Here is a 42,146-nt window from a genome sequence, read left to right on the forward strand (position 1 = left end):
ACGTCCACGGCCACCCGGTCCACTGGGCCGCCCTGTTCCCACCGGCCCGTACCGTCGACCTGCCCACCTACCCCTTCCAACACCAGCACTACTGGATGCAGCGCGTTTCCCGGCCCCACGCTGAGGACGCCTCCCACACTCCTCTCGATGACTGGACGTACCGCATCGACTGGACGCCGCTGGTCGACGACGGCCCGACGCCGGTCCTGACCGGCACCTGGCAGCTCGTCCGCCCGGCAGGGCCGTGTCCGCTCGCCGACGCCGTCGCGGAAGCGCTGACCCGGCACGGCGCCACCGTGCGCGAGGCCGACCACGTCCACGCGGATGCCGATCTTGCTGGAATCGTCTCTTTGCTGGGCTTGGGCGGCGACGATGACGGCGGTCTGGGGACGACGCTGCGGTTCATGCAGGACTGGGCCGCCGCGGGGTCCGGCGCACCGCTGTGGGTCATCACCAGCGGGGCCGTGGCCGTCGGTGCCTCGGACAACGTGCCCAGCCCGGAGCAGGCGACGCTCTGGGGGCTTGCCCGGGCGGCCGCCGCCGAGCGGCCCGAACTCGGTGCGGCGCGGATCGACCTGCCCGCGGACCTCACCGAGTCGGTCAGCCGGCGGCTGTGCTCCCGGCTGCTGGACCGGGAGGAGCAGGAGACTGCGATCCGGCAGGCAGGGGCGTTCGCCCGGCGGCTGGTCCGTGTCCGCACCGAGGGCGGCCGGTGGACGCCGCGCGGCACTGTACTGGTCACCGGCGGGACCGGTGCGCTGGCGGGGCATGTCGCGCGGTGGCTGGTGGAACAGGGGGCCGAACACATCGTGCTGGCCGGGCGCCGCGGGCCCGACGGCGAGGGTGCCGAGGCGTTGCGGGCCGAGCTGGTCGCCGCGGGAGCGAAGGCGACGGTCGTGCGCTGTGACGTCGCCGACCGGGACACCGTACGCACGCTGCTGGACGCGCACCGTCCCAGCGCGGTCGTGCACGCCGCGGGCGTCCTCGACGACGGACTGCTCACTTCCTTGACCCCTGCCCAGGTCCAGCGTGTCCTGCGGCCGAAACTGGTGGGCGCCAGGAACCTGCATGACCTGACCCGGAGCCGGGAGCTGGACGCCTTCGTGCTCTTCTCGTCTCTCGCGGGCGTCCTGGGCGGGGCCGGGCAGGCCAACTACGCTGCTGCCAACGCCTACTTGGATGCCCTTGTCGTGCACCGCATCGCGCAGGGGCTGCCCGCAGCCTCGCTGGCGTGGGGACCGTGGTCGGGCGACGGCATGGCGGCCGCGCAGGAGGTCGGGGACCGGCTGCGCCGCAGCGGTCTCACCCCGCTGCCGCCGGAGCAGGCCGTACAGGCCCTGGGCCGGGCCCACGGGCCACTCGTGGTGGCAGACGCGGACTGGGCGCGGCTCGCCGCAGGGGCCCGGTACCGTCTGCTCGACGAGTTCCCCGAGGTGCGTGCCACCCGGTCGGCGGGCCCTGTCGTCGAAGCGCAACCCGATCTCCTCGGCCGGCTGGCGGGCCGTCCGTCCGAGGAGCAGTCCGCGGTGCTGCTGGAGGCCGTGCGTGCGGAGATCGCCGCCGTACTGCGCTATGCCGACCCGGCGCGGATCGGCGCCGACCAGGAGTTCCTCGCCCTCGGCTTCGACTCGCTGACCTCGATCGAACTGCGCAACCGGCTGGCCGCCCGAACCGGGACGGCGCTTCCGGCGACGCTCACCCTGGAGCAGCGCACGCCCGCCGGTCTCGTCGCTCATCTGCAGGAGCGGATCGGGGCGGTCGGCGCCACCCGGGCAGGCGGCCCTGACGCGGGTGGCGCGGGCAGCCTCGGCGAGTTGTGGCAGGAGGCCGACCGGCACGGCCGGCGGCTGGAGTTCATCGACCTGCTCACCACGGCAGCCAGCTTCCGGCCCGTCTACCGTGACGCGGCCGAACTGGAGCTGCCGCCGCTGAGGCTCACCTCCGGCGGGAGCGACCTGCCCCTGTTCTGCATCCCCTCTCACCTCGGCAAGGCCGACCCGCACAAGTTCCTCCGGTTCGCCGCGGCCCTGCGGGGACGGCGCGACGTCTTCGTCCTGCGCCAGCCCGGGTTCGTGCCGGGACAGCCGCTCCCGGCCGGCCTGGACGTCCTGCTCGGCACCCACGTGCGGTCCCTGGCCGAGCACGACCAGGTCGTCCTGCTCGGCTACTCGGCCGGTGGCCTGGCCGCGCACGCGCTGGCCGCCCGTCTCGCCGGCCTGGGCCGACCACCCGCCGCCGTCGTGCTGGTCGACACCTACGCCCCCGACGAGACGGAGGTGATGGCCCGGATCCAGGGCGCCATGGAGCAGGGCCAGCGGGACCGCGACGGCAGGACCGGCGCGGCCTTCGGCGAGGCCTGGCTCACCGCGATGGGCCACTACTTCGGCTTCGACTGGACACCGGATCCGGTCGACGTGCCGGTGCTGCACGTACGCGCCGGCGACCCCATGCCCGGCATGCCCGTCGAGGGGCGCTGGCAGGCCCGCTGGAACCTGCCGCACACCGCCGCCGACGTACCCGGAGACCACTTCACGATGATGGAAGAACACGCCCCGAAGGCCGCCGACACCGTGCACGGCTGGCTCGTCACGGCCGTCCCCGCCCCCGCAGACCTCAGCGACTGACGTCTAGTCGCTGACAGCAACGTCCCATGTCCCTGACATCACCTGAAACGGAGTCAGTTCATGCCTTCCTTCCCCGTTCGCCGGTCAGTGCCCGACACCCCGCCCGCCGAGCATCTCGAGCTCCTCGAGGAGGGGCGCGGTGTCTGCCCGTTCACCATGGAGGACGGACGCCCGGCCTGGCTCGCGGCCAGTCACGAGGCCGTACGCACCCTGCTCGCCGACCGCCGCATCAGCAACAACCCGGCCAAGGTGCCGTCCTTCTCGCAGCGCGAGGCCCTGCAGAAGAAGCGGGGTCAGTTCAGCCGCCACCTGTTCAACATGGACTCCCCGGAACACGACATCGCCCGTCGCATGGTCGCGGAGGACTTCACCCCCCGGCACGCCGAAGAGGTCCGGCCGTTCTTCGAGGAGGTCTTCGGCGGCATCGTCGACGAGATCGTCCGCAAGGGTCCGCCCGCCGAGATGGTCGAGGCGTTCGCCTTCCCGGTCGCCACCCGCACCATCTGCAAGGTGCTGGACATCCCGGAGGAGGACTGCAAGTACTTCCAGAAGCGCACCGAGCAGATCATCGAGATGGACCGGGGCGAGGAGAACCTCGAGGCCGTCGTCGAACTGCGCCGCTACGTCGAAAGCGTCGTGCAGCAGCGCTCCCGCAAGCCCGGCGACGACCTGCTCAGCAGGATGATCGTCAGGGCGAAGGCGTCGAAGGAGATCGAACTCAGCGAAGCCGACCTGGTCGACAACGCGCTGTTCCTGCTGGTCGCTGGGCACGAACCGTCGGCCAACATGCTGGGGCTCGGTGTGCTGGCCCTCGCCGAGTTCCCGGACGTCGCCGAGGAACTGCGGGCCGAACCGCACCTGTGGCCGGGTGCCATCGACGAGATGCTGCGCTACTACACCATCGCCCGCGCCACCAAACGGGTCGCGGCCGCCGACATCGACTACGAGGGGCAGAAGATCAAGGAGGGAGACGCGGTGATCGTGCTCCTCGACACCAGCAACCGCGATCCGCAGCAGTACTCCGAGCCGCACCGGCTCGACATTCGCCGCCCGGCCGGCAACCACCTGGCGTTCAGCCACGGACCGCACCAGTGCCTGGGCAAGCACCTCGTCCGCGTCCAGCTGGAGATCGCGCTGCGGGCCGTCGCCGAGCGGCTGCCGGGCCTGCGGCTCGACGTTGCCAAGGAGGACATCCCCTTCCGCGGCGACGCCCTGTCCTACGGGCCGCGCCAGCTCCGCGTCACCTGGTAGCAGTAGCCGCCGGCTCCGCCGCGCACCGGGACACCGGTGCGCGGCGGAGCCCCCGACCACCTTCAACACCATCACGGAGGGCTCGAAGTGGAGAAGACCGACGTCGCCCGGTTGCGCGCACTCGACCGGCAGCACATGTGGTACCCGTGGACGCCGATGGGCGAGTGGATGGCCCGCGACCAGCTCGTCGTCGAACGCGCCGACGGATGTTGGCTGATCGACGCCGACGGCAAACGCTACCTCGACGGCCGCTCGTCGATGGGCATGAACCTGCACGGACACGGTCGTACCGAACTCGTCGAGGCCCTGGTCGCCCAGGCACGCAAGGCAGGCGAGACCACGCTGTACCGCGTCTCGCATCCGGCCGCGGTGGAACTCGCCGCCCGCCTGGCGGCCATGGCGCCCTCCGGACTGCAGCGAGTGTTCTTCGCCGAGTCGGGGTCCACCGCGGTGGAGACGGCGTTGAAGGCCGCCTACGCCTACTGGGTGGCGAAGGGACAGCCGCAGCGGTCCACCTTCGTGTCCATGGCGGGCGGCTACCACGGAGAGACCCTCGGCACGATCAGTCTCCGCGGTGAGAACGGCGAACAGGTCGACATGATCCGCAAGACCTACGAGCCCCTGCTGTTCTCCTCCCTCTCCTTCCACCAGCCCAACTGCTACCGGTGCCCGGTCGGCCGGTCGTCCGACACGGACTGCGCGCTGGAGTGCACCGAGTCCCTGGAGGACATCCTCACCCGGGAGAAGGACAGGATCGCCGCTGTCATCGTCGAACCGAGGGTGCAGGCCCTCGCAGGGGTGATCACCGCACCGGCCGGCCACCTCGCGAAGGTCGCGGAGATCACCCGCAGGCACGGCGTCCTCCTCATCGCCGATGAGGTCCTCACCGGCTGGGCCCGCACGGGCACGACGTTCTCGTGCGACGCCGAGGGCGTCACGCCGGACCTGATGACGGTGGGCAAGGCACTGACCGGCGGCTATCTGCCGCTGTCGGCCACGTTGGCCACGGAGCAGATCTTCGAGGCGTTCCAGGAGAGCGTCTTCCTCAGCGGCAGCACCTACTCCGGGTACGCGCTTGGCGCGGCCGTCGCCCTGGCCAGCCTCGACCTGTTCGAGAAGGAGGACGTTCCCGCCCGGGCCAAGGCACTCGCCGACGTGCTCGCCACCGAACTCGAACCCTTCCGCGCGCTCAGCCACGTAGGAGATGTCCGGCAACTCGGGCTGATCGCCGGTGTCGAGCTGGTGGCCGATCGCGGGACCCGCACCCCCTATCCGCCCCAGGAGCGCGTCGTCGACCGCATCTGCACTCTGGCCAGGGACAACGGTGTGCTGGTCAACGCGGTCCCCGGAGACGTGATCACCATGCTGCCGTCGCCGTCGATGACCCATGACGACCTGCGCTTCCTCACCGGCACGCTGTACCGGGCCATCCGCGAGGTGACCGGGGAGTGAGAGGGCTGATGCGGGCGGCCGTCATCCGTGCCTGGGGCGGCCCCGAGCAGTTGGCCCTGGACCGGGTCAAGCGACCGGCGCCTCCTCGGGGATGGATCGCCGTACGTGTCGAGGCCTGCGCGCTGAATCACCTCGACATCCATGTGCGCAACGGGTTGCCGCGCGTCCGCCTGGAACTGCCGCACGTGTCAGGAGGCGACGTGGTCGGCGTCGTCGAGCAGGCCACCGATGAGGCGGGCGAGCGGCTCCTGGGCAGCCGCGTGCTGCTCGACCCGATGATCGGGCGCGGCATTCTCGGTGAGCACTACTGGGGCGGGCTCGCCGAGTACGTCGTGGCACCGGCCGACAACGCGATACCGGTGCCGGCCGGGGCCTCGGATCCGGCCCGCTACGCCGCGCTGCCGATCGCCTACGGCACGGCGCAGCGCATGCTCTTCAGCCGCGCGAGACTGCGCCGTGGCGAAACGGTCCTGCTCTTCGGGGCGACCGGCGGTGTCGGCGTGGCCTGCGTCCAGCTCGCCGTGCGTGCCGGCGCCCGGGTCATCGCCTGCTCCGGATCCGCGGCCAAACTCGACCGGCTGCGCGCACTCGGCGTGGCCGAGACGATCGACACCAGCGCCGAGGACGTACGGCGCCGGGTCCGCGAGCTCACCGACGGCGGTGCCGACCTGGTCGTCGACTACCAGGGCAAGGACACCTGGCCCGTCTCGCTGCGCTCCGCACGCCCCGGAGGCCGCGTCGCCACCTGCGGCGCGACGACCGGGTACGAGGCGACCACCGATCTGCGCTACGTGTGGTCACGTCAGCTGGACATCCTCGGCTCCAACGCGTGGCGTCGCGACGATCTGCACACGATCCTCGACCTCGTGGCCACCGACGTCCTGGAGCCGGTGTTGCACGCCGACTTCCCTCTGGCCCGGGCCCCCGAGGCGGTCGCCGAACTGGAGGAGCGCCGAGCGTTCGGAAAGGTCGTCATCCGTGTGGCGTGAACGCACTCCTGTTCCGCACCGACCCAGGGGGAAACAGCCGTGACTGTGACGGGCAACACCGCCCTCAACCAGGACTTCCTGCCCAGGACGCAGAGCGCGCTTGCCGTGCAGCGCAAGATCTGTGCACAGCCCGAGGAGACAGTCGAGCGCGTGTTCGGTGACATCCTCGCGGTGTCACGTGACACCGGCTTCGGCCGCGAACACGGATTGGCCCGGGTCCGCACCCGCCAGGAGTGGCGGCGCGCCGTGCCCATCCGCAGCTACGACGAACTCGCGCCCTACGTCGACCGGCAACTCTCCGGTGAACGCCGCGTGCTCACCTCCGACGACCCCTACGCCTTCCTGCGCACGTCCGGATCGACCGGGCGCGCCAAGCTGGTGCCCACCACCGACCACTGGCGCCGCGCCTATCGCGGGCCCGCGCTGTACGCCCAGTGGGGACTGTACTTCGAGCAGATCGGCACGGAGCGGCTCACCGGCGACGAGGTCCTCGACCTGTCCTGGGAACCCGGGCCCCCACGCCACCGCCTGCACGGTTTCCCCGTGTACGGCATCACCGAGCGCCCCGTGTCCGACGACCCCGAGGACTGGAACCCGCCGTGGCGCTCGGAGAGCTGGTTCACACGAGACCCCGAGGCGTCCTCCATGGCCGGCCTGCTCTACGCGAAGCTGCTGCGGCTGGCCGACCACGACCTGCGGCTGATCGTCTCCGTGAACCCGTCCAAGATCGTCTTGCTGGCGGAGACGCTGAAGGAGAACGGCGAACGCCTGGTACGGGACCTGCACGACGGCGGCGTCGACACAGCCGGCGATCCGGCCCTGGCCGGCAGGCTCGCCGAGGCCTTCGACCGCGCGGGCGGCGAGCCGTTGCTCACCGACCTGTGGCCCGGTCTGAGCTTGCTGGTGTGCTGGAACTCCGCCTCCGCGGCACTGTACCGGCCGTGGCTGTCACGGCTCGCGCCCGGCGTGGCGACGTTGCCGTTCAGCACCACGGGCACCGAGGGCATCGTCACGCTGCCCATGGACGACCACCCCTCGGCGGGACCGCTGGCGGTCGACCAGGGGCACTTCGAGTTCGTGCCGTGGCGGGACCTCGACGACGGCAGCCCGCTGCCCGCGGACAGTCCCACCCTCGGCTACGACGAATTGGAACCCGGCACCGACTACCGGCTCGTCATGAGCCAGGCCAATGGCCTCTACCGCTACGACGTGGGCGATGTGTACCGCGTCGTCGGCGCGGTCGGCGCCGTTCCGCGGCTGGAGTTCCTCGGACGCGCCGGATTCCAGAGCTCGTTCACGGGTGAGAAGCTCACCGAGTCCGACGTGCACACCGCGGTGATGCACGTCCTCGGCTCCGAGCTGGCCGACCACCCCCACTTCTCCGGCATCCCGGTCTGGGGCACCCCACCGCACTACCTGGTCGCCGTCGAATGGGCCGGTTCCTACGACACGTCGGACGTGCAGGACACCGCACGCCGCATCGACGTGACGCTCCAGGAGGTCAACGTCGAGTACGCCGACAAGCGTCGCAGCGGACGCCTGCGCCCGCTGCAGATCCTGCCCCTGGTGCCGGGAGCCTTCCGCACGATCGCCGAACGACGGTTCCGCCAGGGCACCGCCGGAGCCCAGATCAAGCACCACTGGCTGCAGAAGGACTCGGCGTTCCTCGACATACTGCGCGAGCTCGGTCTCGTCCGAGCCTGCCCGACGGGAACGTGACGACATGCGCATCGGATTCGCCGTACCCGTGTCCGGTTCCTGGGCCACCCCGGACACCGCCGTACACGTCGCGCGCAGCGCCGAACAGCTCGGATACGACTCCCTGTGGACCTACCAGCGGGTCCTCGGCGCGGCCGACGACTCCTGGGGCGAGGCCAACCGCGGCGTCCACGATCCCCTGGTCATCCTGTCGTTCCTGGCCGCGCACACCACGAGGATCCGCCTCGGCGTCGCCGTTCTGATCATGCCGTTGCACACACCCGCGGTACTGGCGAAGCAGCTCACCACCCTCGACCTGCTCTCCGGCGGCCGCCTCGACGTGGGCCTCGGCAACGGTTGGGCCGCCGAGGAGTTCGCCGCGGCCGGCGTGTCCGCGACGGGCTTGGGGCGCCGTGCTGAGGACTTCCTCGCCTGTCTGCGTGCCCTGTGGACAGGGAAGACCGTCGAACACGACGGCCCCTTCTACCGAGTGCCGACCTCCCGGTTCGACCCCAAGCCCGCCCAGTCCCCGCACCCGCCGCTGCTGCTGGGCGGCAGCGCACCCACGGCGCTGCGCCGCGCCGGTCGACTCTGCGACGGCTGGATCGCGAGCAGCAAGGCCACCCCCACCGCTATCCGTAACGCCATCGCCGTCGTACGCGACAGCGCCGAGCGAGCCGGACGCGACCCGGCGGCACTGCGGTTCGTCTGCCGCGCCCCGGTGCGACCGCGCCCACGACCGGACGGCGACCAGCCGCTGCTGACGGGTACCGCGGACAAGATCCGGGCCGATCTCGCAGTGCTCGCCGACACCGGACTGACCGAAATCTTCGTGGACCCGAACTTCGACCCCGAAATCGGTTCACCGGACGCACCGGCCGACGACGTGACGAACCGTGTCGACCTGCTGCTCCGTGAGCTGGCCCCCGGACGCTGGTGAGAGGACGAAAACCATGCTGATCGCGCGTATTGCCGCCGGAGACCACCAGACGTATGCCCGTGTCGACACCACTGCCGGGCTGGCGCACCTGCTGTCCGGCACCCCCTTCGACGAGATCCGGCCCACTGGCGAGTCCCTCCCGCTGGCCGAGGTCCGGCTGTTGGCGCCGGTCGAGCCCAGCAAGGTTCTGGTCGTCGGCCGCAACTACGGGGACGCCGTCACACCGGACCTGGTCGTCTTCATGAAGCCGTCCACCTCCGTCATCGGCCCGGACAGCCCCGTCCTGCTGCCGGCGGAAGCCGAGGAGGTCCGCTACGAGGGGGAACTCGCGGTGGTGATCGGACGACGCTGCCACGACGTGTCGGCAGCCGCAGCGGACCAGGTGGTGTTCGGATACACCTGCGCCAACGACGTCACCGCCTGGGACATCGGCGAACCGAGCGGCCACTGGACCAAGGCCAAGAGCTTCGACACCTTCTGTCCGCTGGGACCGTGGATCCGTACCGACCTGGATCCCTCGAACCTCGGGCTGCGCACAACTGTCAACGGCGCGGTACGCCAGGACGGTTCGACCAAACAAATGATCAGGGACGTCCGCGCCGTCGTGTCCCGGTGCAGCGCACTGATGACGTTGCTGCCCGGCGACGTGATTCTCACCGGCACACCGACGGGAGCCGGCGTACTGCGCCCCGGCGACGACGTCACCGTGCGGATTGACGAAATCGGTTCGCTCACAAATTCGGTGACAGGGCATCAGGTCAGGTCGGTCACTACACTCGCGTGATCAACACGGTTCCGTTTCGCAGTGCCTCCCGAGCAGCGCTGCTTTCCGAGGAGAGATTCCTGTGTCTGTAACTCGTCCCGTGGCCAAGACCGAACGCCTAGTCGTGGTGGTCCCGGCCGGGACGACATGCGCCGACGCGGTCGCCGCGGCCGAGTTGCCGCTCAGCGGCCCCCATGCGATCGTCGTCGTGCGAGACCCGGCCGGCACCCTGCGCGACCTCGACTGGAGCCCGGAGACCGAACTCGAGGTCGAAGCGGTCGCGCTGTCCAGCGAGGACGGGCTCAACGTGCTGCGCCACTCCACAGCCCACGTACTGGCCCAGGCAGTGCAGGAACTCTGGCCGGAGGCCAAGCTCGGCATCGGACCGCCGATCGAGAACGGCTTCTACTACGACTTCGACGTGGCGCGCCCCTTCCAGCAGGAGGACCTGGCACGGGTCGAGCAGCGGATGAAGGAGATCATCAAGTCCGGCCAGCGCTTCCGCCGCCGGGAGTTCCCCTCGCAGGAGGCAGCCCGGGCGGAGCTCGCCCACGAGCCGTACAAGCTCGAACTCGTGGAGCTCAAGGGTGACGTCGACGCTGCCGAGGTCATGGAAGTCGGCAGCGGCGACCTGACGATCTACGACAACCTTGATGCGAAATCCGGCGAAGTATGCTGGTCCGACCTCTGTCGGGGCCCGCACCTTCCGTCGACCCGGCTGATCCCGGCGTTCAAGCTGCTGCGCAACGCGGCGGCTTACTGGCGCGGCAGTGAGAAGAACCCCCAGCTGCAGCGCATCTACGGCACCGCCTGGCCGACCCGCGACGCGCTCAAGGCTCATCTCGTCGCGCTGGAAGAAGCCGCCAAGCGTGATCACCGCCGCATCGGTGAAGAACTCGACCTGTTCGCGTTCAGCAAGGAGATCGGCCGCGGCCTGCCGCTGTGGTTGCCCAACGGGGCGATCGTCCGCGACGAACTCGAGAGTTGGGCCCGGCACACCGAACGCAGGCTGGGCTACAAGCGGGTGGTCACTCCGCACATCACCCAGGAGGACCTGTACTACCTGTCGGGACACCTGCCGTACTACGCGGAGGACCTGTACGCGCCGATTGACATCGACGGCGAGAAGTACTACCTCAAGCCGATGAACTGCCCGCACCACCACATGGTGTACAAGGCACGTCCGCACAGCTATCGCGATCTGCCCTACAAGGTCGCCGAATACGGCACGGTGTATCGCTTCGAGCGCAGCGGTCAGCTGCACGGCATGATGCGCACGCGCGGATTCAGCCAGAACGACGCGCACATCTACTGTACGGCGGACCAGGCCAAGGACCAGTTCCTGGAAGTCATGCGCATGCACGCGGACTACTACCGCACTCTGGGCATCAGCGACTTCTACATGGTGCTCGCGTTGCGTGACTCGGCGAACAAGGACAAGTACCACGACGACGAGCAGATGTGGGAGGACGCCGAGCGGATCACCCGGGAGGCCATGGAGGAGTCCGACATCCCCTTCGAGATCGACCTGGGCGGTGCCGCGCACTACGGCCCGAAGGTCGACTTCATGATCCGAGCCGTCACCGGCAAGGAGTTCGCCGCCTCCACCAACCAGGTCGACCTGTACACCCCGCAGCGTTTCGGGCTGACGTACCACGACTCCGACGGCACCGAGAAACCCGTCGTGGTGATCCACCGTGCCCCGCTTGGCTCGCACGAGCGCTTCACCGCCTATCTCACCGAGCACTTCGCAGGCGCCTTCCCGGTGTGGCTGGCGCCGGAGCAGGTCCGGATCATTCCGATCGTGGAGGAACTCACGGACTACGCCGAGGAAGTCCGCGACGTGCTGCTGGACGCGGACGTGCGTGCCGATGTCGATGCCGGCGACGGCCGGCTGAACGCCAAGGTACGCGCGGCCGTCACCCGGAAGATCCCGCTCATCGTCGTGGTCGGCAGGCGGGAGGCTGAACAGCGCACCGTGACCGTACGCGATCGCTCCGGCAAGGAGACCCCGATGTCCCTGGAGGACTTCGTGGCCCATGTCACCGGACTCATCAGGACCAGGAGCCTCGATGGCGCCGGTCACGTCCGCCCGGAATCCGAGGCCTGACCCATGGCCGTAGAGCGAGGCTGATCCCCGAAAGTGGGCAATGGGTGTCATGCGACGAGTGACAGCGTACGTGTCGTGATCGGTTGCTGCTCGAACTCGGCTGGTGTGAGGTAGCCGAGCGCGGAATGGCGACGGCGACGGTTGTAGCAGGGCAGCCGGCGGAACAGCTCCAGCCGGGTCGGTGCCTTCGAGGTCCAGCGGCGATCGTGGAGCAACTCGCGCTTGAGGTCCTGGAAGAAGGACTCGGTGAGGGCGTCGTCATAGCTCGGGCCGGCCCGGCCTGTGCTGCGGCGGATGCCGTGCCGGCGGCAGACTCCGGCGGAGGCGGCCGCACATGCCCGAACAACCGCTGTGCCGCCCACCAGCACCTGGGCGCCGGCTTGCCTACGGTGAGCCGGTGGCTGCACCTCCACGTTCCTGCAGGGATCCTGTCAGTAACGTAGCTGTTGCTTGATACAGGAGAGCGGCCTGTATGAGGAAGCTTCCGTGGCGGAGCGAGAACAGCGGACGCGCCGGGCCATGGGAGCGGCGGCGGGGAAGCGGGGGCCCCGGTCTCGGACCATGGGACTGTCCGCGCCCTCCTGGCGGCCGGGGCGGGAGAACCGCTCCGGTAGTCGTGCACGCTCAGACCGGTGACGGCACTCGTACGGTGCATGTCGAGGAGGAACCGGCGGTGACCGCGTGGAGCGCAGCGGACGTACTGGCAGTGGTACGCCGCCCCGGCACCCTCCTCAGCCACGAAGAGGCGGGCACCACGCCGCTGATCGAATGGCGGGGTGGGGGTCCTGACGACTGGCGGTAGCCCGACCCCGAGCGACCCAAGAGCTCGTGGAACGCTGCTGCCGAAGGCCACGGGGCAACAGGCCGTGAGCAGCGGCCGCCGTCCCCCGTCAGAAGGTGACCGTCTCGCCCTTCGGCCCGGCTTGCCGGGCGGTGTAGGAAACGCCGTGGACCTTGAGGCCGTCGGGGTCGAGGAGGGTGATGGCCCCTCCGCGGTCGCCCAGGTGGAAGTCACCGGCACCGGGGACGGTCAGGGTCCCGCCGGGTTGAAGGCTGACATCGGGCAGGGGGAGCTTGCGCTTCTCTTGATCCGCGAGTTGCCAGTCCGTGAGACCGACGGGGGTGCGGGAGGTGTTGATCAGGGTGACGGTCTCGCTCTCCTGCTCAGGACTGAGGGGCTCTGCCAGGGCGGCCACGATCCGCACGGGGCCTCGCTCTTCGTCGGTGCGGCGGGGGGCGGTCTCGATGGCGTGACCGGTGGTGTCGTCCGTATGCCACGCCTGGGACTGGAAGGCCAGGAAGATCCCGACCCAACGGGACTCCCCGGGCAGGTGCAGCAGGAGCCCGCCGTCCTGCCAGACCCCGTCGTCGCCGCGGAACCGGCCGCTATTGCCCTGGTTCATGTGGATGTCGTGGACACCGTTGCCGGGCTCGAACCCGAAGATCTTGTCGGGCTTGCCCTCTTCGCGGCCCCAACGCTGACCGAAGGCGTACAGGCAGATGGCGGGGTCGTTGATCGCCCGCTGGATGTAGTGGTCCAGCAGGTCGGCGAGGTCGTTGTCAGGACCCGGCAGGTCCGGAGGCAGCAACCGCATCTTGGCGGGGTCGAACAAGTTGCCGCGGATGAAGTCGAGGCCTGCCGCTCCTGGCCGGGACCGCAGGCCGGTCCAGCCGCTGCCGGCGACCGGGAGCATGTCGGTGAGCGGATGGTGGAAGTCGTCGTCGGCCAGGTACAGAAGCTCCGAAGGGGCCTGCTGTGACTGCACGTTGACAGCGGCGCGGTAGTGCGTGTCCGAGTCGTCGACAAGGTGGATCTGGTAGTGCGGAGTGTCGCTGTGCCCTTCCCGGAGCCTGTCGACAACGTGGGCGGCCAGCACTCCGTACTTCTTCAGTGGCATGTGGATCACCCTTCTCTCCTCCGGCCGGCCCGGACGGGCCGAGGCCGGCACCCCGACGGCGCGGGGCGAAACCTCAGGGGAGGCGCAGTACGGCGAGGATCGGAGCATGGTCGGAGGCGGGCGCGTCCCGCCGCTCCGAGGGGTCTTCGCCGACCGAGGGCAGTGACTGTCCGGGGTGCTCGTTGCCGGTGAAGACGCGTTCGACCCGGTCCAGCAGGGCGCGGCTGACCAGGATGTGGTCGATCAGCTCGGGCTGTCCGTCCTGGACGCGGGAGTAACGCTGGTCCTCGGGAATGAGGGGGCAGAGGTTCCACAGCCGCACCCCGTCCCCCCGATCGGGGTGCTTGAAGCCGGGGGTTCCGATCTGGGAGCCGGGCGGGCCGAGGAGGATCTGCGTGGTGGCTGCGGACGGCTCATCATTGAAGTCCCCCATGACGGCGACCATTCGCGTACCGCCGTCCCCGTCGAGCAGGCGGTCTGCCGCGGAGCGAACGGTCACGGCCTCGGCGCCGCGCCGGAACAGGGCGTAGGCGGCGTAGCGGGCCCGTTCGCCTTCGTCCCGGGGGGCGAACCGGTGCCCCGGGAACGTCAGCAGCTTGGACTTCAGATGGCAGACGACCGCGTGCAGTTCGCTGCCCGGGGCCGGCGAGACGCTCACGGCGAGCGCTCCACGGCCTGTCCGGTGGCTGGGCTCTCCGTCGTCGCCGCTTTGGAGCGGGGCGACCTGCGAAGGAAACTCGTCGATGTCCGCGACGGGTGTCAAGGGCGACCGGCTGAGGAAACCCACCCGGATTCCGCGCCCGTCCGCATGCTCCGACAGGGCGACGTGCCATTCGCCGTCGAGGGCATCGGTCAGGTCTCCGAGCGCCGGCGGGTCGCCGACCTCCTGCACTCCGAGCAGGTCAGGGCCGAGCCGGCCGACGGTATCGGCCAGGGACTCCAGCTTCGCCTCGTATGCGGCGCGATCTCGGGGCCCGAACTGCCCGCCGGGCCGGTACAGGTTCTCCAGGTTCCATGTGCCGATGACTGCCATGTTCCTGTCCTCGTGCTTTCACCCCGGTGCTGTTCCACCGATATGGTTGTCGGGTGAGGTGCGCCGAACCGTGACGCAGGCCGCCGTCTTCACGGCGTCGGCCCTCACTGCCACGCGGTGTGTTCCTTGAGCCGTCGCAGCAGCGCCGCGAACTCCGGGGACATGGTCGTATCCGACTGGACCAGGACGGACGCGTGATCGCCCTCCTCGACCGTGATCGAGTAGGTCATGGCGTCCCTCGCCAGGCCGGTGGGCTCCTCGGTGCCTTCCGCCACCGACCGGGCGGCTGCGGACACCAGTCGGTGCAGCTCGGCAGCGGCTCCTTCGGACAGGGTGTCCGTGTCCAGGACCTGAGGCGGGAGGCCGGCGAGGACCGTGGCGGCCAGCCCGCCGTCTGTCACCAAGGTGATTTTCATGGCGTCTCACAGCCGACCTGCGCCCTCCGCCGGAACGACGGAGGGCGCGGCGGTCAACGGCCGCTGGTCACACGTCCCTTCAGCATGGCCACGTCGTTGCTCAGTTCCTGCACCTGGCCCATCAGCGTCTGAACCTGCCTGGCCACTGCCGCCACGGAATCCTGCCGGCCCGCGTCACTGCTCTCGCCGACCGTGCGGCCCTGTTCCCTCTCGATCCCGGCCGGGGCCCCGGTGATGGTGATGCCCACCTGCTGCCACGCGCCCAGTACGGCCTGTTGCTGGGAGCTGCCGGATCCGTAGAGATCTCCTGCCTTCCGGCAGGTGGTGTCGGCGAATTCCTGGAACCGCGTCTCGCTGTTGGACGCTTTGAGGGATTCGTACCAGATCATTCCCGGGGCCTCCCATGCGTGTCCGCCGATGGCGGTCGCCGTCAGGTAGAAGGCCTTGTTCGGGATTCCGGAGTTGTAGTGCACTCCGCCGTGGTCCCCCGACATGTGGATGTAATTCGACATGTGGTCAGGCTGAGGGTCCCGTGCCCAGGCGTGCCCCGGGGCCTTCATCGACCGGAGAGCGTCCTTCTGGACCTTGGGTGTAAAGACCTCACGGCCGATCAACCAGTCCGCCTGCTCGGCCGTCTGGTTCAGCGTCCATTGCTCGACCAGCGTCCCGAACACGTCGGAAATGGACTCGTTCAGAGCCCCGGACTGGTCGTGATAGGCGAGTCCCGCAGTGTGCTCGGTCACTCCGTGTGTCAATTCGTGGGCGATCACGGAAATCGAGTCCGTGAGGTCGGAGAAAATGATTCCGTCGCCGTCTCCGAAGCACATTTCACGCCCGTCCCAGAAGGCGTTGTTGTACTTCTCGTCGTAGTGTATGTAGCCGTCCAGGCGCATTCCTTGACCATCGATGGAGTTCCGGGCGAAAATTCGCTGGAAGAAGTCCCGGGTCTTGCCGAGGGCGTCGAACGCCCGGTTGGCGGCGCTGTCCGAGGACGGCTGGCCGTCCTCGGACCGGGCCAGTACCGCGAGGGCGAGATTCGTGCCGTTTCGGCAGTCGAAGACCGTCCTGCGCCCGTTCCCGGGCGTGGCGGCACCGGGGAAGGCCGCCAGAACCGTCCGCTCGCCCCTCAGGCGGGCAGTGGTGAGCAGGGTGTTCAGGGCCGCCTGCCGCACCTCACTGTCATCGCTTTCCAGAAGGTCCTCGAGTATGTACGGGGGAATCGCGCAGTTCACTCGAAGTTCGCTTGCCATGGGGAGGCTCCGTGGTCCGAAGACGAAGGTTTGTTGCTGATTCGCCCATCGCCGTCCACCGGGACCGCCCATGGCAAGAGGATTGTTGGCCGTGCAAGAGCGTCCAGGCGGACTGGGCTGTGAGACCGGTCGATCAAAGCAGTCGGACCGCTGACCACGTCTCATGTGTCACCTTGTGAGTTCTCTCTCCATACCAGCATTGCAGGTTTTGGGGTGCGATGCCACATTTCATCGACCGATCGCAGAAGGGATGTCAAATTTTCGGTTTCACATAACTCCCCGCATTCGAGCCGCTTCTTCGGGTGGTTGCGGGTGTCGTTTCGAGGGCCGAGCGTCGCCACCGGACTTCGGGTGTCTTTATGTGTGGTCAAGGGCAGTCGACTGCCAAGGGTTTGTTTTCGGAGGCGGGTCTCGTTGATGCCGTATGCGCGTCCCGGACGAGACTCCTGATCAAGGTTCCGTGAAATTCGCGATGCTGTTCCGCGTCCGGACGAGCGGCAGTGGCGGTCGCCGGCGGCCGGGCGGTGGACGTGAACGCGTTGCGGACCTTGGTCCCGAACCGCGTTCTGCGCCGTCGGGCCTGGTCGAGCCGGAGGGGCGCGGGGGCTCGGGGTCGCCGTTGCGGTGGACGGCCAAGCCGCTCCGCACGCCGGCGGCCGAACCGACCCGTCAGGGTCACCGGATCGGTGCCGACGCCGTCGTCGGCCTGCTGCGGCAGAAGGGCTTCCGGCTGCAGGCCGGCACCGAGGGGCGCGAGGGCGGCCGTCATACCGTCAGGGACGTCCCATGCCGCTCTCTCGGCGAGCCGGCACGTGGTCACCGGGACGCCGACCGGCCGGTGACCAGCGGGGACACCGAGAAGGAACTGGTCGGCGACTTCCGTGATCTGGGCCGTTCCCGGCGGCCGACGGGCGGCCCGGTGTCGGTGCGCGTGCGTGACTTCGCCGATCCGCAGCCGGGCAGGGCCGTCCCTCATGGCATCCGTGTCCGGCGGTCAACACCGGTTGGATCAACGGCGGTACCGACCGTGACACCGTCGCGTTAGCGGTGGAGTCGGTTCGCCGCTGGTGGCACGACCAGGGCAGGGCCGTCCGTCCGAGGGCTTCCCGGCTGCTGATCACCGCCGGTGCGGGCGGCTCCAACGGCTACCGCACCCGGGCCTGGGAACCCCACCTCGCCCGCCCGGCCGCCGAGACCGGCCTGACCATCTCGGTCTGCCATCTGCCGCCGGGCACCTCGGAGTGGGGCAGGGGCGGGCACCGGCTCTTCCCGCGCATCACCATGAACCGGCGCGGCCGCCCGTTGACCAGCCACGAAGTCATCCTCGAATCGATCGCCGCGACCACCACCCGCACCGGACCGCGCGGGAAGGCGGGGTTGGACGCCGTCACCTGCCCCACCGGCAGCGGTCATCCCATGACCAAGGCCTCGGCTCTTCCCGGCACGCGGTTCGGCGACCGGGTGACCGAACGGCACCCGAACGATTCCGATGTCGCCGTCAGGCGGTGAACCGCGCGAGTGGACTTGAGAGTGCCGATGGGAAGAAGGGGCGCGTACGCCTGTCGTGTTGCGGGGGGCCTGTCATCGACGGACAGTGGAGATATCAGGTGCAGGGGAGACGTGGCGCCGTGCCAAGCGTTCCTATGGGGCGGGGCGGCTGTGATCCCGCTCGAGAGTGGCTGCTGACGAGGGCGTCCGGACCGATGCGCTGCAGGTGAGGACCGGTTGGTCTCCAGGGGATGACAACAGCCCAGTTCGAGGAGGTGTCCTCATGACGGTCGTCGATAACACCGTGAAGGGAAAGTCGCGTTACTGCGAATCCTCGACCGGCACATGTGAGGCTGCGCATTTCGGCGGCGAGGGTGTTCGCACCGGCTCTGCCTCCGGTGCCGGGTCCGTGTCCGTGCACTGTGCCGAGGAGGACGGATGACCGTCATGGGCATCGACGTCTCGAGCCACCAGAGCGAGACGTATGCGACTTCCGGCATGGACTTCGTCTTCGTCAAGGCCACCGAGGGGAGGACCTACGTCAATTCGAAGCAGGTGCCTCAAGCGAGGCACGGTCGGGAGGCCGGACTGATTCTGGGCTTCTACCATTTCCTCCACCCGGGGAGCATCCAGGCGCAGGCCGAACACTTCGTGGCCGAGTGCGCCTCGCAGGCAGGCGACATCCTGGCCTGCGACTGGGAGTCCACCAGCACGGGCAGCGCCCCCTGCGAAGAGAAGGACGCCTTCATCAAGGCGGTCAAGCGTCTCCGTCCCGACCACCGGGTGATCCTGTACTGCTCGACTTCGTACTGGAAGATCCGGGACACGACCTCATACTGCGGGGACGGCCTGTGGATCGCCGAGTACGGCGTCGGCGCGGGAAGGCCCCACATTCAGACGGACTGGCTCTTCCACCAGTACACGTCGAAACCCATCGACACCTCGGTGGGCCGGTTCGAGGACAAGGCCGCACTGAAGGCGTGGGCCACCAAGCAGCTCGCTCCCGCGTAGACGACGGCCCCGGAGCCCGGCTTCGACCTGTGCCGCGCGGCAGGACGGCATGAGGCACCGCCCGGGGAGTCGCGCTATCCCATGACCGCGCGGGCCGCGTCCAGGAACGCCAGCCGGTTGTCCTCCAGACAGTCCCGCACGCTCTCGCTGTCAGGCGAGCCTTCCCACACCGTCCGGTTGAGGTCGAGGAAGTACGCGCGTGCCGCGTCGTGCACGGGAAGGGGGGACTGGATGCGTATGAGCCGCTCCGCGACCCACAGCCTGTTCATGACGTCCCGGGTCGTGAGGAACCAGGCGTCGGTGTCCTCCCGCTCGGAAGGCCGGCTGAAGGCGGAGCGTTCGGCCTCGGCGCCCGCTTCGATGAACCGCTCCGGCAACGCCAGCCGTTCCCCGCGCCGGGTCTCCGACAAGGGGATCCGCTGTCGTTGCCGTTCAGCGCGTTCCGCCGGGAGTCGGGTCCTGTGCTGGACGAGGTAGGACAACAAGCCGCCGAGGACAACGCCGCCCAGCGATATGAGTGACACCCAGAGCTGACCCGACATGGCCGTCATCGTGCCATGTCGCCTCCGGCCCCGTTGCGCGGACTCCACGGCCGCAGCTCCGCCGTGATCCGCCCGTCGGCGGTGCGCTCCACGACAGTGAGGCCGAACCGCGACGGCGACGCGCTGCTGGCGTGCACAAGCAGCCGACCCTCTGGGGTGAGTTGGTCGAGGAGCGCCTCCGGCACAGCTCCACCTCGTAGGACACGAAGACGCGGCCGAACGGCGCCCGCACAGGACACACCTCCCGTCCCCGGACCCGCACACCACCTTCGGCCAGAAGCCAAGGCCGGCCGATCCGAGCCGTGTCGGCGAGGTCCCGGTCCCGGTCGAGGGTGGTCGATGCCCCGTCGCCGCAGACCTGGCGGGCCGCCGCGGCGGTCATCCGAGCCCTCTTCGGACGTTCAGCACCCGCTGACCGGGGCGCAGTGACCCGTACTGATGCGCGGGCGCTCTCGATGCCACCCGCGGCGGACGCCGGGGCGGCAGCTCGTGGACATGAACCGCGACGGACACAGGCGTAGGCTCGTCGTGTGCGGCCGGCCGAGGTACGTGGCCGCGCCGCTCTGTCCGGGGCCGTGGGTCCACTCGCTCGCGCCCAGCGCTTGAGCGACTCCCGGCACCCGGCCGCTTCGCCGAGTCAAGCGGAAGGATCACCCGACGATGGGCACAGTCACGACCTCCGACGGCACGAACATCTTCTACAAGGACTGGGGACCGCGGGACGGCAGGCCGATCGTCTTCCACCACGGGTGGCCGCTGACCGCCGACGACTGGGACAACCAGATGCTGTTCTTCCTGTCCCACGGCTATCGCGTCATCGCCCACGACCGGCGCGGGCACGGCCGGTCCGGCCAGCCCTCCACGGGCCACGACATGGACACCTACGCCGCCGACGTCGCGGCGGTGACCGACGCCCTTGGCCTCGAGGGCGCCGTGCACATCGGGCACTCGACCGGTGGCGGCGAGGTCGCCCGCTACGTGGCCCGCGCCAAGCCCGGACGGGTCGCGAAGGCCGTGCTCGTCGGGGCGGTCCCACCGGTGATGATCAAGTCCGACACCAACCCCGGCGGCACGCCCAGGGAGGTCTTCGACGAGTTCCGCGCGGCTCTCGCCGCCAACCGGTCGCAGTTCTACATCGACGTGCCGTCCGGCCCCTTCTACGGGTTCAACCGGGACGGTGCGAAGGTGTCCCAGGGCCTGATCGACAACTGGTGGCGACAGGGGATGACGGGCGCGGCCAACGCCCACTACGAGTGCATCGCCGCGTTCTCCGAGACCGACTTCACCGACGACCTGAAGCAGATCGACGTACCGGTCCTCGTCGCGCACGGGACGGACGACCAGGTCGTGCCCTACCCGGACTCGGCGCCGCTGTCCGCCGAGCTGCTGCGCGACAGCACCCTGAAGCCGTATGAGGGTCTGCCCCACGGGATGCTCACGACGCACCCGGAGGTCCTCAACCCCGACCTCCTGGCGTTCGTGAAGTCCTAGCGGCCGCGCCACGCCGGTGCTTCCACCTGTCCGGACGCCTCGTCGCATCCGACAGCGGACGTCTTATTGCGGAAAGTAAATGTCGCTGAACGGAAGAATTGGCTGAGCGACGCCACGCTTCCACAGCAGACGGACCTCCGATCCGGTGGGACGGCGTCCAGCAGCGGCAGCAGCCGGGCGACATCATGGCGGTTGCCGTCGGTGAGCATGACGACGAGCGGCCCCGTAGCAGTCGGCGATCAAGTGGTGCTCGGATCCGGTGCGGGCGCGGTCGACAGGCGAGGCAGACCCCGGACGGACATGCGGCGGACGCGCAGCGCCCTGCCCGACCGCCAAGCCCCCGAGTCAAACTCATTCCGAAGTGATCAGTAAGGCGTCACGGGTGCCAACCGCAGCCGCCGGGCAGGCCAGGGTGTCGGCTCGGTCAGGCCGAACCAGACCCGGACGTCCTCCCCGGTGCGGACGGGCAGACGGGGGAAGTCGTTCTCAGCGTGCTCGGTACGGTGCAGCGCGTGGCCCGGCTTCAGGTGCCGGGCGGCGTACGCGTCGAAGGCGGCGGCGTCGGCGGGGCGGCACACGGTTGCGAACACTTCACCGGCGCCGGGCGGGGGCGTGAAGCCCGGGCCGCGCAGCAGCAGGACGTCGTCGCTGTCGACCATGGTGGCGTTGGCCGCATCGCGGTGCTCCCGCCAGACCGGGCCGGTGTAGAACGCCTCGAGCGCGCGCCGGCGGTGCGCCATGTCGGGGAACGCGCGCAGCCAGACGAAGCGGTCCGGGTCGTCCAGGTCGCGGAAACGGCCCCCGACGGTGATGCCGACCGCCTGCTGACTGATCACGAACTCGCGCTCGAACAGCTCGATCAGCGTCTCCCGGGCTCCGGGACGCAGGGTGTACTGCCGGAGTTCGACGATGTTCATCCGTCGGCACCTCCGAAAAGCGGCCGGGCCGCCGCGTGGCCGGGGAACTCCATCCAGGTGCCGGAGCCTGGGCCGAGGGGCGGGGCGAGACGGCGGTCGGCCACGCGCCAGGGGCTGTGCAGGAAAGTGAAGTCGTCCATGCGCCGCAGGTTAGGGCCGTTCCACTGACATCCTCCGTCAGTGGATACTGAGCGGCATGCGCGCGAGTCGGCTGGTCGCCCTGCTTCTGCTGCTCCAGAGCCGGGGTCGGATGACGGCCCGGCAGCTGGCCGAGGAATTGGAGGTCTCGGTACGGACCGTTTACCGAGACGTCGAGGCGCTCGGTGCCGCCGGTATCCCGCTGTACGGTGACGCCGGACACGCGGGCGGCTACCGGCTGGTCGACGGCTACCGGACCCGGCTCACCGGTCTGACCGCGGACGAGGCGCAGGCCGCGTTCCTCGCCGCACTCCCCGGCGCCGCCGCCGAGCTCGGCCTCGGTGAGGCACTCGCCACCGCCCAGCTCAAGCTGCGGGCCGCTCTTCCGGCGGAGCTGCGCGAACACGCCGAGCGGATCCAGGAGCGCTTCCTGCTCGACGCCCCCGGCTGGTACGGCGACGCCGACCGTACGCCTCACCTGACCGCGGCCGCCGCCGCGGTGTGGGCCCGGCGGGCGGTGGTACTGCGATACCGGCGCTGGCGGGCGCCGGAGGAGATCGAGCGGCGGGTGGAGCCGTACGGGCTCGTACTCAAGGCCGGCCGCTGGTACCTGGTCGCGAACGGGCCGAGCGGGATCCGCACTTACCGGATCGACCAGATCCTCGAACTCCGGCCCTTGGAGGACGAGTTCGCCACCCAGGACGGGTTCGACCTGACCAAGCACTGGAACAGCTATCTGGCCGGCTTCCGAGCGCGGCTGCACACCGGGGAGGCCCTGCTACGGCTCACCCCAAAGGGCGCCCGCCGCCTCGGCGTCCCGCCCGCCGGTGACGGATGGACGGAGGCCCGGGTGCCCATCGAGTCGATCGACCACGCCTGCGGAGAGTTCCTGCGGCTGGGCGCCGACGTCGAGGTCATGGCACCGGCCGAACTCCGTGACCGCATCGCCGAGACGGTACGGACCCTCGCCACCCGCTACGAAGGGTGGCCGCGGGCAGAGAGTCCGTCCGATCGGGGCACCGACCAACTGCACCCTCCTCCCTGCTCCCACACACGTGCGTAAGACCGCCGTACGTCAGCGATCGGAGTTCCCGTAGCCCTGTTCGGATGCGTCGCTGTCCGCGAAGATGTCCCGTGCCGGTCGGCTCAGCGGTCCTGGGGTGGTGTTCTCGGTTCGGTGACCGGCCCGGGCAAGCGCCAGGAGGGTGCGGGTCTCGCCCGGGCGGTGGCCGGTCTCGCGGTGGATGGCCAGGGCCTCCTGGGCCAGCTCGACGTCCGTGGTGCGGGCTGTTTCGAAGAGGACGGTCAGGGCCTGGCCCTCCGCCACGCGGAAGGAGTGGGCGCGGGCCAGGTGCAGTGCCTGTGCGGCGTGGGCGCGGGCCTCGTGAGGCCGGCCCATGCGGTGGTAGGTGACGCTGAGGCTCAGGAGGGTGTCGGCCTCGGCGCGTTTGGACATCACCTTGCGGGCCAGGGCGAGTGCCTGCCCGTCGGCCTGAAGCGCCCGGTCCGGATGTGCCAGCTCCCGGTGGGCGGCGGCGACCGCGTTGAGGATGCTCGCCTGGATCCAGTACCGCTTCGTGTCTCTGACCAGGGCCAGGGCTCGTTCGGCCTGCTCCAGCCCCTCCTCGTGGCGGCCGAGGTCGAGACTGATCTTCGCGACGGTGTCGAGCATCATCGCGCGGCCGTCGCGGTGACCGGCCTCTTCGTCCCGGGCCACCGCTGGGCCGAGGAGGTCGAGCGCGTCGGCGAAACGGCCGAGTTCCCAGTACACCCGGCCCAGAATCTGCACGGCCGAACTGCCGTTCCACCGGCTGAGCCGTGCACTGAGACCCACGGCGCGTTCGAGGTGACCGGCAGCCTCGCACAACTGGCCCAGGTCCCAGCAGGTCATGCCGAGGCCGGTCAGCCCGAAGGCCTCGTAGTCACGGTGCCCGGTCTCACGGAAGAGGCGCAGACCGACGATGAAGTCGTCACGAGCCCTGTCCAGGCGCGCCATGCTCCAGTGCGCGAAGCCCCTGAGGCCGAGGGCGGCGGCTTCGCCTGTCTCCCAACCGATTCCCCGGCTGATGTCCAGTGCGCGTGTGGCGTGCTCCATCGCCTGTCGGACGTGGCCCCGGTCCCACCGGGCTGCCGCGAGACTGAAGTGCATCGCGGCCTGGCCGAACAGGTCCTTCTCGGCTTCGGCCGCGTCCAGTGCCGTCCGGCCGATGGACTGCCAGGTCTTGCGCGGCAGGTGGGTCCAGAAGTGGCTGAACAGCGCGGAGACCAGGTACCAGGCGACCGGGCGGGGACCGTGGCGGCCGGCATGGTCGATGACGGCGAGCAGGTTGGGCAGCTCCGCCTCCAGCCATTGTTCGGGTTCGGTGGTCGACGGCACGCCCGGAGGACCGACGGGCCGGAGATCGCGGGGGAGTTCAGGGAAGAGCGAGGTCCCCGCGGTGGCGCGAACGGCGTGCAGATACCAGACCAAGAGCCGTTCCAGCGCGGCGCCGCGCTCTGCAGCCGTCTCCTCCACCACCGACCGCTCCCGCGCGTACGCGCGAAGGAGGTCGTGGAACCGGTACCGGCCCGCGGTCGCGGGTTCGATCAGATGCGCTGCGGCCAGGGCGCCGAGCAGACGGCGAGTCCGCGTGAGCGGTGCGCCCAGGAGGGCCGCCGCGGCCTCGGCCGTGAAGTCGGCGCCCGGAAACAGTCCGAGCAGCCGGAACAACCGGCGCGCGTCGGACGCCAGCACCCGGTACGACACCGAGAAGGCCGTGCGCAGAGGTGAGTCGGCGTCTCCTTCCGGTGCCAATGCCTCCAGCCTGTTGCCCGCGGCCATCTCGGCGACCAGGTCGGCTGTCCGCAGGGCCGGATCGCCCGCCAGTCTGGCGGCGGCCACGCGCAGGGCCAGGGGGAGGCCGCCGCAGAGCCTGACCAGTTCGTCGACCGCGTGTCCGTCGTCGTCGACCCGGTCCGTGCCGAGGGTTCGGCTCAGGAGTGCGCGAGCCTCGTCCGGCTGGAGAAGGTCCAGGGGAAGGGCCTGGGCGCCGTCGCGGGCGACGAGGTCGCCGAGCCGGTTGCGGCTGGTGACGACGACGCAGCAGGAAGGGCCGGCCGGCAGCAGCGGTCGCACTTGATCGGCGGAGGCCGCGTTGTCCAGGAGCACGAGCATGCGCCGGCCGGACAGCAAGGTGCGGAAGACGCGGCCCTGGGCCTCGGGGTGCGGGGGGATCTCCGAGGCCGCGAGGCCCAGCCCGTGCAGCAGCAGTTCGAGGGCCTCGCCGGGTTCCAGGGGGCGGCGGTCGTGGTCGAAGCCGTGGAGGTTGACGTAGAGCTGGCCGTCCGGGAACCGGTCGCGAACCCGGTGGGCCCAGTGCACGGCCAGCGCGGTCTTGCCGATGCCGGCGGCACCGCCGATGGCCGAGATGACGACGGTGTTCGCCGGGCCATGGTGGTCCCGCTCGGGCGGAAGCAGGGCGTGGAGCCGGGCGAGCTCGTCGATGCGGCCCGCGAAACCCGGCACGTCATGGGGGAGTTCTGCGGGCACGGTGCTCGTGCGGGGCCGGGAGGGTGCCGGCGGGGGAGGAAGCAGGAAGGCGTCGTCCTGGCGCAGCACCGCCTCGTGCACCCGGCGGAGTTCCTCCCCGGGGTCGGCTCCGAGCTCGTCACGCAGTCGTACGCGCATGTCCTCGTAGGCGTTGAGAGCCTCCGCCTGACGTCCGCAGCCGTACAGCGCCCGCATGCGCAAGGCCCTCAGCGACTCGTCGTAGCGGTCCGCCACCGAGGACGCCGACAACCCGCCGAGGTCGTCGAGGGCCTCGCCGAACCGGCTGAGAGATACGAGGCACTTGAGCCGTTCCAGCCTGAGCGTCCGCCGGCGTTCCTCCCACCGCTGCCGTTCGTCCCGCGCGAACGGCCCCGGCAGCCCGGCCAGCGGCTCGCCACGGAACAGCTCCAGAACGCCGGCCAGCCGGCCGGCCGCGGTGACCAGGTCTCCGGACGCGACGGCGCGCAGTGCCGCGTCACCCCGCTCCTCCAGCTCCTCCGTGTCGAGCCGGACCTCCTCGACGACGAAGCGGTACCAGCCCTTGCCGCTGCGGATCACCGACTCCGCAGGCGGGGTGCCGTCGGGGTCGAGCGCTCTGCGCAGCGCATTGACGTGGGTGGGCAGCACCTTGCGGCCGCCTGCGGGTGGCTCCGCCCCCCAGACCGCGTCGAGCAGCCGCTCATGACTCACCACGGCCCCCCGGCTCAGCAGCAGCGCGGCCAGCACGGTCTGCCGCTTGACGGGCCCCGGCTCCAGCGGCGCTCCGTCCCGCCACGCCCGTAACGGCCCGAGCACCTCGAACCGGAACCGCTGAGGAGATCCCCCGCTCACCCGAAGCCTCCGCTCCCACACGTCTTCCAGGTCATCCAGAATTCATCAGCATTGCAGCACGCCACGCCATGGTGATGGCCGCGACATCGCACAATCCGCACAACCAAAGGGGGTCCGAGTGACCGAAGTGGAGTTGGTGGCCACCGCGTTGGCCACAGGGGCGGCGGCCGGACTCACCGACACCCCACGTGGAGTCGTCCACGACCTCCACGCCGCGCTGCGGGAGGCGGTACGACGACGGCTGGCCGGCGGCGGCGCGCGGGGCGGCCATGGCGTACGGGTGCTGGACGCGTACGACGCGGACCCCGACGTATGGCGGACCCGGCTGCTCCAGGTCCTGGCCTCGGGGATGGAGATCGACGAGGAGATCCGCGCGGCGGCCCGCGCCGTGCTCCGCGCGCAGCGTCGGACAGGGCACATCGTCGGGGACGTGGTCGGCTCATGACGTGGTGGATATCCCGACGCTGCCGGCCACCTCTCCGATGATGGACGGAATCGGCGGACTCCACTTGGTGCGAGGGGCAGGCCGGTGGCGGTGAGGCAGCCGTCGAGCAGGGCGAGCTCCCCAGCCGATGGCGCAGGACCGGGTACGGCCGTGCGGCATGTTCACCGACCCGGAGAACCGTGGGCGACGTGGCAGTCCGTCGGCCCGCATTCGCCTGGCCGGTTCGACGCATCCTGCATCCTCGTTCAAGGCCTGACTCCGAGGCGGACAAGGGCGCCGTCGTCCACGTTCCGCCGCCGACGGCACCCCAGCCCGGCGGGTCCCGGCCGGTGACCGGACCGGCCGCCGCCCACGGACGGAGGATCGGCAAATGGCCCGCGCCGCCTGTTCCAGGTCCCTACGATCACCAGCATGACTGACCAGCCGCAGCGGCGTGCCCGGCTGCGACTCGCACGGCAGGACACTGCGCCGACTCGGGTCCGCCCAGGGGTCCGAGTCGACCAGCAGGTCCCGGCTCCCGAACCGGCAACCCGCGGCCGCGTCCCGTGGGTAAACACCGGCAGCACGGCATGAACGTCCAGGTCGTCGCCCGTCCGGACGGCACCCCGCTGTGGTTCTCCCGCGCGACGCCGGGGCGCACCCACGACCTGACGGCGGCCCGCGCTCATGGCACCGTCCAGGCCTGCCCGACCCGGCAGATCCCCGTGCCCGCGGACCGCGCCCACCAGGGCGCGGCGCCGCCTTCCGCACCCCGTACTGCCACCACAGCGAACACCCCGAGCATCACCGGCAGTTCAACCGCGGCCATGCCCGGCTCCGGGCACCCGGCGAACGCGCCTTCGCTCAACTCAGGATGTGGCGGCTGCTGCGGCGAGCCCGCTGTTCCACCCGCCCCATCGGCACGGTCGTCCAAGCGCCCACACCCTGCTGACCTGAACCTGTCCAGGATGAAAACGGTTCACTGAGGGAGGGTCGCAGCGCTCGAACAGTATGTTGTTTCTGCGACATCGTCCCTACGAGGATGACGATGTCGATGGGGTGGCAGTCGGCGGGACAAGAACGCCGTCAATGATGTATACCGTCGCGTTCTTCGTGGGAATGTTGCCGCAGGCGATCGGCACACTGCCGTTGACCTTGAAGGAGTCGCCGGAGCCAGAGGTGGTGAGGGTGCTGCCCTCAAGCGTGGTGAAGGTGCCCTGAGGCAGCTGCGCCTTGGTGATCTTCGTGTGCTCGACCACGTGGTAGGTCAGCACCTTCTTGAGCTGAGCTCTGTCGTTGAGAAGCGCGTCCCTTTTGTCGGCGCTGAGTTTGTTGAACGCGTTGTTGGTGGGCACGAAGACGGTGCTGTCCTTGAGGCCGTCCAGGGTTTTCGCCAGGTCGGTCTTCTTGATGGCATCGGCCAACATGGACAGGTTCGGGTTGTTGTCCACTGCGGTTGTGATGCTCTCGTGCGCCATCTGCGCGGCACTTCCGTTGCCGCTCTGCGGCAGCATGGAACAGCCTGGACCGAAGGGCTGCTCGCTCTGCGACGGCGACGCTGTGTCGGTGGCACCTGGCGACGAGTCGGAGGCCGATGCCTGGGACGCCAGTACGCCCAGCGACAGCGGGAGGCTCAGCGCCGCTGCCACGGTGACAGCGGTGGTACGGACACGGACGCACTTCATACCAATTCCTCGTTCCCTATGGAGGAGGGCTTGGGCCTGGGGTCGACTGACTGCGACAAGGGCCACCTGGTCAGGGGCCCGCACACCGGTTGGGGATACGCACCACACCGGCGGGCCCATCGGTTCCTGATCGGGCCCTCCACCATCTAAGCGCAAATTGCGCCGTCCGGCATCTTCGAACCGGCTGACCTCGGCAGTTCGGGACGAGCGCGAAAAACGTCGGATGAACATGCAGGTCCTGGCCGGTCCGTCCGGCCAGTTACCGTGAGCCTCGCCGGCTCTGCCCGATGCCGCCATGATGTCTGGGGCGCCCGCGAACACGGCACCATCCGCACGCTCGCGGACGCCTGCATCAAGTGCTGGGCCGGCAAGGGGTACCAAGGTGCCGGGGGCACGGTCCGCATCCCGTGCTGGGGACGCCGGAAGACGCATCCCCAGGGACACGACGCCGTCAACCGGTCTCACGAAGGTCCGGGTCTTGGCCGAGCAGGCCGTCGCCACCGTCGGTTCTCGCAGCTCCCCTGCAGACTGCGAAGCTCCACCACTCGCATCACGATCCCCGCCCAAGTCATCCTCTGACTGCGTTTGGCCAGCTCAGGCTGAGGTGGGAAAGAGCTCGTGTGAAAAAATTGAGGTAGTCCTTCAGAAGTCCGGCTGCCTTGACCGAAGGAGGCGGCTTCGAACGAAGGTGAAAAACATGACGGCCGCTGATCCCGAAGCCACCCACGCAACGCTGGCGAGCGCAAGCAGCGGAAACTCCAGAAGACGGTACGGGACCGCGGGGTGTCCCTCTCCGAGCACTCCGAGAACAAGACCCGCCGCGCACTCACCGCCTTGGTGGCGGCCGCCGGCCGGCTCGCCTGACCGGCCCCCTCCCACGCGACGTCCGTCACGCGGCCGGCACTTGGGGGTCCCGGACCGGTTTGCCGACTGTGTTGTTCGGCCCGCCCACCGAACCCAGGACGTTCTGCGCCTGGTTGTCGACGAACTTGGTGAACAACTGCTGGGCGTAGCCGAAGATGATGGCCCAGGCGATGATCTGCGCCGACGAGTTGAGTGCCTGCAGACCCGGGACGAACTCCCCGCGGATGAGGAGCAACCCCAGCACCGCGGTCAGCGCGCCCGTCGGTAGCTTGAGCAGGGCCAGCGCGACCGGCACGTTGTACGGAGTGGACGTGCCCTTGATCCGTCTCAGGGACGCGGCGGCCGCCACGGCGGCGGCGATGGTGCCGACGAATTCCACGACCGCATAGTCCCAGGGCGAGGCGACCTGGGACTGCAGGGCGTCGACGTTGCCTTTATGACTCTGTTCGGAGGTGTCGCTCCGGGTGGGGCAGACCACCCCCACGCCCTCCGGGCTGAAACACAGCGGCACCGTGCCCGGGGCGAGCGCACCGAAGACGCCCACGAGGGCAGCGATCACGGTCAGAGTGATCGCGACCCCGTAGACGACATAGGTGAAGCTGCGCACCCGCAGTTTCTCCCTCAGATGCGCCTGACGGGCGACGGCCACGCTGTCGACCACGACCTCGCGCTGCGCCGTCTGCAGAGGCGTCCCGCTGCGGACCGACAGGGCGATCTCTTCGACCTGTACCCTCCGTGCGTCGTTGACCGGAAGGTGTTCCCGGACGAAGGCCACCAGGCCCGGCATCATCGAGGTGATCTCGTCCGTCGACGACACTCGTAGCAGCAGGTTGTGGGCCACATCGAAGTGGGTCTGGGCGACGGCCAGATGAGCCGCGGGCAGCCGTCGTCGATGGTGGTGGCTGAGCGTGTTCCGTGCCGCCCTCAGCTCTTCGTGGGCCTGGTCGGCCAGAGCCTGATCCTCCCGGCCGATCTGCCCCCGCTCGCTCTTGGCCCGGAACTGTGCCTCGAGCTCGCCGATGCGCGAGTTCAGGTTCTCGCGCAGTTCCCACAACCCCTTCTCGGGCGTGCTCGTCCACCGGGCGCCGCGGGACCTCGTCGGTCCCGCGCCCGTCGCCGGTCCTGCGCCGTCGTCGCCGTTCTTCATTCGAAGTCCCACCGGTCCGGGGCGTTCAGCAGACGACGCCGGGGCCGTCGGCCGGGAGCGTCGGCTGCGACGAACCGTGCCGGAGCGTCGGGCGTCGGAGAAGGGCGCCTTCGGCCGACGGCACTCGTCCACCTGTTCGCTCGATGACAAGGAGTTTTCCACCGTTGTTCACGCTAGACGACGGTGACCGCCCTTGTTGACCGCCATGTCGGCGTTTTACGGAAAGACGCCATCGGACAGGTTCCTCATGCGGTGAGGCGATCGTCGATCGAGCGGACGCCTCGGGGCGGGCGGGACACGTGACGATGCCGTGTGTCCGGTCGTGGGCGCCGGCGACGGCGAGATCCGTCGGCACGTCCGGCCAAGTCGTCGACGAGGGAGCACCCGATGGCCACCGGGCCGGTCGGGCGCCAGGCGTTGAGCCGTTTTGCTCCTGTCCGGGTGACCAGGGCCGTCGGACAGCAGCCAGGTGAGCAGATCCATGCCGACGACCAGGGCAGGGCACCCCCGACCTGGTCCGGACCGTCATGAGCATGCACCCACGCTTGCCCGGACGGACGGGGCTCTGTTCGGCTTCGGTGAGGACGTCGTGGACGGTGAGTGGGCCAAGCGCCGACCGGCTGCGCGTGAAGGAGGGGGAGTGCGGCTGTGGTGCGCTCCGGTTCTGGGAAGTAGTCGCTGATCAGGATGCGTCGGATGCGTCCGATGCCTGGTACGGGGGCGACGCGACGGTGTCGGCCGAGCGGTGGGGGATCTCGGTGCGGACCACGGAGATCTTCAGCCGGGGCAGGGCGCCGTGGCTCATGCACCGGCGCAGGAAGCCTGTGGTGAGGCGCCTGGCGGTGGTGTCCTCGGCGGACAGGGCGTCCAGGCCGGTCCGGGTCGCGGCCTCCGGCCGGGGTGGATGAGCGTGCGGATCCGGGCCGGAAGCAGCGGCCGCGCGCCGGTGGCGGACCAGGGCAGGAGGAGCGGCCTCCCCGCCCGGGCGCCCGGGTACGCGGTGCGGGACGTGCGGCCTTGTTGCGGAGCATTCGGGGCGCTGTAGCCTGGAGTTGGGGGATTGCATCATATTTCGGAGGTAGATCATGTTTCTTCGATTGTTGCGGATCCGTACCCCTCGTCGGCTCGTTCTTCTCGGCACCGGCCGTCTGATCCGGGGCTTCAGCGGCGGCCTCTACGACGGCCACGGCTACCAGGCCTGACACCGTTCCCCACCGGACCCGGGAGGAGGCGCGGTGGCGGACGAGGCCGATGCCCTGACAGCCCTGGCGGAGATCCTGGCACCGCATTGCCGTGTGACCCGGTTGTCCGGTGGAGCGCTGATCGCGGACTGGAAGCGGACACGTTTCCTCGGGATGACACCGGCGGACGTGCGGGTGCTGACCGAGGGGAACGCCCAGGAACGCGCCGAAGTCGTCACCGGTCTCGTCCGGGCCGGCTGCGCGAAGGGACGCCGACGGGAGCACACGGACGCCGGCGTCCGGCTCTGGTTGCACGGTACCCACCTGCTGATCCGGACCATGGGATTCGGACGGGTGCTCCGGCTGCTGTCGGTGGCCGCCCCGGACTACGCCCGCACGGACAGTCCCCCGGCGGAGCAGGTGGGACGGCTGAAACGAGCGGTGCAGGCACAGAGCCGCAGGAGCTTCCTGGTCAACGGCGACTGCAAGTCCGAGGCGGTGACGGCCTTCGCGCTGCTGCGGCGGCGCGGCTGGGAGGCCGTCCTGCACGTCGGTGTACGCGAACACCCCTTCGCCATGCACACCTGGGTCTCCTCGGCCGGTCTGTGCATCCCGGACGCCGACCCGCGCGGGCACGCGTTCACCCCCGTGCTGTCGATCGGCCGCGAGGGACCATGACATGGATGCGCTCCGTCTCGAGTGGGCCGACGGTGCGCCGAAGCTCTGGACCGCCGCGCCGATGGAGCGTGAGGGACTCGTGACGACGGTCTCCTCGCCGGAGGGCACCGCGGCCGTCGTCGGCTTCGTCGGCTCGGCCCGGGACCGGGCGGCGGGCGCCCGCCGTCTCCTGGACGCCCTCGGCCGGCGGAGAGCCGTCGCACCGCTGCCGGCCGGCGACTACGCGGCCGTTCTGGTGTACCGCGACCGCGTCCTCGTGACCCGGGACGAGCAGGCACGCGTCCCGCTGTTCTTCCGGGAGTCGGGTGGCCGCGTGAGTGCCGTGAGCACCTCGGTCCGCCGGCTGGGGAGCGGCTCGGCGCTGGAACCCCGCTACTTCTGCCGGTATCTCACCGGCAACATGGCGCAACCGCACGCGGACCTCACTCCCTTCGCGGGGGTCCACCGTGTCCTCGGCGGTGAGGTGCTGGAACTTTCGGTCACCGGGCGGATGCGAGGCCGGGGGCCACGAGGAGTCCGCCGGGCCCACGACCCGCCCGTGCCCGCGGCCGACGGGTCCCACCGCCATGGGGCGGCCGAGGAGCTGCGCCGGGTGCTGGAGGAGGCCGTCCGGCGCCGCCTGGGCACCATGACGGCATGCCACGTCTCCGGCGGCCTCGACTCCACCAGCGTGGCGCTGCTCGCGGCACAGCTGCTGGCCGAGGAAGGGGACGGCAGCGGGAACCTCCTGCTGCTCGCAGGACGCTTCACGACGGGAGAGCTGGCCGGGGAGCAGCCGTACCTCGACGCGGCGGTGGAGGGGATCCGCCGTCTCGCCCCCGCGGCCCGCCCGGTGATCGTCGACGCCGACGACGTTGCCGATTTCGACGACTTCGAGCACCACGCGGGAGACGCGGACGAACCCCATGCGCACGCCTTCCGCGCCCCGTTCTGGACCAGGCTCCACACCGCCGCCGCCGAACTGGGCTGTGACACCGTCCTGACCGGTTGCGGCGCCGACCCGGTCGTGGACGCCAACCCGTTCCACCTGCACCGGCTCGCCCGCACGGGGAAATTCCGGGAGCTGGCCAGGCAGGCACGCGCCTGGGCCGAGGGCGGCGAGCGGGGGCTGCGGGAGACCGTCCACGCCTACGTCGTACGGCCGGCCCTCCCACTGACGGCCGAACGGACGGGGGCCCTCGTCCGCAGCGGAACCGTGCTCGGCGGACTGGGCTCCTTCAACCGTCCCCCTTGGCTACGAGCCGCGTTCGCGCGGGCGCACGGCTACCGGGAGGCCGGCATCGCGGAGAGCCGCTTCGTCTACGGGCGCAGGCCGGAGCGGTCGCTCTACGAAGCGGCCAACTACCTCGCCGCTCCCGACCTGCTGTCCTGGCAGCGCGCGCGAGAGGACGGGTTCTTCCTCTCGCACCCCTTCCTCGACCCGGAGGTCATCGCCACGATGCGACGCCTCCCCACCGAAGACGTGCTTGACCCCGACCGTTCGAAGGCGGTTCTGCGCGAGGCCATGGCGGACCTGCTGCCGGCCCGGATCAGCCGCAGGACGGTCAAGATCCCCTTCGACGGTCTCTACACCCGCGGTCTGCGGACCCACGGCGGCGCACTCATCGACCTGTGCCGCTCCGCCCGGCATCCGCTGGTCGCGGAGATGTTCGACGTCCCGTTGCTGTGCCGGGCGGTGCAGGAGGCCCGCTTCGGGCTCGGGGACGCGCACGCCTGGGACCGGGTGAACAGTTCGCTGGCGTTGGTGGCCTGGCTGGAGCGGCTGGAAGGGCGCTCCAGCGGTGTCGGCGCGGACCGGCCCGTCAGCGCCGACTCTTGATGTCCCACAGTGACCGTTCGATCGGGCCCGTGATGACGTCGACGAGACCGTAGCGACTCACCAGCGCGCGCCTCTCCGCTCCGGTGGGGACGTGGTCCTCCTCGCCCCTGCGTGCGATGCTCGTCGCCACGATCGCGCCGTGCGTGCCGAACCTCCAGTAGACGGTCACGTACCGGGGGTCCCGGGTGCGCTCGTCGATCGCGTTGTTCTCGTGCACCCTGGCGCGGTAGATGATGGAGTCCAGACCCTGTTGCTGCCCCTTCTTCACCCAGGCGGGGACACCCTTTCCGGTCCAGGAGTACGCCTTGAACTGGAGCGGTGGCTCCAGGGCGAGCCGGTCCTTGCGGGCGAGGCTCGCGGTGGCGTAGAACGCCAGCTGGTCGTACGGGGTGTTGATGGGCAGTTGCACCATGACTCGGGTGGCGAACGTGTCGCTCGACTCGATCCACTGCCCGAAGGGCATCCACGGCCGGGCTTCGACCATTTCGCCGGGCTGATGGATCTTCCTGCGGGAGAGCGGATTCATTTCCTGGAATTTGCTCCACTGCTCCGCATCGGTCCGCCATTGCTGACGGAGTCGGTCTTTCTTGCTCAAGGGCACCCGTTCCCCCATGGCGTGGAACTCTGTGCCGAGTACGTAGAAACCGACGTTCCCCTGGTTCTTCAGAGTGATGTCGACCGGTAGGGAGAATTCCTTCCGGTCCTGACTCAGTACGGGATCTCCCAGGGACATCTCGATGAGAGGTCTGGTCTCACGCTGGTAGGGCTGGTAAAGGTTTTCGTAGCCGAAATTGGCGATCGCGATGGCCGAGGAGACGATGAGCGTTGCGGCCACCCGCTTGGGAGCGGGGATCTCGACCGCTGTCCGCCACACCGCGAAGACGGCCCACGCCGAACCCACCGTGAGCGCGCCGAACACCGCGAGGTAGAACACGGTGTCGCCCCTCACCGTCTCGACCACGAGCAGGACGTTCGCCAGTAGGGCGACGAACGTGCTGATCAGCGCTATCACGCCGGAGTAGGGGAAACTGCGCCACCACCAGTGGTCCACGACGGCGGCGGCGCCCAGGAACGTGATGAAGGCGACCACGATGAGCATGGCGCCCGTGAGACGTCCGGGGAAGGTCAGGGCGTGGACGAAGTCATCGAGGCCGAACCACCCCATGATCAGCGTCGTCGTGAGAAGGACCAGCAGGACCATCGCCATGGTCACGCGGGACCACGGGGTTTCCGGTGGGGACCGCCGCACTTTCGGATGTGAGCGGGACTGATGCCTGGGGGGAATCCTCATCCGATCACCTCCTGGAGCCACCGCCCGACCGTGGTGTCAGGGCGTGCCGACGTCGGGGGCCGACTCCGGCCGGCGTTCACCACCGAGTGCGCGCCCGGCCAGACGATCTTGCGCGGTGGCCGTCTCCTCTTTCCGCCGCGGCCGTCGACGGCCGCGGCGAGTCGCCGGGAATTCCCACGTCCGGAGGCACACGAGTGGTGCCTCCGTGTCCTCGGACCCGCTCCTTCGACGTCGAGATCCGCAAGGTCGTCCGCGGCACGAACGCGATCGAAAGCGTCACCGCCCCGTCCGTGAGGCCGTCCGCGCTCACGCTCACTTCCCCGACGAGGCCGTTGCCCTCAAGCGCGTCTGCACGGCGTCGATGAGCCCGGGCCCGACGGGGAAGGCGCGTCCGTTTCCGCACCGTGGTCGCCCGACAGCGGTACCGGTCCCTCAGCGGGGGCGACGGCCGTCGTGCTCGGCCTCCATCCGGTTCGCGATGTCCTCGCGCAGCCACTTCTTGTCGATCTTGCCGACTCCGGTCAGAGGCAATGCCGGCACCCTGACGACGCGCTCGGGCAGTTTGAACGGAGCCAGTCCGCCGTCTTCGAGGAAACGGCGGATCTCCCCCAGCGTCGGAGAGCCCTCCCCGTCGACGACGTACAGGCACACCGCTTCGCCCAGGACTCGGTGGGGCATCGGGACGGCGGCGGCGGCGCGTACGCCGGGATGCCTCTGGACCAGTTCCTCCAGTTCGCCCGCCGGGATTTTCTCGCCACCGCGGTTGATCACGTCCTTGACGCGTCCGATGACCACGAAGTTGCCCGAGGGGTGGCGGCGGACCAGGTCACCGGTGCGGTAGAAGCCGTCGGAGGTGAACGAAGCGGTGTCCGTGCCGCAGTGGTAGCCCGTGATGACACCAGGCCCCCGGGCCAGGAGCTCGCCCGTCTCCCCGTCGGTGACGGGGCGGTCCCGGCCGTCCACCACAAGGGTCTCGTCGCCCGGTGAGACGGGCCGCCCCTGGGTGGTGAACACCACTTCCGGTGGGTCACCGAGCCGGGTGAAGTTCAGCAGTCCCTCGCTCATTCCGTACACCTGCTGGATCCGGCAGCCGAAGGCGTCACCGAGCTGCCTGGCCGTCTCCTCCTCCAGACGGGCCCCACCGACTTGCAGTACCTCCAGGCTCGACAGGTCGGGCCCGTGCGAGGCGGCACGTGCGGTGAGCCACTGGCGGGCGACCGCAGGGGTCAGCGCGCAGTGCGTGACGCGTTCCCGCTCGATCAGCGCCATCGCACCGACAGGATCGCCGGGTGTGCCGAGCACGACCTTCCCTCCGTGGGCGAGTGCGCCGAGGATTCCGGGGTGGCCGAAGGCGAAACTGTGCGTCACGGGCAGGACCGCGAGGTAGACCGAGTCCGGTGTCAGCGCCGACGCGGCCGCCGAGGCACGGATGACATGGCCGAACGCCTCGTGTGTACGGGGGATGGGCTTGGGTGCGCCGGTGGTACCGCTCGACAGCAGGAACAGGGCGATGTCCGAGGGGTCCCGGTGGCCGCCCGCCGCGGGAGCCGTCTTTTCGGCCGCGGTGAACTCGTCGAGGTCCAGATGGCCGCGGGCCGGGTCGACCCCGCCGGAGACCAGCAGGTTCCGCACGAACGGATGGTGTTCGCGAAGCCTTTCGGCGAACCGGACGTGGTCGAAACGGGCTTGCCGAACGGGTACGGCCATCGCTCCCGGCCGTACCGAAGACAGCACGGGGCCGAGTTCGTGTTCGCGCAGCGTCGGCGGAGCGAGGACCGGGCGCGCGCCGAGCCGGATCAGGGCGAGCACGAGGATGACGAACTGGGGCTGGTTGGGGAGTTGTACGAGTACGTTCTCGCCCGGCTGCGTTCCGCAGCGCGCCAACCGGGCGGCGCAGCCCGACACCGCGGCGTCCAGTTCGGCCCCGGTGAGAACCCGGCCGCCGCCGACGAGTGCCTCACGGCAGCCCCGATGCCCGCGGGTGTCCAGCACCAGTTCGTCCAGCAGGTCCGGGCGCCACCAGCCGCGGCTCCGGTAGTCCGCCGACGCCTGGGGGACCGGTCCGTTCCCGTCCAAGGCGTCGGCGAGCTGCCGCAGGGTGCGGTCGTGCTCGCTCCAGAGGTCGACGCGGGTGCCGAGTCGTTCGGAGAACTCGATCTCCAGTTGCGTGATGTCGACGGAGTCGAGCCCGAGATGGGCACGCAAAAGCGCGTCCTCGCGCAGGAGCTCCTGTGCGATGCCCAGCTCGGAGAGGATTCTTCGCACGTCGTCGATGTCCGGCAACCGGCCCTCCCGGTCGGGTCGAGGGAACGTTCTGGTTGAGGGGACGGCTCAGGCAGAGGGTGTCGCCGGTGGCGGGCCGCTCGTGTCCCTGACGTGTACGGCGGACGCCGCGTCCGCGACCGCGGGGTCACGGATCCCGCTGTCCGTCGTGGAGCCGGCCTGCCCCTCCCGCCCGGCCTGGGGCCGCAGCGTCCGGTGACCGGCCGCGCGGACGGTCTCAGACGATGGTGAGCGTCGTCGCCCCGGTCGCACCCGTGACACCGGTGGTCAGACACAACGGCAGCGCCGGCTGCGGAAGGACGATGACCTGGACCACCGAGCGGCCGTGGAAGCGGCCCTGGACGACGGTCCCGGTGAGCGTGGTGACGACCTGCCCGGCGATCGCGGTGCTGCTGCCCTCGGCTTCGACGACGCTGGTGTCGCCGGTGCTCCACGTGAAAGTCCGAGGACCCCGGAATCCGTCGAGGAGGTCGTTGCAGCCCGCGTGGAGGGTGAACCGTTCCCCGTACGCCCCGCTCGTCACCTCACCCGCACCGTCGACGCACGACCCGAGACGTCCGTCGGTGGTGACGTCGACGTCCTGCGGTTGGAAGGTGATCCCCGGACTGTAGGCGACGGACTCGGTCCCCTGGCACTGCAACAGCGCGAGCGGTTCCGCGTGGGCGGGCCCGGCGGCCGGCGCGCCCGTGAGAAGTACGGTAGCGGCGGTTGTCAGGACTGCCGAGCGTGCCCGTGACCCCATGACGGACATGAGGCGGCCTCCTTCGAAGTGACGGCGTGGTGGGGATGATGCCCGGCACGCCCATCCGTGAGACGAGCGCGCGGGAGCAGTGACGGAGGTACGCGAAGTCCCGCGCGCTGCCCCCGTGAAGACTGCGCTGGGTGTCGCCTCCGTTCCTCCGGCCCACTCCCTTGCCGCCCGGCACACGGGTGTGAGTCAGTGGACCATGCGCGCGGCAAACGGGAGCGCGGGCTTTTGCCCGTTCCTCCACGCGGGCGGTCCTCCCGACCCCCTGGAACGCCGTGCCGGCTTCGAGTCCTGGAGTGTGATGGTTCCACGGAAGAACGGCACACTTGCGGTACCGGGCGCGAGGCTTCATTTCGAAGTGCGCGGAGAAGGACCACCGGTGCTGCTCATCGCGGGCGGCAACTCCGACGCGGCTGTCTTCAAACGCCTGGCCGACGTCCTGGCCGCGGGCCACCGCGTCATCACGTACGACCCGCGCGGCAATTCGCGCAGCCTCCTCGACGGCCCACCGACGGATCAGCGGATCGAGGAGCACGCCGACGACGCGTACCGCCTGCTCGATCACCTCACCGGGCCCGACGAATCCGCGCACGTCTTCGGAAGTTGCTCGGGAGGGCTCGTCGCACTCGAACTAGCCGTCCGCGACCAAACCCGGATCCGCTTGACGATCGCCCACGAACCACCCGCGATGGGACTGCTGCCGGATGCCGAGGACCACCTGGCGTTCTTCGACGACGTCCACGAGACGTTCCGCCGCGAAGGCGCGGCGGCGGCCCTGCGCAAGCTCCAGCTCGTGTTCGGCGACGGACCCGCGCCGACGCTGCCCGAGGCCCACGACAACACCGCGTTCTTCCTGGCCCACACCGTCAGGCCGGTCACGCGCTTCGTACCCGACCTCGCCAAGCTCGTGACAGTGGCGGACCGGATCGTCGTGGCAGGTGGTCGTGACTCGTGCACCCACACCGTCCACCGGCCCGCGGTCGTCCTCGCGGAGCGGCTCGGCTGTGAACGGATCCTGTTCCCCGGCGGCCATGTCGGCTACGCGAGGTATCCGGTCGAGTTCGCCAGGCGACTCGTCGGAATGTTCGCGGCCCCGTCCGACGCGGTGGCTCCGTCCCGCACCGGTGGGGGCCGCTGACATGCGCATCGTGATGGGGGCTCAGAACTGTGGTTTCGGCCCGGCCTCCGAACTCGTCGCGATCTCCCGGCTGCTCTCCGGCCATGAGCGGGTGTTCGTCGGCAGCGGCGTGGCGGCGACGTTCGCGCGGCGCAACCCGGACGCCTTCGACGCCGTCCGCGAGTACGACGGGATGTGCGGGAGGGCCGGGGCGGAGTCGGTCGACGACCTGCTGAAGACCGGAGACCAGGTGGTCTCGGTCATGGACGCCGATCTCGTCCTGCGGTCCGTCGTGGCGCGGCGTCCGGTGGTCATGGTGGACAGCCTGTTCGGCTTCTGGCGGCTCGGACGGCCGTTGGCCCAGATCCGCGACCTGTGCGCGGGCATGCCGCGTTCCTCCTACGTCGCGGCAGACCGACACCTGGCCGCTCTCTCACCTCACGAGCGCGTCGTCGCGGCCCATCTGCTCGCCACGCACAGCGTGGTGCAGAACTTCCCGGGCGCCCCCGAGCGCGCGGCCGAGTTCACCGCTCTCGGCGTCGGGTCCGCGATCCATCTGACCGGCCCGATCATCGATCTCGAAGGACTGAGGAACACCCCGCGCGACGCCGAACCGGAGTACGACCTGCTGGTCAACGTCGGCGGGTTCAAGAATTTCCTTCTGGACTTCGACGCCAACGACGACTACCTGCGCCTGCTCCACCGCTGGATCCCCGACCTGCTGCGAGACTGGCCGCGGTTTCCGCGCGTCCTGGTCTGCGGCGGCCCCTTCGGCGGGCACCGCGAACGGAAGGTCTCGGTCGCCGGCCGACGGGCCGACTGCCGTCTCCTGCGGCAGCGCGACCTGCTGCGGGCGGTGGCGAGCGCACCCGGCTACCTGCTCGCCCCAGGGCTCACGGCACTCCACGAGTCGATGGCCCTGGGACGGTTGCCGCTGGGGATCCACGAGCAGCACTACGCGCACGTCTACACACTGCGCCGTCTCGACGGCACGATCTTCGGCCGGAACGCCGGCCGGTTCGCGGACGTCCTGCCGCTCCACCGGGTGCCCGAGGACGACTTCACCGGAACCGCGGCCCTCGTGGAGATCGCCGGCCGTGTACAGGAGGACGACGAGCTCTACAGCGTGTTCCGCAGAACGTTCAACGAGCGGATCGAACACTACGTCTCGCTCACCCCGGCGCGGCGGCGGCACGGCGTCGAGGAACTGCGGAGACTGCTCGGCGGTGAGCCGGTCTACGCGGTGCTGGCCAGGATCCTCCCCCTCGGCGCGGCGAGTGACAGTCCAGGGTGTCCAGCCCCGTGGGAACGGCCGGACCGGCCGACCGCTGCGGCCCGTACCGCACCTGTCGCGCGACCGGCAGGGGAACCTTCCCGACACCTGGAGACGGATTGAACGCCTCTGAAGAACCCAGTCGCGCGGCCTACTTCGCTTTCAGGAACCGGCTGCTCGGTCCCCTGCGCGACCAGTTCCTGACCCCGGACCAGCTGTGTGAGGCAGGCCGCCTCATGTGCGGTCGCTCCGAGGACCTGTCCCTCTACGGCATCCCCGCCCCCGAGATGGAGGCCTGGGGGATCCGCGTCCTGGGCCGCACCGCCGTCGAGTGCACCAAGGACCCCCACCCCGTGGCCATCGCCGGCGTCATCGCCGAAATCGAGGCCACCGTCCCCGGGACCGGCGGTGAGGCGATGGTCGTCGACCTGTTCTGCGGTTCCGGAAACTTCGGTCACCACCTCGGCCGCTGCCTGAACCGTCCCGTATACGCCTCGGAACTCGACCCGGTCGTCCACGAGGCCTGCCGACGCAACCTCGACCGTGTCGGCTCCGCCGTCGATCTCCGTCTGGCGGACTACCGCGACCTGCTCGGCGCGCTTCCCGCCCGCAGCGAGCGCGACGTCTACATCGTGGAGCCCTCCTGGGGCCCGGCCCTCACCCCGGAAGGCCTCGACCTGACCCGTACCTCGCCCCCGGTCCCCGAGATCATCCGGGACATCCAGCGGTCCCGCGACTACGCGCCGTGCCTGGTGGTGGTCGAGACCGGTGACCGCGTCGCCCACGGCTCCCTCGAGTTCTCGTTCAGGAACGCGGTCCACCTGCGCACCCTCGTCCCCGAGCCGTTTCCGCCTCATCACACCGGCTCGCGTTTCCATTTCTACCGCCTCAGCGAGCGCCGGGCACGAACGGGTCTGTCAAATGAACGGTGTGACCAGGGCGGTCGGGTTACTGACGGGCCGCTGAGAGCCGGCCGCCGAAGGTGAGGTCGAGGGCGTTCAGCGCGGTCTTCCGGCGCGTGGTCCGGCGGACCCGTCCCTTGCCGCTGGGATCGAGCGACATGATCGCCGTGTAGACGCACTTCAGGGCAGCCTGCTCATCGGGGAAGTGTCCACGGGCCTTGACACGGGCGCGACGGCATCGGTGACCGCGTACCAGAACGAAGCCGGCTAGGGCCTGTTGTGAAAGTGCTGGTCATAGCCATTCATTGATGGCTGCGACCAGCACTGTCGCTTCGTAGCGGACGGCGAGTTTGTCGTACCGAG

The 42,146-nt window shown here is 69.8% G+C and carries 30 protein-coding genes and 7 pseudogenes; 21 read left to right on the forward strand and 16 right to left on the reverse strand.

Going from position 1 to position 42,146, the window contains the following annotated elements:
- The 8 genes from ACZ4V6_RS34530 to thrS form a co-directional block, all read left to right on the forward strand.
- Positions 1 to 2,624, forward strand: a 2,624-nt coding sequence (locus ACZ4V6_RS34530; protein ID WP_467834925.1) for a type I polyketide synthase, incomplete at its 5' end; no start/stop codon positions are given.
- Positions 2,625 to 2,684: 60 nt separating this feature from the next.
- Positions 2,685 to 3,875 (forward strand): cytochrome P450, encoded by a 1,191-nt coding sequence (locus ACZ4V6_RS34535; RefSeq protein WP_467834927.1) that lies wholly within the window; start codon positions 2,685 to 2,687, stop codon positions 3,873 to 3,875.
- A gap of 87 nt (positions 3,876 to 3,962) precedes the next feature.
- Positions 3,963 to 5,327, forward strand: coding sequence for an aminotransferase family protein (locus tag ACZ4V6_RS34540; RefSeq protein ID WP_467834929.1), 1,365 nt, complete (start codon positions 3,963 to 3,965; stop codon positions 5,325 to 5,327).
- Positions 5,324 to 6,316: a zinc-binding dehydrogenase gene (locus ACZ4V6_RS34545; protein ID WP_467834931.1), complete on the forward strand. Its 993-nt coding sequence runs from the start codon at positions 5,324 to 5,326 to the stop codon at positions 6,314 to 6,316. Before ACZ4V6_RS34540 ends, ACZ4V6_RS34545 begins: the two co-directional genes overlap by 4 nt.
- Positions 6,317 to 6,355: 39 nt before the next feature.
- Positions 6,356 to 8,035, forward strand: coding sequence for a GH3 auxin-responsive promoter family protein (locus ACZ4V6_RS34550; RefSeq protein ID WP_467834933.1), 1,680 nt, complete (start codon positions 6,356 to 6,358; stop codon positions 8,033 to 8,035).
- Between the two features lie 4 nt (positions 8,036 to 8,039).
- Positions 8,040 to 8,954, forward strand: a complete 915-nt coding sequence (locus ACZ4V6_RS34555; protein ID WP_467834935.1) for a TIGR03619 family F420-dependent LLM class oxidoreductase — start codon at positions 8,040 to 8,042, stop codon at positions 8,952 to 8,954.
- Between the two features lie 13 nt (positions 8,955 to 8,967).
- Positions 8,968 to 9,738 carry a fumarylacetoacetate hydrolase family protein gene (locus ACZ4V6_RS34560; protein ID WP_467834937.1) on the forward strand — a complete coding sequence of 257 codons (771 nt, stop codon included), beginning with the start codon at positions 8,968 to 8,970 and terminating at the stop codon, positions 9,736 to 9,738.
- A gap of 61 nt (positions 9,739 to 9,799) precedes the next feature.
- Positions 9,800 to 11,827, forward strand: coding sequence for a threonine--tRNA ligase (gene thrS, locus ACZ4V6_RS34565; protein WP_467834938.1), 2,028 nt, complete (start codon positions 9,800 to 9,802; stop codon positions 11,825 to 11,827).
- A 47-nt stretch (positions 11,828 to 11,874) separates the two neighbouring features.
- Here thrS and ACZ4V6_RS34570 read toward each other — a convergent pair.
- The 5 genes and pseudogenes from ACZ4V6_RS34570 to ACZ4V6_RS34590 all read right to left on the reverse strand — a co-directional run.
- Positions 11,875 to 12,159: pseudogene (locus ACZ4V6_RS34570) on the reverse strand (integrase core domain-containing protein); the annotation flags it as partial.
- Between the two features lie 558 nt (positions 12,160 to 12,717).
- On the reverse strand, positions 12,718 to 13,725 hold the full coding sequence (locus ACZ4V6_RS34575) for a DUF2278 family protein (protein ID WP_467834940.1): 1,008 nt from the start codon (positions 13,723 to 13,725) through the stop codon (positions 12,718 to 12,720).
- A gap of 73 nt (positions 13,726 to 13,798) precedes the next feature.
- Positions 13,799 to 14,758 carry an endonuclease/exonuclease/phosphatase family protein gene (locus ACZ4V6_RS34580; protein WP_467834941.1) on the reverse strand — a complete coding sequence of 320 codons (960 nt, stop codon included), beginning with the start codon at positions 14,756 to 14,758 and terminating at the stop codon, positions 13,799 to 13,801.
- Positions 14,759 to 14,862: 104 nt separating this feature from the next.
- A complete protein-coding gene (locus ACZ4V6_RS34585) occupies positions 14,863 to 15,159 on the reverse strand; it encodes a protealysin inhibitor emfourin (protein ID WP_467834943.1) in 297 nt (98 codons plus the stop codon).
- A 68-nt stretch (positions 15,160 to 15,227) separates the two neighbouring features.
- Complete coding sequence (locus ACZ4V6_RS34590) at positions 15,228 to 16,424, reverse strand: M4 family metallopeptidase (RefSeq protein WP_467834946.1); 1,197 nt, start codon at positions 16,422 to 16,424, stop codon at positions 15,228 to 15,230.
- 424 nt (positions 16,425 to 16,848) lie between these two features.
- On the opposite strand from ACZ4V6_RS34590, the pseudogene ACZ4V6_RS34595 reads away from it, so the two are divergent.
- Together ACZ4V6_RS34595 and ACZ4V6_RS34600 are read left to right on the forward strand one after the other, a co-directional pair.
- Positions 16,849 to 17,873, forward strand: a pseudogene (locus ACZ4V6_RS34595) (ISAzo13 family transposase); the annotation flags it as partial.
- A gap of 477 nt (positions 17,874 to 18,350) precedes the next feature.
- On the forward strand, positions 18,351 to 18,923 hold the full coding sequence (locus ACZ4V6_RS34600; RefSeq protein ID WP_467834947.1) for a GH25 family lysozyme: 573 nt from the start codon (positions 18,351 to 18,353) through the stop codon (positions 18,921 to 18,923).
- Between the two features lie 74 nt (positions 18,924 to 18,997).
- Here the strand turns inward: ACZ4V6_RS34600 and ACZ4V6_RS34605 are convergent, their stop codons facing one another.
- Positions 18,998 to 19,474 carry a hypothetical protein gene (locus tag ACZ4V6_RS34605; RefSeq protein ID WP_467834950.1) on the reverse strand — a complete coding sequence of 159 codons (477 nt, stop codon included), beginning with the start codon at positions 19,472 to 19,474 and terminating at the stop codon, positions 18,998 to 19,000.
- Positions 19,475 to 20,125: 651 nt separating this feature from the next.
- Between ACZ4V6_RS34605 and ACZ4V6_RS34610 the strand changes: the two genes are divergently transcribed.
- Entirely contained in the window at positions 20,126 to 20,956 is an 831-nt protein-coding gene (locus ACZ4V6_RS34610; protein WP_467834953.1) for an alpha/beta fold hydrolase, read from the forward strand.
- A gap of 128 nt (positions 20,957 to 21,084) precedes the next feature.
- Here ACZ4V6_RS34610 and ACZ4V6_RS34615 read toward each other — a convergent pair.
- The 3 genes and pseudogenes from ACZ4V6_RS34615 to ACZ4V6_RS34625 all read right to left on the reverse strand — a co-directional run.
- A pseudogene (locus ACZ4V6_RS34615) lies at positions 21,085 to 21,238 on the reverse strand (IS5/IS1182 family transposase); the annotation flags it as partial.
- Between the two features lie 83 nt (positions 21,239 to 21,321).
- Entirely contained in the window at positions 21,322 to 21,873 is a 552-nt protein-coding gene (locus tag ACZ4V6_RS34620) for an NIPSNAP family protein (protein WP_467834955.1), read from the reverse strand.
- Entirely contained in the window at positions 21,870 to 22,013 is a 144-nt protein-coding gene (locus ACZ4V6_RS34625) for a hypothetical protein (protein WP_467834957.1), read from the reverse strand. The genes ACZ4V6_RS34620 and ACZ4V6_RS34625 overlap by 4 nt, the downstream gene beginning before the upstream one ends.
- Positions 22,014 to 22,069: 56 nt before the next feature.
- Here ACZ4V6_RS34625 and ACZ4V6_RS34630 point away from each other — a divergent pair, with 56 nt between their 5' ends.
- Positions 22,070 to 23,074, forward strand: coding sequence for a helix-turn-helix transcriptional regulator (locus ACZ4V6_RS34630; protein WP_467834960.1), 1,005 nt, complete (start codon positions 22,070 to 22,072; stop codon positions 23,072 to 23,074).
- A gap of 12 nt (positions 23,075 to 23,086) precedes the next feature.
- Here ACZ4V6_RS34630 and ACZ4V6_RS34635 read toward each other — a convergent pair whose 3' ends face one another.
- Positions 23,087 to 26,371, reverse strand: a complete 3,285-nt coding sequence (locus ACZ4V6_RS34635) for an AfsR/SARP family transcriptional regulator (RefSeq protein WP_467834962.1) — start codon at positions 26,369 to 26,371, stop codon at positions 23,087 to 23,089.
- A gap of 118 nt (positions 26,372 to 26,489) precedes the next feature.
- On the opposite strand from ACZ4V6_RS34635, the gene ACZ4V6_RS34640 reads away from it, so the two are divergent.
- Complete coding sequence (locus tag ACZ4V6_RS34640; RefSeq protein WP_467834964.1) at positions 26,490 to 26,816, forward strand: hypothetical protein; 327 nt, start codon at positions 26,490 to 26,492, stop codon at positions 26,814 to 26,816.
- 545 nt (positions 26,817 to 27,361) lie between these two features.
- Positions 27,362 to 27,747: pseudogene (locus ACZ4V6_RS34645) on the forward strand (transposase family protein); the annotation flags it as partial.
- An 82-nt stretch (positions 27,748 to 27,829) separates the two neighbouring features.
- Here ACZ4V6_RS34645 and ACZ4V6_RS34650 read toward each other — a convergent pair.
- Complete coding sequence (locus ACZ4V6_RS34650) at positions 27,830 to 28,480, reverse strand: fasciclin domain-containing protein (protein WP_467834965.1); 651 nt, start codon at positions 28,478 to 28,480, stop codon at positions 27,830 to 27,832.
- Positions 28,481 to 28,685: 205 nt separating this feature from the next.
- Here ACZ4V6_RS34650 and ACZ4V6_RS34655 point away from each other — a divergent pair.
- Positions 28,686 to 29,059 (forward strand): annotated as a pseudogene (locus ACZ4V6_RS34655) (IS5/IS1182 family transposase); the annotation flags it as partial.
- A 310-nt stretch (positions 29,060 to 29,369) separates the two neighbouring features.
- Here the strand turns inward: ACZ4V6_RS34655 and ACZ4V6_RS34660 are convergent.
- Complete coding sequence (locus tag ACZ4V6_RS34660; protein ID WP_467834967.1) at positions 29,370 to 30,398, reverse strand: hypothetical protein; 1,029 nt, start codon at positions 30,396 to 30,398, stop codon at positions 29,370 to 29,372.
- A 1,328-nt stretch (positions 30,399 to 31,726) separates the two neighbouring features.
- Between ACZ4V6_RS34660 and ACZ4V6_RS34665 the strand changes: the two genes are divergently transcribed.
- Both ACZ4V6_RS34665 and ACZ4V6_RS34670 read left to right on the forward strand, forming a co-directional pair.
- On the forward strand, positions 31,727 to 32,350 hold the full coding sequence (locus ACZ4V6_RS34665) for a lasso peptide biosynthesis B2 protein (protein ID WP_467834968.1): 624 nt from the start codon (positions 31,727 to 31,729) through the stop codon (positions 32,348 to 32,350).
- Position 32,351: 1 nt separating this feature from the next.
- The gene (locus tag ACZ4V6_RS34670) at positions 32,352 to 34,169 is read left to right on the forward strand and encodes an asparagine synthase-related protein (RefSeq protein ID WP_467834969.1); all 1,818 of its coding nucleotides are present in this window, start codon (positions 32,352 to 32,354) and stop codon (positions 34,167 to 34,169) included.
- Here ACZ4V6_RS34670 and ACZ4V6_RS34675 read toward each other — a convergent pair.
- Positions 34,153 to 35,376 carry a hypothetical protein gene (locus tag ACZ4V6_RS34675; RefSeq protein WP_467834981.1) on the reverse strand — a complete coding sequence of 408 codons (1,224 nt, stop codon included), beginning with the start codon at positions 35,374 to 35,376 and terminating at the stop codon, positions 34,153 to 34,155. The genes ACZ4V6_RS34670 and ACZ4V6_RS34675 overlap by 17 nt on opposite strands.
- Before the next feature lie 305 nt (positions 35,377 to 35,681).
- Between ACZ4V6_RS34675 and ACZ4V6_RS34680 the strand changes: the two are divergent.
- Positions 35,682 to 35,851, forward strand: a pseudogene (locus tag ACZ4V6_RS34680) (transposase); the annotation flags it as partial.
- 41 nt (positions 35,852 to 35,892) lie between these two features.
- Here the strand turns inward: ACZ4V6_RS34680 and ACZ4V6_RS34685 are convergent.
- Both ACZ4V6_RS34685 and ACZ4V6_RS34690 read right to left on the reverse strand, forming a co-directional pair.
- Positions 35,893 to 37,743 (reverse strand): AMP-binding protein, encoded by a 1,851-nt coding sequence (locus ACZ4V6_RS34685; protein WP_467834971.1) that lies wholly within the window; start codon positions 37,741 to 37,743, stop codon positions 35,893 to 35,895.
- A 217-nt stretch (positions 37,744 to 37,960) separates the two neighbouring features.
- Positions 37,961 to 38,494, reverse strand: a complete 534-nt coding sequence (locus ACZ4V6_RS34690; RefSeq protein WP_467834973.1) for a hypothetical protein — start codon at positions 38,492 to 38,494, stop codon at positions 37,961 to 37,963.
- 376 nt (positions 38,495 to 38,870) lie between these two features.
- Between ACZ4V6_RS34690 and ACZ4V6_RS34695 the strand changes: the two genes are divergently transcribed.
- From ACZ4V6_RS34695 to ACZ4V6_RS34705, 3 genes are read left to right on the forward strand one after another with little or no spacing between them, the layout of a single operon-like run.
- Positions 38,871 to 39,629, forward strand: coding sequence for an alpha/beta fold hydrolase (locus ACZ4V6_RS34695; protein WP_467834975.1), 759 nt, complete (start codon positions 38,871 to 38,873; stop codon positions 39,627 to 39,629).
- Position 39,630: 1 nt separating this feature from the next.
- Positions 39,631 to 41,004 carry a hypothetical protein gene (locus ACZ4V6_RS34700; protein WP_467834977.1) on the forward strand — a complete coding sequence of 458 codons (1,374 nt, stop codon included), beginning with the start codon at positions 39,631 to 39,633 and terminating at the stop codon, positions 41,002 to 41,004.
- Positions 41,001 to 41,867: a class I SAM-dependent methyltransferase gene (locus ACZ4V6_RS34705; protein ID WP_467834979.1), complete on the forward strand. Its 867-nt coding sequence runs from the start codon at positions 41,001 to 41,003 to the stop codon at positions 41,865 to 41,867. The genes ACZ4V6_RS34700 and ACZ4V6_RS34705 overlap by 4 nt, the downstream gene beginning before the upstream one ends.
- On the opposite strand, the pseudogene ACZ4V6_RS34710 reads toward ACZ4V6_RS34705, so the two are convergent.
- Positions 41,830 to 42,006: pseudogene (locus ACZ4V6_RS34710) on the reverse strand (IS256 family transposase); the annotation flags it as partial. The gene ACZ4V6_RS34705 and the pseudogene ACZ4V6_RS34710 overlap by 38 nt on opposite strands.
- Positions 42,007 to 42,146 lie beyond the last annotated feature (140 nt).

The organism is Streptomyces sp. NPDC029152 (assembly GCF_055564355.1).

What these genes read in the sequence shown, in the direction of transcription:
- ACZ4V6_RS34535 (WP_467834927.1), top strand. Translation starts at nt 2,685, where the DNA reads ATGCCTTCCTTCCCCGTTCGCCGGTCAGTGCCCGACACCCCGCCCGCC.
- ACZ4V6_RS34555 (WP_467834935.1), top strand. Translation starts at nt 8,040, where the DNA reads ATGCGCATCGGATTCGCCGTACCCGTGTCCGGTTCCTGGGCCACCCCG.
- ACZ4V6_RS34560 (WP_467834937.1), top strand. Translation starts at nt 8,968, where the DNA reads ATGCTGATCGCGCGTATTGCCGCCGGAGACCACCAGACGTATGCCCGT.
- ACZ4V6_RS34575 (WP_467834940.1), bottom strand. Translation starts at nt 13,725, where the DNA reads ATGCCACTGAAGAAGTACGGAGTGCTGGCCGCCCACGTTGTCGACAGG.
- ACZ4V6_RS34580 (WP_467834941.1), bottom strand. Translation starts at nt 14,758, where the DNA reads ATGGCAGTCATCGGCACATGGAACCTGGAGAACCTGTACCGGCCCGGC.
- ACZ4V6_RS34590 (WP_467834946.1), bottom strand. Translation starts at nt 16,424, where the DNA reads ATGGCAAGCGAACTTCGAGTGAACTGCGCGATTCCCCCGTACATACTC.
- ACZ4V6_RS34600 (WP_467834947.1), top strand. Translation starts at nt 18,351, where the DNA reads ATGACCGTCATGGGCATCGACGTCTCGAGCCACCAGAGCGAGACGTAT.
- ACZ4V6_RS34605 (WP_467834950.1), bottom strand. Translation starts at nt 19,474, where the DNA reads ATGACGGCCATGTCGGGTCAGCTCTGGGTGTCACTCATATCGCTGGGC.
- ACZ4V6_RS34610 (WP_467834953.1), top strand. Translation starts at nt 20,126, where the DNA reads ATGGGCACAGTCACGACCTCCGACGGCACGAACATCTTCTACAAGGAC.
- ACZ4V6_RS34620 (WP_467834955.1), bottom strand. Translation starts at nt 21,873, where the DNA reads ATGAACATCGTCGAACTCCGGCAGTACACCCTGCGTCCCGGAGCCCGG.
- ACZ4V6_RS34625 (WP_467834957.1), bottom strand. Translation starts at nt 22,013, where the DNA reads ATGGACGACTTCACTTTCCTGCACAGCCCCTGGCGCGTGGCCGACCGC.
- ACZ4V6_RS34630 (WP_467834960.1), top strand. Translation starts at nt 22,070, where the DNA reads ATGCGCGCGAGTCGGCTGGTCGCCCTGCTTCTGCTGCTCCAGAGCCGG.
- ACZ4V6_RS34650 (WP_467834965.1), bottom strand. Translation starts at nt 28,480, where the DNA reads ATGAAGTGCGTCCGTGTCCGTACCACCGCTGTCACCGTGGCAGCGGCG.
- ACZ4V6_RS34670 (WP_467834969.1), top strand. Translation starts at nt 32,352, where the DNA reads ATGGATGCGCTCCGTCTCGAGTGGGCCGACGGTGCGCCGAAGCTCTGG.
- ACZ4V6_RS34675 (WP_467834981.1), bottom strand. Translation starts at nt 35,376, where the DNA reads ATGGCGATGGTCCTGCTGGTCCTTCTCACGACGACGCTGATCATGGGG.
- ACZ4V6_RS34690 (WP_467834973.1), bottom strand. Translation starts at nt 38,494, where the DNA reads ATGTCCGTCATGGGGTCACGGGCACGCTCGGCAGTCCTGACAACCGCC.
- ACZ4V6_RS34700 (WP_467834977.1), top strand. Translation starts at nt 39,631, where the DNA reads ATGCGCATCGTGATGGGGGCTCAGAACTGTGGTTTCGGCCCGGCCTCC.